At 59.0% G+C, this 51,139-nt stretch carries 44 protein-coding genes and 1 pseudogene (1 of these 45 cut by a window edge); 20 read left to right on the forward strand and 25 right to left on the reverse strand.

What is annotated here, in order from left to right; all coding sequences use genetic code 11:
• The 3 genes from IC37_RS15915 to IC37_RS15925 form a co-directional block, all read right to left on the reverse strand.
• On the reverse strand, positions 1-628 hold the 5' portion of the coding sequence (locus IC37_RS15915) for a D-glycerate dehydrogenase (protein WP_030128665.1). It extends 347 nt beyond the left edge of the window; the window shows 628 of its 975 coding nt (coding positions 1-628); its start codon is at positions 626-628; the stop codon falls past the left edge of the window.
• A gap of 186 nt (positions 629-814) precedes the next feature.
• A complete protein-coding gene (locus tag IC37_RS15920; RefSeq protein ID WP_030128666.1) occupies positions 815-1,192 on the reverse strand; it encodes a DUF6124 family protein in 378 nt (125 codons plus the stop codon).
• Between the two features lie 334 nt (positions 1,193-1,526).
• Positions 1,527-2,495, reverse strand: coding sequence for a LysR family transcriptional regulator (locus tag IC37_RS15925; RefSeq protein ID WP_030128667.1), 969 nt, complete (start codon positions 2,493-2,495; stop codon positions 1,527-1,529).
• A 285-nt stretch (positions 2,496-2,780) separates the two neighbouring features.
• Here IC37_RS15925 and IC37_RS15930 point away from each other — a divergent pair, with 285 nt between their 5' ends.
• From IC37_RS15930 to IC37_RS15950, 4 genes are all read left to right on the forward strand, one after another.
• Entirely contained in the window at positions 2,781-4,292 is a 1,512-nt protein-coding gene (locus tag IC37_RS15930; RefSeq protein WP_030128668.1) for an efflux transporter outer membrane subunit, read from the forward strand.
• Between the two features lie 147 nt (positions 4,293-4,439).
• Positions 4,440-6,632: an FUSC family protein gene (locus tag IC37_RS15940; RefSeq protein ID WP_030128669.1), complete on the forward strand. Its 2,193-nt coding sequence runs from the start codon at positions 4,440-4,442 to the stop codon at positions 6,630-6,632.
• Positions 6,622-6,822: a DUF1656 domain-containing protein gene (locus IC37_RS15945; protein WP_007896379.1), complete on the forward strand. Its 201-nt coding sequence runs from the start codon at positions 6,622-6,624 to the stop codon at positions 6,820-6,822. Before IC37_RS15940 ends, IC37_RS15945 begins: the two co-directional genes overlap by 11 nt.
• A gap of 25 nt (positions 6,823-6,847) precedes the next feature.
• Positions 6,848-7,711: an HlyD family secretion protein gene (locus IC37_RS15950; RefSeq protein WP_030128670.1), complete on the forward strand. Its 864-nt coding sequence runs from the start codon at positions 6,848-6,850 to the stop codon at positions 7,709-7,711.
• Positions 7,712-7,861: 150 nt separating this feature from the next.
• On the opposite strand, the gene IC37_RS15955 is transcribed toward IC37_RS15950, so the two are convergent.
• From IC37_RS15955 to yaaA, 16 genes are all read right to left on the reverse strand, one after another.
• Positions 7,862-8,260: a hypothetical protein gene (locus tag IC37_RS15955; RefSeq protein WP_030128671.1), complete on the reverse strand. Its 399-nt coding sequence runs from the start codon at positions 8,258-8,260 to the stop codon at positions 7,862-7,864.
• Positions 8,261-8,342: 82 nt separating this feature from the next.
• Positions 8,343-9,167 carry an SDR family oxidoreductase gene (locus tag IC37_RS15960; RefSeq protein WP_030128672.1) on the reverse strand — a complete coding sequence of 275 codons (825 nt, stop codon included), beginning with the start codon at positions 9,165-9,167 and terminating at the stop codon, positions 8,343-8,345.
• 30 nt (positions 9,168-9,197) lie between these two features.
• Positions 9,198-9,662, reverse strand: a complete 465-nt coding sequence (locus IC37_RS15965; protein WP_030128673.1) for a hypothetical protein — start codon at positions 9,660-9,662, stop codon at positions 9,198-9,200.
• A 281-nt stretch (positions 9,663-9,943) separates the two neighbouring features.
• Positions 9,944-11,395, reverse strand: coding sequence for a mannose-1-phosphate guanylyltransferase/mannose-6-phosphate isomerase (locus tag IC37_RS15970; RefSeq protein WP_030128674.1), 1,452 nt, complete (start codon positions 11,393-11,395; stop codon positions 9,944-9,946).
• A 213-nt stretch (positions 11,396-11,608) separates the two neighbouring features.
• Positions 11,609-12,274, reverse strand: coding sequence for an alginate O-acetyltransferase AlgF (locus IC37_RS15975; RefSeq protein ID WP_030128675.1), 666 nt, complete (start codon positions 12,272-12,274; stop codon positions 11,609-11,611).
• A gap of 14 nt (positions 12,275-12,288) precedes the next feature.
• Positions 12,289-13,464, reverse strand: coding sequence for an alginate O-acetyltransferase (locus IC37_RS15980; protein ID WP_030128676.1), 1,176 nt, complete (start codon positions 13,462-13,464; stop codon positions 12,289-12,291).
• A gap of 11 nt (positions 13,465-13,475) precedes the next feature.
• Complete coding sequence (locus IC37_RS15985; protein WP_030128677.1) at positions 13,476-15,041, reverse strand: MBOAT family protein; 1,566 nt, start codon at positions 15,039-15,041, stop codon at positions 13,476-13,478.
• 215 nt (positions 15,042-15,256) lie between these two features.
• Positions 15,257-16,387, reverse strand: a complete 1,131-nt coding sequence (locus IC37_RS15990; RefSeq protein ID WP_030128678.1) for a mannuronate-specific alginate lyase — start codon at positions 16,385-16,387, stop codon at positions 15,257-15,259.
• Positions 16,388-16,398: 11 nt separating this feature from the next.
• A complete protein-coding gene (locus tag IC37_RS15995; protein WP_030128679.1) occupies positions 16,399-17,850 on the reverse strand; it encodes an alginate O-acetyltransferase in 1,452 nt (483 codons plus the stop codon).
• Between the two features lie 10 nt (positions 17,851-17,860).
• Positions 17,861-19,450 (reverse strand): mannuronan 5-epimerase AlgG, encoded by a 1,590-nt coding sequence (gene algG, locus IC37_RS16000; protein ID WP_030128680.1) that lies wholly within the window; start codon positions 19,448-19,450, stop codon positions 17,861-17,863.
• A 26-nt stretch (positions 19,451-19,476) separates the two neighbouring features.
• A complete protein-coding gene (locus IC37_RS16005; RefSeq protein ID WP_030128681.1) occupies positions 19,477-20,964 on the reverse strand; it encodes an alginate export family protein in 1,488 nt (495 codons plus the stop codon).
• Positions 20,961-22,472, reverse strand: a complete 1,512-nt coding sequence (gene algK / locus IC37_RS16010; RefSeq protein ID WP_305884280.1) for an alginate biosynthesis TPR repeat lipoprotein AlgK — start codon at positions 22,470-22,472, stop codon at positions 20,961-20,963. The genes IC37_RS16005 and algK overlap by 4 nt, the downstream gene beginning before the upstream one ends.
• 15 nt (positions 22,473-22,487) lie before the next feature.
• Entirely contained in the window at positions 22,488-23,657 is a 1,170-nt protein-coding gene (locus tag IC37_RS16015; protein ID WP_030128683.1) for an alginate biosynthesis protein Alg44, read from the reverse strand.
• Positions 23,658-23,692: 35 nt separating this feature from the next.
• Positions 23,693-25,174, reverse strand: coding sequence for a mannuronan synthase (alg8, locus tag IC37_RS16025; RefSeq protein WP_371916332.1), 1,482 nt, complete (start codon positions 25,172-25,174; stop codon positions 23,693-23,695).
• Positions 25,175-25,296: 122 nt separating this feature from the next.
• Entirely contained in the window at positions 25,297-26,613 is a 1,317-nt protein-coding gene (locus tag IC37_RS16030; protein WP_030128685.1) for a nucleotide sugar dehydrogenase, read from the reverse strand.
• Between the two features lie 818 nt (positions 26,614-27,431).
• Positions 27,432-28,211 (reverse strand): peroxide stress protein YaaA, encoded by a 780-nt coding sequence (gene yaaA / locus IC37_RS16035; protein WP_030128686.1) that lies wholly within the window; start codon positions 28,209-28,211, stop codon positions 27,432-27,434.
• Positions 28,212-28,472: 261 nt separating this feature from the next.
• Between yaaA and IC37_RS16040 the strand changes: the two genes are divergently transcribed.
• From IC37_RS16040 to cyoE, 12 genes and pseudogenes are all read left to right on the forward strand, one after another.
• The gene (locus IC37_RS16040) at positions 28,473-29,597 is read left to right on the forward strand and encodes a polysaccharide deacetylase family protein (protein WP_030128687.1); all 1,125 of its coding nucleotides are present in this window, start codon (positions 28,473-28,475) and stop codon (positions 29,595-29,597) included.
• A 337-nt stretch (positions 29,598-29,934) separates the two neighbouring features.
• Complete coding sequence (locus IC37_RS16045; protein WP_030128688.1) at positions 29,935-31,329, forward strand: PhoH family protein; 1,395 nt, start codon at positions 29,935-29,937, stop codon at positions 31,327-31,329.
• Between the two features lie 238 nt (positions 31,330-31,567).
• Entirely contained in the window at positions 31,568-32,041 is a 474-nt protein-coding gene (gene moaC, locus IC37_RS16050; RefSeq protein ID WP_030128689.1) for a cyclic pyranopterin monophosphate synthase MoaC, read from the forward strand.
• Positions 32,038-32,280: a molybdopterin converting factor subunit 1 gene (moaD, locus tag IC37_RS16055; protein ID WP_008010586.1), complete on the forward strand. Its 243-nt coding sequence runs from the start codon at positions 32,038-32,040 to the stop codon at positions 32,278-32,280. Before moaC ends, moaD begins: the two co-directional genes overlap by 4 nt.
• 3 nt (positions 32,281-32,283) lie before the next feature.
• Entirely contained in the window at positions 32,284-32,736 is a 453-nt protein-coding gene (moaE, locus tag IC37_RS16060) for a molybdopterin synthase catalytic subunit MoaE (protein WP_030128690.1), read from the forward strand.
• 301 nt (positions 32,737-33,037) lie between these two features.
• Positions 33,038-33,188: pseudogene (locus IC37_RS30980) on the forward strand (ester cyclase); the annotation flags it as partial.
• 25 nt (positions 33,189-33,213) lie between these two features.
• The gene (locus IC37_RS16070; RefSeq protein WP_030128691.1) at positions 33,214-33,723 is read left to right on the forward strand and encodes a disulfide bond formation protein B; all 510 of its coding nucleotides are present in this window, start codon (positions 33,214-33,216) and stop codon (positions 33,721-33,723) included.
• 829 nt (positions 33,724-34,552) lie between these two features.
• On the forward strand, positions 34,553-35,497 hold the full coding sequence (gene cyoA / locus IC37_RS16080) for a ubiquinol oxidase subunit II (RefSeq protein ID WP_030128693.1): 945 nt from the start codon (positions 34,553-34,555) through the stop codon (positions 35,495-35,497).
• A 3-nt stretch (positions 35,498-35,500) separates the two neighbouring features.
• Positions 35,501-37,531, forward strand: coding sequence for a cytochrome o ubiquinol oxidase subunit I (gene cyoB / locus IC37_RS16085; RefSeq protein WP_030128694.1), 2,031 nt, complete (start codon positions 35,501-35,503; stop codon positions 37,529-37,531).
• Between the two features lie 3 nt (positions 37,532-37,534).
• Positions 37,535-38,155, forward strand: coding sequence for a cytochrome o ubiquinol oxidase subunit III (locus IC37_RS16090; RefSeq protein WP_030128695.1), 621 nt, complete (start codon positions 37,535-37,537; stop codon positions 38,153-38,155).
• On the forward strand, positions 38,156-38,497 hold the full coding sequence (gene cyoD, locus IC37_RS16095; protein ID WP_030128696.1) for a cytochrome o ubiquinol oxidase subunit IV: 342 nt from the start codon (positions 38,156-38,158) through the stop codon (positions 38,495-38,497). It abuts the gene before it with no gap.
• 11 nt (positions 38,498-38,508) lie between these two features.
• On the forward strand, positions 38,509-39,396 hold the full coding sequence (gene cyoE / locus IC37_RS16100; protein WP_030128697.1) for a heme o synthase: 888 nt from the start codon (positions 38,509-38,511) through the stop codon (positions 39,394-39,396).
• A gap of 203 nt (positions 39,397-39,599) precedes the next feature.
• Here the strand turns inward: cyoE and IC37_RS16105 are convergent, their stop codons facing one another.
• The 3 genes from IC37_RS16105 to IC37_RS16115 all read right to left on the reverse strand — a co-directional run bounded on the left by IC37_RS16105 (position 39,600) and on the right by IC37_RS16115 (position 42,682).
• On the reverse strand, positions 39,600-40,304 hold the full coding sequence (locus IC37_RS16105) for a hypothetical protein (RefSeq protein WP_030128698.1): 705 nt from the start codon (positions 40,302-40,304) through the stop codon (positions 39,600-39,602).
• 138 nt (positions 40,305-40,442) lie between these two features.
• Positions 40,443-41,969: a HAMP domain-containing sensor histidine kinase gene (locus IC37_RS16110; RefSeq protein ID WP_030128699.1), complete on the reverse strand. Its 1,527-nt coding sequence runs from the start codon at positions 41,967-41,969 to the stop codon at positions 40,443-40,445.
• Positions 41,966-42,682: a response regulator transcription factor gene (locus IC37_RS16115; RefSeq protein ID WP_030128700.1), complete on the reverse strand. Its 717-nt coding sequence runs from the start codon at positions 42,680-42,682 to the stop codon at positions 41,966-41,968. The genes IC37_RS16110 and IC37_RS16115 overlap by 4 nt, the downstream gene beginning before the upstream one ends.
• 153 nt (positions 42,683-42,835) lie before the next feature.
• Here IC37_RS16115 and msrB point away from each other — a divergent pair, with 153 nt between their 5' ends.
• The 3 genes from msrB to msrA are packed head-to-tail and all read left to right on the forward strand — an operon-like array spanning position 42,836 to position 45,917.
• Complete coding sequence (msrB, locus tag IC37_RS16120; protein ID WP_030128701.1) at positions 42,836-43,351, forward strand: peptide-methionine (R)-S-oxide reductase MsrB; 516 nt, start codon at positions 42,836-42,838, stop codon at positions 43,349-43,351.
• Positions 43,352-43,394: 43 nt separating this feature from the next.
• On the forward strand, positions 43,395-45,182 hold the full coding sequence (locus IC37_RS16125) for a cytochrome c biogenesis protein DipZ (protein WP_030128702.1): 1,788 nt from the start codon (positions 43,395-43,397) through the stop codon (positions 45,180-45,182).
• Positions 45,183-45,209: 27 nt separating this feature from the next.
• Entirely contained in the window at positions 45,210-45,917 is a 708-nt protein-coding gene (msrA, locus tag IC37_RS16130) for a peptide-methionine (S)-S-oxide reductase MsrA (protein ID WP_030128703.1), read from the forward strand.
• Positions 45,918-45,975: 58 nt separating this feature from the next.
• Here the strand turns inward: msrA and IC37_RS16135 are convergent, their stop codons facing one another.
• A complete protein-coding gene (locus IC37_RS16135) occupies positions 45,976-46,881 on the reverse strand; it encodes a LysR family transcriptional regulator (protein ID WP_030128704.1) in 906 nt (301 codons plus the stop codon).
• A 102-nt stretch (positions 46,882-46,983) separates the two neighbouring features.
• On the opposite strand from IC37_RS16135, the gene IC37_RS16140 reads away from it, so the two are divergent.
• Positions 46,984-48,159: an aspartate aminotransferase family protein gene (locus IC37_RS16140; RefSeq protein WP_030128705.1), complete on the forward strand. Its 1,176-nt coding sequence runs from the start codon at positions 46,984-46,986 to the stop codon at positions 48,157-48,159.
• A 100-nt stretch (positions 48,160-48,259) separates the two neighbouring features.
• Here IC37_RS16140 and IC37_RS16145 read toward each other — a convergent pair whose 3' ends face one another.
• Together IC37_RS16145 and IC37_RS16150 are read right to left on the reverse strand one after the other, a co-directional pair.
• Positions 48,260-48,787 (reverse strand): adenylate kinase, encoded by a 528-nt coding sequence (locus IC37_RS16145; RefSeq protein ID WP_030128706.1) that lies wholly within the window; start codon positions 48,785-48,787, stop codon positions 48,260-48,262.
• A gap of 16 nt (positions 48,788-48,803) precedes the next feature.
• The gene (locus tag IC37_RS16150; protein ID WP_030128707.1) at positions 48,804-50,741 is read right to left on the reverse strand and encodes an alkaline phosphatase D family protein; all 1,938 of its coding nucleotides are present in this window, start codon (positions 50,739-50,741) and stop codon (positions 48,804-48,806) included.
• Between the last annotated feature and the right edge of the window lie 398 nt (positions 50,742-51,139).

A 51,139-nucleotide genomic window follows, 5' to 3' on the forward strand; every position in this document is an offset into this window, starting at 1 on the left:
GCGGCACCACCAGGCAGACGAAATCGGCTTCGGCCAGCAACTGGTCGAGGCTGCGGAACTGCGCACCGAGCTCCTGTTCCAGTTCGGTCTTGCGGCTGTTGCCACTGTAGATAATCGGCATGTTGAAGCCCAGCCGACCGCGACGGGCGATGGCCGCGCCGATGTTACCCATGCCGACGATGCCTAAGGTTTTGCCATGCACATCGCTACCGAACAACGGCGCGCCGACGGTGGCTTGCCATTGACCAGCCTTGGTCCATGCGTCCAGCTCAGCGACGCGGCGGGCGCTGCTCATGAGCAAGGCGAAGGCCAGGTCGGCGGTGCTTTCGGTGAGGACGTCGGGGGTGTTGGTGAGCATGATCCCGCGTTCGTTGAAGTAGGCGAGGTCGTAGTTGTCGTAGCCGACGGAGACGCTGGAGACCACTTCCAATTTGGCGGCATTTTCCAGTTGCGCACGACCGAGTTTACGACCGACACCGATCAGGCCGTGGGCGTGGGGCAGGGCTTCATTGAATTGGGCGTTGATGTCGCCGTTTTTCGGGTTCGGCACGATCACGTCGAAGTCTTGTTGCAGACGTTCGATCATCGGTGGGGTGATACGGCTGAAGGCGAGGACGGTTTTTTTCATTGGAGGCGGCTCGTCGGGCTTGGAGAATGCCAAGCACGCTAACATTCTTCCCGGGTTAGGTGCGAGTGCCTGCGGGTGTACGCCGTCTAACTGTGGGAGCGGGCTTGCTCGCGAAAGCGATGTGTCAGACGACATTAATGTTGAATGTGAAATCGCCTTCTCGAGCAAGCCCGCTCCCACAGGGGATCAGCTGTGTGGCGCGGGTTTTGGTACGCCGACGTTATCGAGCATCCGGTTCACCGCCAGTTCGGCCAGCATGACGATCTGCTGAATCGCCATCGCTGTATGTCGGTGTGGGCCTTCCAGGTAGCCCGCAAAATCACTGGCCATCACACTGGCCTGGGCCAACGATTCACAGGTGTGGGCCAACAGGTCTTCATCTTTGATATCCGGCGCAACCATAAACATCGTGCTTGGCTTGCGGGCCACGGGGGATTTGAGGGCGGAGGGGTTGAGGTAGTGATTGAGCGCCCGTTCAGCGGCGTCGTTGCGTTTCTTGGAATTGGGGGATTCGTAGGGGGAAACGTCGTCGGTTTCCGGAGGGTTCGGTGTTTCTTTGATCATGCGAAAGTTACTCATTGGCAGATGAAGTGGAACTGCCATCTTTCGTTTTCCAGACGAAAGGTGGCAGCCGTGCGCGGACTGGAAAAACCGGAACATCCACCAAAACCCGGCAGACCCGAAGGTCTCCCGCGCACAGCCGCCATAACAAGGATTGCGTGCAGAAAAAAGCGCCGCAGTATGCCATGAGCTGTGGTAAGTGTTTGCCAGGTTTTCCAGACCTGATCGCTGATTTGGCAGCGACCCACAAAGCCTACCCATTTCCCTTCCGACCCAACAACCGACAGAACTCGTCGGAAACATCCCCCAAAATCACCGCGTCTGTAGGACCGTGAAATCAGTTCGCCACCCGAACCCCACCCAAACTGCCACTCAATTCATACGCCGCCAATTCCGCCTGATGCGCCGCCAATATCTCCGGCAACGACCCACGTAAGTACTCGACCCACGTCTTGATCTTCGCATCCAGATACTGCCGCGACGGGTAGATCGCATACAGATTCAGTTCCTGCGAGCGGTAATTCGGCATTACCCGTACCAGCGTGCCGTTGCGCAGCCCTTCAATTGCCGCATACACCGGTAAAACGCCGACCCCCATGCCACTGGAGATCGCAGTCTTCATCGCGTCAGCGGAGTTCACCAAAAACGGTGAGCTATTAATGGTGACCATTTCCTGGCCATCGGGGCCGTCGAAGGCCCACTTCTCCAGCGGGATCACCGGGCTTACCAGGCGCAGGCACGCGTGGTTGAGCAAATCGCTGGGCTTGTGTGCGCAACCGTTGGCTTTTACATAGGCGGGCGATGCGCAAACGATGCTGTAGGTGATGCCCAGGCGTTGGGAGACGAAGCCCGAGTCCGGCAGTTCGCTGGCGAGGACGATGGACACGTCGTAGCCCTCGTCGAGCAGATCCGGCACGCGGTTGGCCATGGTCAGGTCGAAGGTCACGTCCGGGTGGGTTTTGCGGTAGCGGGCGATGGCGTCGATCACGAAGTGCTGACCGATGCCGGTCATGGTGTGCACCTTGAGTTGCCCGGCCGGGCGCGCGTGGGCGTCGCTGGCCTCGGCTTCAGCTTCTTCGACGTAGGCCAGGATCTGCTCGCAACGCAATAGATAACGCTTACCGGCCTCGGTCAGGGCGATGCGGCGGGTGGTGCGGTTGAGCAGGCGGGTTTGCAGGTGGGCCTCCAGGTTGGAGACCGCGCGCGAGACGTTGGCCGTGGTGGTGTCGAGTTGCACGGCGGCGGCGGTGAAGCTGCCGGCCTCGGCCACGTAACTGAAGGCGCGCATGTTTTGCAAAGTGTCCATGGGGTGCTCTCTTGGCGAATGGCAAATTGTGACACGAAGTTTCTGCTTTTTTACAGACGACTAAAGATGGACCACGGGATTATCGCGTTAACGGTAACAAAGATTCACAGGAATCCCGGCTTATCGCCATTCGGGCCGCCCCCTAGAATCACGCCCATCCCTGTAGAAGCGAGGCTTGCCCGCGAAGGCCGTCCTCGCAGGCACCATGGCTGTCGCTTGACAAGACGCCTTCGCGGGCAAGCCTCGCTCCTACAGGATCTCCCCCTATTTCAGGAATTTGCAGCAGTGCCGCGTCGCATCAACAGAGCGCTCAAGACGGTAAGTGTTTTGGCTTTAACCCTGGCAATCAGCGGCTGCATCGGCACCGCAGGAATTGCCCCACAAGGCAAGGCACTGGAGGCCAATTCATTGGCCACCGACGACGCCATTCAGAGCGCCGCGCAGGATGCTCACTGGCCCACGGCCCAATGGTGGCAAGCCTACGGCGACCCGCAACTGAGCCGCTGGATCGACCTCGCCCTGCAAGGCAGCCCGAACATCGCCATGGCCGCCGCGCGAGTGCGTCAGGCGCGGTCCATGGCCGGCATTGCCGAGTCCGCCGAGTCGTTGCAGATCAATGGCCAATCGACCCTCAAGCGCCACAACTGGCCCACCGATCAGTTCTACGGCCCCGGCGAGTTGGCCAACACCACCACCTGGGACAACAACGCCGCACTGGGCTTCAGCTATGCCCTCGACCTTTGGGGGCGCGAAAGCAACGCCACCGAACGCGCGGTGGACATGGCCCACATGAGCGCCGCCGAAGCACGGCAGGCCCAGCTCGAATTGCAGAACAACATCGTCCGCGCCTACATCGAACTCTCGTTGCATTACGCGCAACGGGACATCGTCGCGGCGACCTTGAAGCAGCAACAGCAAATTCTCGACCTGGCACAGAAGCGTCTGGATGGTGGCATCGGCACGCATTTCGAAGTCAGCCAAGCCGAAACACCATTGCCGGAAACCCATCGGAAAATCGATGCGCTGGACGAAGAAATTGCTCTAAGCCGCAACCAACTCGCCGCGCTGGCCGGTAAGGGACCGGGGGAGGGCGCGCAGTTGCAACGGCCGACGCTGTCGTTGGGCGCGGCGCTGAAGTTGCCGTCGTCTTTGCCCGCGCAATTGCTTGGTCAACGCCCGGACGTGGTCGCCAGTCGCTGGCAAGTGGCGGCGCAGGCGCGAGGCATCGATGTCGCCCAAGCCGGTTTCTACCCCAACGTCGATCTGGTCGGCAGCCTCGGCTACATGGCCACCGGCGGCGGTGCGCTGGAGTTCCTCACCGGCAAGAAGCTCAACTACAGCGTGGGCCCGGCGATTTCGTTGCCAATCTTCGACGGCGGCCGCTTGCGTGCGGAGCTGGGCGAAGCCTCGGCCGGTTATGACATCGCGGTGGCCAGATACAACCAGACGCTGGTCAATGCACTGAAGAACATCTCCGACCAGCTGATTCGCCGCGAGTCGATGGACAAGCAACAAGCCTTCGCCGCCGAGTCGGTGGCCACGGCGCAGAAGACCTACGACATCGCGATGATCGCGTATCAGCGTGGGCTCACCGATTACCTCAACGTGCTCAATGCGCAGACGTTGTTGTTCAAGCAGCAACAAGTGCAGCAGCAGGTTCAGGCCGCACGCTTGAGTGCTCATGCCGAGTTGGTGACGGCGCTTGGCGGTGGACTTGGTGCGGGCAATGATGTGCCGAAGGACAATCAGATCTCTGTACCGAAAACCCCGGCCCTTCTTAAGAATCTCTCGAATTGAACACGCAACCTGTGGGAGCGGGCTTGCTCGCGAAAGCGGTGTGTCAGGCGAAATCCGCGTTGACTGACACTCCGTCTTCGCGAGCAAGCCCGCTCCCACAGGGGCCGAGTTCTCGCCGCACAACCCAAGACCATTGAGCAAAATTCCATGACTCCCTTGCCCGCACCTTTGCGCTGGCTGTATTCCCTTGAATGGCGCCGGGGTTTCTTCGACTGGGCACGCAGCGACGGCGTGACCTGGGTGTACATTTTCAAGGTGCTGTTCGCCGCGTTCCTGACCCTGTGGCTGGCCATGCGCCTTGAGTTGCCGCAACCGCGCACTGCGATGATCACCGTGTTCATCGTCATGCAACCGCAAAGCGGCCAAGTGTTCGCCAAGAGTTTCTATCGCTTCCTCGGCACGTTGGCCGGGTCGGCGGTGATGGTCGTGTTGATTGCCTTGTTTGCGCAGAACACCGAACTGTTCCTCGGCTCGCTGGCGATCTGGGTCGGCCTCTGCTCGGCCGGTGCGGCGCGTTATCGCAACTTCCGCGCTTACGGATTTGTGCTCGCCGGTTATACGGCGGCGATGGTCGGACTGCCTGCCCTGGCCCACCCCGACGGCGCGTTCATGGCGGCGGTCTGGCGCGTATTGGAAATCTCCCTGGGGATTCTCTGCTCGACGCTGGTCAGCGCCGCGATCCTGCCGCAAACCGCCAGCGCCGCGATGCGCAATGCCTTGTATCAGCGCTTCGGCGTGTTTGCCTTGTTCGCCACCGATGGCTTGCGCGGTCGCAGTCAGCGCGAGGCGTTTGAAGCGAACAACGTGCGGTTTATCGCCGAGGCGGTGGGCCTGGAAGGGCTGCGCAGCGTCACGGTGTTCGAAGACCCGCACATGCGTCGGCGCAACGGCCGGCTCAGCCGTTTGAACAGCGAATTCATGGGCATCACCACGCGCTTCAATGCCCTGCATCAGTTGCTCGAACGCCTGCGCAGCAGCGGCACTGATCATGTTGTCGCGGCGATCAAACCGGGGTTACAGGCTCTGGCCGAAGTGCTCGACGGCTTCAGCGGTCGCGCCTTGACCAGCCCCGACGCTGCACGCCTGGCCACCGCTTTGGCAACCTATAAGGAAAACTTGCCGGCGCGTGTCCGCAGCCTGCGGGCGACCTTTCAGGAGAGTGCTCCGAGCGACGCCGAGCAGCTGGATTTTCACACCGCCTACGAGCTGCTTTATCGCTTCGTCGACGACCTGCACAGTTATGCACAGACCCACGCGTCCCTGGCCGATCACCGCCACGAACGGGAACGTTGGGACGAGCCCTTCACCCCGCAAACCAACTGGCTGGCCTCGGCGGCGTCGGGTATTCGCGCAGCATTCATCCTCGTGGTGCTCGGCAGTTATTGGGTGGCCACCGCGTGGCCGAGCGGGGCGACCATGACCCTGATCGCTGCCGCCACGGTCGGCCTTTCAGCGGCGACTCCGAACCCCAAGCGCATGGCGTTTCAGATGGCCTGCGGGACGTTGCTCGGGGCGTTGATCGGCTTCGTCGAGATGTTTTTCATCTTCCCCTGGATCGACGGATTTCCGTTGCTCTGCGTGATGCTCGCGCCGGTAATCGTGTTCGGTGCGTTCCTGACTTCACGGCCGCAATACGCCGGGGTTGGCTTGGGATTGCTGATCTTCTTCAGCACCGGTTCGGTGCCGGACAACCTCACGGTTTACAACCCTTACGCCTTCATCAACGACTACATCGCCATGATCATGGGCATGCTGGTGTGCGCGGCGGCCGGGGCGATCATTTTGCCGCCCAACAGCCGCTGGTTATGGCGACGGTTGGAGCAGGATTTGCGCGGACAAGTGGTGTACGCCATCAGCGGCAAACTCAAAGGTTTGGCATCGAGTTTCGAAAGCCGCACTCGCGATCTTTTGCATCAGGCCTACGGCCTCGCAGCGGGACAGCCACAGGTGCAACGGGACTTGCTGCGCTGGATGTTCGTGGTGTTGGAAGTCGGCCACGCGATCATCGAGTTGCGCAAGGAACAGGCGATTCTGCCGGTGCATCCGGCGTACGCCGAATCACAACCGTGGCGCCAGTCAATCCGGATGATGGGGCGTTCGCTGGTGCGACTGTTTCTGCAACCGAGCCAGAGCAATCTGGAGCGTGCTCTGGTCGCGGTCGATCATGCGATCAGCTGCGTGCAGGCCACCGACGAACCGTTCGCACCGCACTTCGATACCTCTGCCTTGCGTCGGGTGAAGAGCTACTTGCACTTCATCCGCACCTCGCTGCTCGACCCGCAATCGCCATTGGCCTCCTACGCCATCGGCAAGACCCAAGGACTTGAACATGCCACGTGAAATCGCCTTCCACGGCGTGTACATGCCGACCATGACCCTGATGTTTTTCATTGCGGCGGCGCTGGCCTGGGCGCTGGATCGATTCCTGTCCGGGTTCGATCTGTACCGCTTTTTCTGGCACCCGGCGCTGCTGCGCCTGAGCCTGTTTACCTGTCTGTTCGGCGCCCTGGCGCTGACTGTTTACCGTTGACTCTCTATTTCTGAAGAAGGCCCTGATGAAAAAGCTTTTCAGCCTGCTCGCGACCCTGCTGGTGTTGGCCCTTGCGCTGTGGATCGGCCGGACCCTGTGGGTGCATTACATGGACACGCCCTGGACCCGCGACGGCCGGGTGCGCGCCGACATCATCAATGTCGCCGCCGACGTTACCGGTGAAGTGGTGGACGTGCCGGTGCGCGACAACCAGCTAGTGAAGAAGGGCGATTTGCTGATGCGCATCGACCCCGAGCATTACCGCATCGCGGTGAAACAGGCGCAGTCACTGGTGGCCTCGCGCAAAGCGACCTGGGAGATGCGCAAGGTCAACGCCCATCGCCGCGCCGACCTCGACAACCTGGTGATCTCCAGGGAAAACCGCGACGACGCCAGCAACATCGCCGACTCTGCCCTGGCCGATTACCAGCACGCACAAGCGCAACTGGAAGCGGCGGAGTTGAATCTAAAACGCACTGAAGTGCGCGCGGCGGTGGACGGCTATGTGACCAACCTCAACGTCCATCGTGGTGATTACGCACGCATTGGTGAGGCGAAAATGGCGGTGGTCGATATGAACTCGTTCTGGGTGTATGGCTTCTTCGAAGAAACCAAATTGCCGCATGTGCGCGTGGGCGATAAAGCCGATATGCAACTGATGAGCGGTGAAGTGCTCAAGGGGCATGTGGAAAGTATTTCTCGGGGTATCTACGATCGCGACAACCCGGAAAGCCGCGAGTTGATTGCCGATGTGAATCCGACGTTCAACTGGGTGCGTCTGGCGCAGCGGGTGCCGGTGCGGATTCACATTGATCAAGTGCCGGAGGGCGTGCTGTTGGCGGCGGGGATTACTTGCACCGTTGTGGTGAAGCAGGTGGTTGAGGAGTAACTGACAGACCGAGTCGCCTGCTTCGCGAGCAAGCCCGCTCCCACACTTGATCTACTTTGTGCACATATTTTGTGTTCACTGAAGATCAAGTGTGGGAGCGGGCTTGCTCGCGAATGGAGCGACTCGGTCCCTCAGGCAGATGGCGACAGTTCACTCCTTGCAAAACGTCTCATGCAAATGCCGCCAAATCACCTTGCCATCGGCCTGTTTCTCAAACACCACCGAGGATCGCCGATCGGAATGAAGCCCCGTCGCATCGGTCTGCTGCTCGCGGTAACTCACCACTGCGCCGCCGTCATACAGCGCGACACCTCGCAATTCGCTGAGCTCAATCCTGAACCCGAGCTTCTTCCCGCCCGCCAGCAGAAACAATTCATTCAACGCCTCAAAATCCAGCACCCGGCCCAACGGCGAGATCATGGAAAACTGCGGCGAAAAACGCGTCAGCAATAGCTCAAGCTCGGACTCGTCTCGTTCCTCGGCCAGCCATTGCTCGATGGCTATGTGGGCCTGGATCACTTCGTCAAAGTATTCGGTGTAGTCGGTCATGGGACGTTCGGTCACTTATGGATTTCAGAAAAGTTTCGGAATTTTCGATGATTGTGCTGTGCCCTTCGCGGGCAACTCGGTCTCAAAGTTGCCCGCGCAACCCGAACCGCTTCATCAACCCCGACTCCAGCAACCCCTTGGGCAACAACCCCGCCATCAACGGCAACGCCCGGCTGCCGTTACCCAAACGCACCAGACGCGGCGGTTTATTCTGCTGCACGGCCTTCAATAAACCGGCGGCAAATTCACTGGCCGGCGTCGGCTTGTCCTGAGACGCCTTGGCCCGCGCACGAATACCTTCACGTAGCGGCCACCACGGAGATTGTTCGGTGATCAGTTGCTCAGCTTCGTTGCCGGCATTTTTCGCGAAGCTGGACGCGATAGCCCCTGGCTGAACTTCCATTACCCGCACACCGAAGGGTGCCAGTTCCATGCGCAACGCATCGCTCAAGGCATGCACCGCAGCTTTCGAAGCACAGTAAGCACCGGCAAACGGCGTGACTAGAACCCCGGAAACGCTGCCGATGTTCACCACCAGGCCCCTGGCGCGACGCAGCACCGGGAACATCGCGCGAGTCACGCCGACGATGGCAAACACGTTGGTTTCGAATTGCCGCTGCATGGCCGGCACACCGCCGTCGAGCAGGGGGCCCATAGCGCCATAACCGGCATTGTTGATCAGCACATCAAGGCCGCCGCACTGCTGATTGATCCGCTCACTCAGTTGTTCGAGGGCCGGACCATCGTTCACGTCCAGTTGCACGGCGGTGAACCCGGCGGCGGTTAGAGCGGCTACGTCTTCAGCCTTGCGGGCGCTGGCCCAGACTTCGTAACCGGCACTTTTGAAAGCGTCGGCGAGGGCGCGGCCAATGCCGCTGGAGCAACCGGTAATCAACGCAATGGGCATGGGCGCGGTCCTTGTGCAAAAGAAAAGGGATCAGTCGGAGAAACTACCCTGCAAACGCTCGGCGCGAAATTCCAGGGTTTGCGGGCGATAACCGGGGCGCAGGGGCGGCATAGGCAAGCAGTCTTCCCAATTGCCGCCGGCCTGCAATTCGCCGGGGCCGCGATAGCGCGGTGCGGCATATTGATTGTCAGCCAGATTGACCGTATCGCCCGGTGCATAAGCGGCGATTCGCCAACGCAGTTCGGTCAGCGGCACATCGTTGCCGTTGTTCATCGTCAGCTTCAAGGGGCGATCTGCCGGGCAGTGTTCGGGCGCGTAGGTGATGCGCAGCTCAAGGCGCGCCAGTTGCTTGACCTCGCGGGTGTCCAGCCAGAATACCCACACCGCCACCAGACCCAATCCGAAGGCGGCTGCCATGGACACCGGCACGGCCTTGGACGGGTAGCGCAGCAGCAGGATCAGCCAGGTGATGACCAGCAGGACGCCGATGAACATGACGCGAAACCTCGGGAAGGGAAAGAGCATCCTACCTAAGCGTAGGTGGGATTGGCGATGGGCATGATTCCTGCGTTGGACGTTATGCCCCCTTCGCGAGCAAGCCCGCTCCCACATTCGACCAAGTTGTCTTATGGGAATGCGATTAAATGTGGGAGCGGGCTTGCTCGCGAAGGGGCCCTCTGAATCGCTGCAAAACCTAAAAAAAAGCCCCCGCCCAACCCACTGCGGATAGGGACGCAGCGGGCTGGACGAGGGCTATTTATTTTTTACCGGTCAAATCACTGCGCGATGGTTTTCACCGACACGCCACGCTCGATCGGGGTGGAGCGACCGTAGATATCTTCAAACCGCTCGATATCGTCTTCACCCAGGTAGCTGCCCGATTGCACTTCGATGATTTCCAGCGAGATCTTGCCCGGATTGCGCAAGCGGTGGACCGAAGCGATCGGGATGTAGGTCGACTGGTTTTCAGTCAGCAGGAACACGTTTTCGTCGCAGGTTACTTCAGCGGTGCCGCTGACCACGATCCAGTGTTCGGCGCGGTGGTGGTGCATCTGCAGCGACAGGCACGCGCCCGGTTTGACCGAGATGCGCTTGACCTGGAAGCGGCCGCCCATATCCACCGAGTCGTAGGAGCCCCACGGACGATAGACTTCGCAGTGGTTCTGGGTTTCGCTGCGGCCCAGCTCGTTGAGGGTGTTGACCATCTGTTTCACGCCTTGGACCTTGTCCTTGTGGGCGATCATCATGGCGTCCTTGGTTTCGACGACCACGATGTTTTCCAGGCCGATCACCGACACCAGTTTGCCGTTGCCGTGGATCATGCAGTTTTTGCTGTCCTGGATGACCACGTCGCCTTTGGTGACGTTACCGTTGGCGTCTTTTTCGTTGACTTCCCACAACGACGACCAGCAACCGACATCGCTCCAGCCTGCGGTCAGCGGCACCACGCAGGCGCGCTGGGTTTTTTCCATCACCGAGTAGTCGATGGAATTGTCCGGGCAGCAGGCGAAGGTGGCGGCATCGATGTCGACGGTGTCGGCATCCTGTGCGCTACGTTCCAGCGTCAGCATGCAGGTGTCGTAGATGTCCGGATCATGCTTTTTCAGCTCTTCGAGGAAACGGCTGGCGCGGAACAGGAACATGCCGCTGTTCCAGAAGTAACCACCGGACTGGACGAATTCGGTGGCGCGTTTCACGTCAGGTTTTTCGACGAAGTGCGAGACACGGCTGACGCCTTCCGGCAGCAGGGCGTCGTTGGTGGATTTGATGTAGCCGTAACCGGTTTCCGGTTTGGTCGCCGGCACGCCGAACAGCACCATTTCGCCACGCTCGGCTGCCACAGTGGCCAGTGCCAGGGCGCGTTGCAGGGCTTTCTGGTCTTCCAGCACGTGGTCGGCCGGCAGCACCAGCATCAACTCGTCGCGACCTTCATTGACCAGCATCATCGCGGTCAGGGCCACTGCTGGCGAGGTGTTGCGGCCGAAGGGTTCCATCAGTACGCGCTGCACGTCCAGGTTGCGGGCGCTCAACTGCTCGTTGACGATGAAACGGTGTTCCTTGTTACACACCACGATCGGGGTGTCCATGCCTTCGAACACCAGGCGTTCCAGGGTTTGCTGGAACAGCGTTTGTTCGCCGGTCAGTGCGAGGAATTGCTTGGGGAATTGCTTACGCGAAAGCGGCCAAAGACGTGAGCCGCTACCACCTGACAAGATCACCGGAATCATGTTGTTACTCCTTCAAAATCGATTGGTTAGAGCTACTGCGTTCTGTCGTTTCACTCTTGTTCTTGTTCCGTGTCCAAATTGACGCCTCGGTCCAATGTGGGAGCGGGCTTGCTCGCGAAGGCGGTGTATCAGTCGACATCGATGCTGAATGTCAGACCGCTTTCGCGAGCAAGCCCGGCTCCCACAGGGATATGGGTCAATCCGGCAAATGTGTTAGCGCGTCGAAACCGGGCGTTTAACCCACACTGGCGACAGGCTGCTGCCGTTGCCGGTGACGTACAGCACCGCGGCTTCACCACGTTCCAGGGCAACCGGCTTCACGTCACCGACTTTGGTGGCGCCGTCGTACAGCGCCAGGCTGACTTTCACCGGGTTGATTTCACGCTCGCCACGGCCCTTGGCCGCCACGGACGGGACCACTTCGGTCTTGCCGTCGGCGGTTTTCAGGGTCAGGGCCTTGTCGCTGAGGTTCTGTACGCGAACCAGGGATTTCTGCTTGTTCTTGAACGGTGGCTCTTCGATCAGTTGCGGCGCGCCGCTGGCGTTGTTGACCAGGGTGTAATAGTGGTCGCCGGCCAGTTTCACCGGCAGGGTCTGGCTGCCGACCTTGGCGCTGTAGTCGCCGCCCGGCATGAAGCTGAAGTCGGTGCTGGACAGCGGCGCGACTTCGCTCAGGTTGGTGGTGCCAACAGTGGCGCTGACTTCAGCGTTACCGGCGTTGAAGACCCGCACGAAACTGGAGCCTTTTGGTGCGGTCGGGCCGTAGAGCGCGCCGTCACCGGCGAAAGCCTGCACGGACAGGACGCTCATGCCGGCGACGAGGGCAACTGCCTTGATGGAGCGAGCGGCGAGACGGCGAGGAGTAGTAGTGAAAGTCATGGTGTACCTCTCTTTCAGTTTTGCGCCCGGTCGGGCGTCTCGGATTTAGTGTTTGCAGCTACGTTTTGTTGGCGTGCGCCGGCTTGTTTAAGCTCTGCGACCCACTGCGGGTCGGCGTCACCGATTTCGTTGTTCACAGGCAGATATCGTTCAGGGAACTCCCAGATCAGCACTTGTGGCGGGCTGTTCTTGAAAGCATCGCTTTTCAGGTAGCTGAGCATCGGCAGAATCGGGCCGTGGCCGTCTTCGGCGTAGCTGACCACGTCGCTGTGCAGTGCCTCTTTCAGCGCACCGATGAAGTTCCAGTTCGGGTTGGCGCTGTAACTGGTGCCGATCAGGGCCACCGGCACTTCAGTGTTGGCGAACAGGGCGTCGTCACCGGCAGGCTGATCTTGCGCAGCCACGGTGTTGCGCTTCTGCAAAGGCTCTTGGGCCGGCATCAGGTTTTCGAACAGCGGATCGAGCGGCAGGAACAACCGCAGGTCACCCTTGTGCGTCACCTTCTCCGCAGGTTCGGTGATGAAGTTTTGCGGTTCGCCGCTGAGCGGAGCCTTGTCGGCAATGGTTTTGGCCAGGGTCTGGGCAGCGATTTGCGCGCCTTCCGGGGTCCAGTGGGTGTCGGTGCGCAGGAACACTTGCTGACCGTCTTGCTTGCCCTTTTGCAGCGGGCCGAGCAGGTCAGGGGCGAGGATCTTGTTAGCCGCCACACGAGCGTGGAAGTCCTTGTACAGATTGGCGTGGATACTCGCCGGCTTCACTTCACCCAGATGTTCCGGGTACAGACGCGTCTTGGCCGGGACAATCGCCATCACCAGTTGCACGCCTTTCTCTTTCAGTTCCTGGCGCACGCCTTCGACCAGCGCGTAGTTGCCCTGCAGGTTCAACTCTTCGTTGACGATCGGGTGGAACTCTTCATCGCTGTAGAGCCACTGATCGCGACCGAGCACTACGCCCGGACGACCTTCGTTGAACAGTTTGAAATCCAGCGCGGCCCAAAGGTTGGTGCCCAGGCGCTTGATCGGGAACTCGTCGTCGTAGTGCGTTTCGACGGCTTTGCTCCAGCGACCGTTGAGCACGGTTGCATCGGCATTGGTACTGAAGCCGAAGAAGCTGCGTACCGACCACACGCCAAGGACCAGCAAGGTCACCAGGAACAGGGCGATGTAGAAGATGCGTAATGAGCGGGTCATAGTCAGATCCCTCAGAACTGGAAGTAAAGGAACGGCGAGAAGCTTTGCGCCGAGAGTTTGAGAATCGAGGCGATGAACAGCAGCAGTACCAGAGCGCGCATCACGTAACGGGCCCAGTCAGCGGTCCAGTAGGCCGGTTGCACAGTCGCTTCAACACCGACGGTGTAACCCGGTTCGTGGATGCTGGCCGGGTTGTCACCCGGAACGGCTTTGATCATTCCAGGCGTAGCCGCGGCAGGGCCATCGGCCTCGACGTTGGCAGCAGGTTTGGTCTTCTCAGGCGGCAGGTTGCTGTAGAAATCACGGATGCCGAAGAACGCCAGGGTTGCGTAAGCCACCACCAGAGTCGCCACTTGCAGACCGGTGAGGCTGGCCTGGTTGAGTTCCGACAACGACCATTCGCCGAAGCTGAACATCGCACCGTACATGCGACCGGCGACGTGCAGGTTTTCTGCGCGGAAGATCACCCAGCCCATGACCACAAGCAGGAAGGTCAGCGCCCAACGGATCGGGTTGATGCTGCGCGGCGAAGTGTTCAGGCCGAGGGCTTTTTCGATCGCCAGCCACATGCCATGCCAGGCACCCCAGATGATGTAAGTGATGTTCGCGCCGTGCCACAGACCACCGAGCAGCATGGTCAGGAACAGGTTGCGATAGGTCATCAGCGTGCCCTTACGGTTACCGCCGAGGGTGATGTACAGATAGTCACGCAACCAGGTCGACAGGCTGATGTGCCAGCGACGCCAGAACTCGGTGATCGACTGGCTGATGTACGGCTGTTTGAAGTTTTCCATGAAGCGGAAACCCATCATCAAACCCAGACCAATCGCCATGTCGCTGTAGCCGGAGAAGTCGAAGTACAGTTGCGCGGTGTAGGCCAGGGCGCCGAGCCAGGCATCGCCCGTGGTCGGGTTCTGCAAGGCGAAGCAATGGTCGGCCACCACCGCCAGGGTGTCGGCGATGAAGACCTTCTTGATGAAGCCCTGCATGAACCGTGTGGCACCTTCGGAGAACTTGTCGAGGGTATGGGTGCGGTTGTTGAACTGGTCGGCCAGGTCACGGAAACGCAACACGGGGCCCGCGATCAAGTGCGGGAAGATCGCCACGAATGCAGCAAAGTCGATCAGGTTGCGGGTCGCCGGGGTATCACCACGGTAGACGTCGATGATGTAGCTGATGGACTCGAAGATGTAGAACGAGATCCCGATCGGCAACAGCACGTGGGTCAGGATGAACGGCGACAGACCGACCGAGGTCATCATCGCGTTGATGCTGTCCACGCCGAAGTTGGCGTACTTGAAGTAGCCGAGGATGCACAGATCCACCCCGACGCCCAGGAGTAGCCAGCGCTGGGCCGGTTTGGTCCGAACGCCTGCCGCACCGACTTTCAGGCCGATCCAGTAGTTCCACAGCGTGACGGCTGCGAACAGCGCAAGGAAGTCCACACGCCACCAGGCGTAGAACACGTAGCTGGCGATCAGCAGCAGCAAGTTGCGATAGCGTATTCCGCTCAAGTAGTACATGCCGAGAAAGATCGGCAAGAACAGAAACAGGAACACGTTGGATGAAAATACCATCCCGATCTCTCCATGTTTAACCAACAGTCAAGGGCCAACGGCCCCCCCAAACCCCCCTTGAAAAACCGGGGGACACATCACTCAAAAACTCATGCCTTACACTTACCCTGTGGGAGCGGGCTTGCTCGCGAAAGCGGTGTATCAGTCGACATAATTGGTGAATGTCAGACCGCATTCGCGAGCAAGCCCGCTCCCACAGGGGGATTACGTTTGTCTTAAGAACCTTTGCCTTTCTCGCTGGCCGGGTCGTAGACCTTGGTCAGATCCCCGCCGAGGCGGAAGGTCTTGAACGGCTGCATTTTGTGTTTCTGCGCCAGCACATCCGGCGTGCAGGTGTAGAGCGAGCAGAACGGTTCGAGCCAGGCGAATTTCGAATCGACCTTGAGGTCGGTCATGTCCTGCTCTTTACCGTTCTTCTCCTCGAATTCATCCGGGTCTTCCACGCCTGCAAGCACGCGATCACCCAGGCGTTTCAAGGCGCCGTTGTTTTCCTGGCGCAAATCGACACCGTTTACCTGGGCGAAACTGGCGATCATCGCCAGTGGCGGCAGGGCATAGTTGTGATAGGCGAGGGCGCGTTGCTGGCGCTTGAGTTCGTTGGGCAGGAAGCCTTGGGCGTCGACCTGATTGACGCCGACCTTGTATTCCTTGACTGCCCAATCGAACAGATCTCGGCGGTTGGTGGCGACCGACGTGGCCATTACCGACCAGGCTGCCCAGTACGAGTGGTTGTTGGTTTGCTCGAGCGGCAGGTTGTCCCAGTCGCTGACCACCTGATCGGCCATTTTGCTGAACCAGGCTTCAATCACTTGCGCCTCTTGCTGGTGGTTAGCCAGCGGATGCGAGTCAGAGAACTTCAGGCGGACATAGGACGAAGCCATGCTGCCCAACGCCCATTTGCGCATGGACTTGCCGGTGTGGTTGAAGTCCTTGGACATCAGTGCATCCGCCCGAGCCCAAGTAGCCAGCCAGTTGAGGGTGCATTCCAGTTGTGCAGGGTTACCGTCACGCATGAACTTCATCACCTGCTTGCTGGTGCTGCGCTCGATCTTGGTGATGTCGGCGGTGGTGTCGCGGAAAGCTTTTTCCGATGCCTCGTTCAGGGTCGAACGGGCCTTGTCGGAGCCTTCGTATTTGCTGCGAAATTGCAGGGCGCCGGTGTAGGGCGTCGGCATCGCGTCGCAGCCTTCACTCTTGTCGCCGGTTTTGACTTTTTCAATTGGCGCGAAGTAACCCTGGGGCGGGCGAAGTGGCGCGGCGGCCTGGGTGGCGCCGGCGAACATCGCCAGCGTCAGCAGGGAGGGCGCGAGTAACTTTTTCAGCGTTCGGGTTTGCATGCAGTTCATAAGAGGTAGCCTCATTGCCCGGCTTGAGCGGTACGCTGCTCGGCGCCGGAGAACACGTTGCGTTTGCAGATTTTCGCTTCGACTTTCTGAGGCGTGGTACCTGGTTTTTCAGGTCCCTGGACTTCGACGGCCAGCAGATTCTGCGAGGCCCAGTCTTCGTCCGTGCGCAACTCGAAGGCGAAACGCCCGTCGGTATCGGAGGTTTCCGGTTTCTCGATCTTGATGTCCTCGTGGCGCCCATTCATGTACCAGAGGGTGGCTTGCAAGGTTTTCACCGAGGTGTCGGCGAAGCGGATGTCGATCTGGTGGCTGCTGTTGCGCAGGTCCAGGTTCTTGCTGTTGACCATCAATTCGTTTTTGCCCGGTTTCAGCGTGGCGCTGGCGCTCATCTGTGCGTCTTTGCCTTCGCAACCGTTGTCCAGCAGCGCCATCATTTGGCGGTAGATGGTTTCCTGATCGAGGCGATAAAGCGGCGAGAATTCCCAGATGAGGATTTTCGGCGGTTTGGTCTGGAACTCTTCGCTGCCCAGGTACTGCAGCATCGAACCTTCGAAGCCACCACCGGGGAACGCCACGTTGAGGATGTCGGCGCCGATGGCCTCTTCGAGGAAACCGGCGAAGTTGTAGTTCTTGCCACTGTGGCTGGTGCCGACCAGGGTGATTTCCGGATTGCCGGAATCACTGAACAGATCGCCATCGCCCGCTTCGCCTTTGGGCTCGGTGGTGAACTGATCCATGTACTGGATCGCGTAGCTAGTGCCACAGAGTTGACCAGCCATGTTGTGTAACGTTCCGGTCTTGCCCATGCGACCCGACTTATGGGTCTCGAATTCACGCTTGGGAACGTCGGCGAAGGCCGGCAATTGCTTGACCTTCTCGGCGACGATTTTCGCTGTGCGCTGGGCGCCATACGGCGTCCAGTGTTGGTCGCCGCGGAAGTAGAAATCGTGAGCCGGCAGGGTGTCGGGCAGCGATTCGTTGGTCAGCGGCGACAGGTCCGGGACCACGTAGCCCATCTGTGCGAAACGCCCGAGCATGGTTTTGTAGTTTTTCAGCGCCTTGTCGAAATCGTAGCTCGCCTTCTCTGCCGGGTTCAGCTTGTTGCGGTTCACCAGGCCACGGGTTGGCTGGTAAACGATGACCAGTTCCACGCCTTTGCTCTTGAACGCATCGTGCAGTTGCTTCATGCGTTTGTAGCCGGCGGGCGTGGTGTCGAACTCGGTGCGCAAGTCTTCTTGCGTACGGAACAGCCAATCGCCCTGGGCCTGCACCAGCGTGGTGAAGTTCTGCTGATAGCGGGTGGTGTAGTTCTTCGGGTCGTGGGCTTCGGGGCACAGATTGCAGCAATCCTCGGCCTTGAAGCTGGGAGCTTTGGCGTCTTCGGCACGTACGCCAGTGCTGGCCGCGAGAATGCCCGCGGTCAGGGCCGACAGGCTGAGTAATTTGATCAAGTGTGGGTGCATAAAATTATCCTCAGTCCCGCATTTCGGTCTGGCGTTCGACAGGGTCGATCAGCACGGCTTTCTGCTGGCGCACCAGCAGATCGAGAATTTCATCCTGGCGCTCGCCGAGGATCCCCGAAAAGCTGATGCCGCTGGATTTGGTCGGCGCGAGCATCGACACGCGATACAACTCCACGCTAAGCGGCGAGTCGATCGACAGCGGTCCGCTGCCATTGGCGGCCAGTTCACCGCCGACCACGATCAGCGACACCTGGGCGTCGAACGGGTCGAGCTTGATGTCCCGGTCGGTGTCGCTCAAATCTTTGATGTGCCCGTAGACACCGGTCAGGCCGTTGGCCATCGAGATGTTTTCGTACAGGCGAATGTTCACGCTGTTACGAATACGGATGCCGTGGCGCTTGTTGCTGATCACCTTGTTGCCCCACAACAGGTTGTCAGCACTCTCGTAGAGGGTGATGCCATCGGTGTGGTTCTTGTAGATCTCGTTGTAGGCGATCAGGTTGTTTACGCTGTTACGGTCGATCACCAGGCCCGACAACTTGTTGTCGTAGCTGCGGTTGTTGAAGATGAAGCTGTCGTTGACCTCACGGGAAATAATGATCCCGTGCTTCTTCTTCGTACCGAACACCGTGTTGTCGGCGATGATCAGGCCATGCGACCGGTCATGCGGGTCGATGCCGTAGACGATGTTGTCTTTGTAGGTGTTGCCCTTGACCACGAAGTCGCGGGTTTCGTAGCAGTAGAAGCCGTACCACATGTCCGCGAACTCGGAGCCGACAATCCAGCCGGTCGGTTCAGGGCGCTTGAGCACCTTGGCCATGTTCGGCGTGTATTGGGAAATACTCACGCCGTAGGACTTACTGTTGGCGTAACCGAAACTGGCGATCTTGCTGTTGGCGATGTAAGTCTCGGTGCCACCCCAGGACAACATGAACGGACGGAATTCCTTGGGCGACTTGAAGGCCGCCGGGCCGTTTGCCTTCTCGCTCCAGCCAGTGATTTTGGTATCACGCACGAACAGCTGGCCGTCGTTGACCAGGAACGAACCGGCCTCTTGGGACAGGCGCAGTTCCTGGGTCTGTTTGTCGATTTCCAGAATGCCCTTGTTACCCACCACGATCGGCAACTTCGCCAGGAACACGCCCGGCGAGGTTTCGCTGAAGTATTGCTTGGGCAGCTTCTTGGCCAGGTCCTTGAGGTTCATGTAGCCGTCGTCGACGAAGATCGCCTGCGGGATGCCATGCTGGCGCACCACCCACTCGGCCATCTTGTTGTCGCCGCCGATGAAGTCCTTCAGGGCGTTTTCCTGCATCATCCGGCGCACGCTGATTTTGCCGGGCTTGGTGCGCACGATTTTCGCGGCGATGGCTTCAGCGGTGTAGCCAGAGGTGTCCGGCAGTTTCGGCGTGGCCAGGTCCAGCGGCTCGGTTGGCGCGCTGCTGACGGTGTAGGTCTTGGCCTGTTGCAGCCCCTTGGCCATGGTCGTCGATTTTCCCGCTTGCACAGGCTGGGCCGGTTCGACGGTGGCGAAGGCGGCTGCGCTGGCGAGCAGCAGCGCGCCGGCCAGCAGGCTGATCGAGCCTTTCTTGGCACTGTTCATGTCGGGCACTCCCTTCGCGGTTTGCATCAGAAGCGCCAGACCACGTCGACAAACGCGCGGTGCATGTAGGAGTCGACTTCTTTGCCATACGCATCGCCAGGCTTGAACACACCGCCACGGAACCGTACCAGTGCCGAAGGCTCATCGATCGACTGGCTCAACGACGCCGGCAACAGGCCTTGCTTGAAGTACTTGGTGACCACCAGGTCCATTTCCTGACCGAGGTCCTTGTTGCCATCTTCCAGCGGCAGGGAGGTGCTGGAGAGGATTGCGCCGGTCACGTCGTCGGTGTTGTTTTCGACGGCGTTGATACCGTTGCTGCCCACCGGCTTGTTGCCGTCGACGCGCCAGAACTTGTGGTAGATCAGACTGGCGTCGTATTCGTCGTTGAGCATCCACGAGCCGAACAGGGTAGCGGTCTGCATGTTGTTCATTTCGCCACGGAAGGCTTCGCCGAAACGGTGAACCCGCGAGCGTGTACCGGTGTAGTTCGAGCGATTGCTTTCCAGACCGGTCTGTTCGTACTCGGCGCTGGCACGGGCATACGCCGCACCGACTTGCCACTGCGGATCAAGGCGCAAACGCAGGCCGATATCGGTGGCCCAGCCATTGAGGTCTTCACCACGTTTGGCCTCGGTCGGACGCGTGCCATCGGCGTTCAGCGGGTTGACCGTGTCGGTGTCGCCACTCATGCCGGTGATGCTGCCCCAGTAATTGACGGTGTTGGTGTTGCGCCAGTTGTAGGCATCGCTATCGGCGGTAAGGCCGAGCCAGCTGATGTCACCGTTCTGTTTTTTATCCAGCGAATCTCCGGCCACGCCCGGCTCCGGGTAGTCGAGCTTGCCGTCATCGTGAGTGTGATGACCGCGAATGCCGACCCAGTTACCCGGCGACCATTGGCCGGCGACGTCGCCGAAAACGTGCAGGCGATCCTTGTCCTTGGGCGCCAGCTCTTTCAAGTCGGTGCGGTATTCGCTGAAGCGTTCGGCGATACCGACGTTGGCGCGCAACAGGGTGGTGTCGAAAGTCCAGTTCAGGGCTTCGATGTTGGTGTCGCGCCATTGGCCGTCGTCGTTGCGCAGGCGTTGGCGACCGAGCTTGAGGATCTCGCCAGGGTAGGGCGTGAGGCCGCTGTAGCCGATCCAGAACTCGCGCATCGCCAGGTAGTTCTTCTTGGTTTTGCGATCGCCATTGTCGGTGGTCTGGGTACCGTCGCTGTCGGACTGTTGCAGGGTGTCCGTTTCGATGATGTCGGTGGACGTCACGGCCTGACCCATGGCATAGGCGCTCCACGCGCCGCTTTCGCCGTATACCCATGGACGCAGGTCGAGGCCGACGCCGGAAACGTCGCCGCCGCTGGCGGTGCCCAGGTCACGGTCGTCTTCGGACTGACCGGTAACTTTGACTTCGAGGCCGAAGTTCTTGTCTTCGGTCAGGGCTGCCAGTGTCGGGCACGACCACAGCAGGGCGAATGTCAGGCCAATACCGGCCTTCACGAATGGATTGAGTTTCATAGGGATTCCTCGCCGTCTTCTTCTTGCAGGGCGTGCAGTTCCAGCGTGTCCGGACTCACGGCGCTACGAATGGCCTGCTCTTGTTTCAGCAGGCGTTGGGCCTCGGCCAGCCGGTCAGGTGGCAGTTGCGCTTCGATTGTTTGCGCAAGCTCATTGGCTTGTGGGGTGTTTTGAGCCTTGGCCAATTGGCTGAAGACATAAGCGCTGACCGGGTCGGGCCGGGTGCCCTTGCCTTGGGAGAACAATTGGGCAATGGCGAAGTCGGCGCTGTTCTGGCCGTTGCGCGCAGCGGTCAGCAGGTGGTCCAGGGCTTTCTGCGGATAGACCTTGCCCAGGTAACCACGACGGTAAATCTGGCCGAGGTAGTAGTCGGCGGCGACTTCCCGGCCGACGGCTTTCTTGAAGTGCTCTTCGGCGACCTTGGCGTCGGCCGGCACCATTTTTCCTTCGAAGTAGAGCTTGCCCAGCAGCAGTTCGGCACGCGGCTGGTCGGCGGCGCGGCCGTTATCCAGGTACTTCATCATGGTGTCGACATCGCCCAGTTCAGGGAAGTCGTAGAGCAATTGCGCCAGGCTGACCCAGGACGCCGGATAGCCGGGAGCGATGCCTTCGAGCAGCGACTGAGCGGTTTTCTCGTCGGTCTTGCCCAGGCTCGCATCGCCCAGCACGCGAGCCACGCTGTCCACACGTTGCGCAGAAACGACGCCACGGCTGTGACCAGCTTGCATCTGCTTGATCAGTTCGGCCTGCTCTGTCTGGCCACGTTCCTGGCTACGTTTCTGATTCACCGTGGCCAGTTCGACGTAGCAGATGTCGGTGGTGTTCAACGCTGCTTTGCAGATCTTTTCCACGTCATCCAGATGCTGGTCGTAAGTGCCCTGGGTGCGATAGAGCAGCACTTGCGCCAGACCGGCTTCCGGTTTGCCTTCGGTGCGCCATTGGCTGATCTGCTGCTGCGCGTTGACGTTCGGGAAACTGTGCGGGTATTGCAGGTACAGCATCGCCAGCGGGATCAGGGTATTGCCTTCGCCATTGGCCGAGGCTTTCTTCAACAGCGCTTCGGCTTCGTGATGTTCGGCTTCGGTGGCGCCGGGTTTGGCCACCAGCAGACGACCCAGGCGAGCCTGAGCCCGCGGCGAGACGCTGGCCGCGGCGCGGTAAGTCGCCTCGGCCTTTTTGATTTGCGCCGGGTCACGGCTGTCGACCTGCAGGTCGGCCAGGCCGACCTGAGCTTCGCTGTAACCCAGGTCTGCCAGTTGCTGATAGTTCTGCGCCGCCAGCGTGGTGTCGCCACGCTTGAGAGCTTCATTGGCCAGACGCTGGTCGGGCAGGCCGGCGCAACCGGCCAGGCTCACGGCCAATGCAATGGCACACAGTGATCCTATGTGGGAGCGGGCTTGCTCGCGAAGCAGGCGCTGCGGTGCATCAGGCAGACCGTGTTGATCCCTTCGCGAGCAAGCCCGCTCCCACAAGGTGTGCGGTGTGTTCAGGATTTTTGTGATGGTCACGGGCATGTCCTCTGTTTAAAGACCGGCGGCCATGGCTTTGTTGATCAGCCAGTTCAGGTTCGGGCCACGCGTGCTGTTCACTTCCACCGGGCGACCGGCGAAGGCGCTGTCCAGTGGCTCGTCAGGTTTGATCTGCACACGGATGTCGGACGACAGGTCGGCGCTTTTCAGGCTGGTGCTGCTGACGATCTTGCCGGTACGGGTCTGGTCTTCACCGGCGATCTGGAAGCTGACCGAAGTGCCTGGGCGCACGTCGCCGAACTGGCGATAGGAGAAGCGTGCTTCAACGTTGGCTTCGGTGTTGCGCGGCACCAGTTGGAAGATCACATCGCCTTTGCTGGCGTACTGACCGTTAGCCACCAGTTGCTGAGCTACGGTGCAATCGCACGGCGAAGTCAGGGTGCCGGTCATTTGCTTGCCGAACAGTTCTTCAACCTTGGACGGTTGCAGTTGACCTTCGTCCAGATGGCCCTTGAGTACGTCGAGCATGCTGGTGCTGAAGGTCGCCAGCGGTGCGCCTTTGGCGGCGACGCCGTCAGCCTTGATCAGGCTCTGCACGGTGCCGTCGCGCGGCATGGTGATGTTCATGCCCTGCACGCTGACCAGGCCGGCCTGGGCGTGGCTGACGAAGTACATGCCGTACACCGATTTGAAGATGAAACCGAACGCCACCAGGCCGACCACGAAGATACCGGCGCTGAAGGTCACCGCTTTCAGACGACCGAGCGGGGTCATGCCGTGGCCGCCATCCTTGACCTTGCGCGCCTTGGTGAAGTTGTCGCGCTGCAGGGTCGCGAGCATTTCACCCACACTGACGATGTCGCCAGCCAAGTGCGAGGTGATCAGGTGGCGCAGGGTGGAAATGTCACGGGGTTCCAGGTTCTGGAACTGGCAACCGGTGCGACCGGTCTGGCGATCCACGGAGCGGATTTGCAATTCCACGTCCATGGCCAGGCCGAGGTTATCGATCACGAATTGCAGGCGGGCCTTGTGCACATCGCCGACCTTCAGCGGCAGCTGACCGGCGTTGAACGCCAGGCCGCCAGCGGAAAGGTCGATGAGTCGGGCTTCAACCGGGGTCCGGTCAGGACCGAAGAAACGCAGCTTGGCCGGGATTTTCACGCGGGCGTGTTGGCGCTGGGCTTCGGATTCGTGCACTACGTTGGAGTTGACGGCGGTATTCATATGGGCGATTTCCTAGTTAATTCAGGCGAGTTCGGTCAGACCATCAGCAGCAGCACGGCGACAAAAATGCTGCCGGCGGAGAAGGTCATGGTCCGAGACGACCAAGTGTTGAACCAACGTTGAAAGCTGGCGAGATCACGGGTCAGAGAAGTGGGCTGGCGAGTCCAGGACTGTTGATCGAGGCGGAAGAACACGTAGATTTTCACCAGCGCGCCGACGATCTGGTTGTAATAGAGAATCGCCGGGTAAGCCGGGCCGATCCGGTGACCGGAGCAGGACAGCAGCACGGTCAGGATCAGGCGGGTGATGCCGATCCACAGCAGGTAAACCAGGATGAACGCGCTGCCGTACTTGAAGGTGGCGAGGATTGCCACGGTCAGGCCCAGCAAGGACGTCCACATCGATACACGCTGATCGAACAGCACCACCGAAGTGAACAGGCCGAGGCGTTTCATCCCCAAGCCCAGGGCGCGAGAGTTCTGCCGCAGGTTGTTGCCGTACCAGCGGAACATCAGTTTGCGGCTGGCCTTGATGAAGCTCTTCTCGGGCGGGTGCTCCACGGTGTGGATAGCGGCGTCCGGCACGTAGAACGTGTCGTAGCCCAGACGCATCAGGCTGAACCAGCTCGACTTGTCGTCACCGGTCAGGAACTTGAAGCGGCCCAGGCGCCAGTGTTGCAGCGAGTCGCTTTCCACATCGGCGATGAAGTCCGGGTTGGTGACCACGGTGGCGCGGAATACCGACATCCGGCCGGTCATGGTCAACACGCGCTTGGACAGGGCCATGGAGCACATGTTGATGTGGCGCTGGGCGAATCGCAGTTTGTGCCATTCGCTCATGATGTAGCCGCCGCGTACTTCGCAGAACTCGTTGGTGGTCAGGCCGCCGACATTGCCGAACAGCTGGAACCACGGCACGGTCTTGAGCACGACGCCTTCGGCCAATACGGTATCGCCATCGATCACGGCAACCACGGCGCGGTCGTCCGGCAGGTGGCGTGAGATGGCGCGGAAACCGTAGGCAAGGCCATCGCGTTTGCCGGTGCCGGGAATGCGCACGAAGTCGAGCTTGACCCGTGGCGGTGGGTTCATGCGTTTCCAGAGGCTCTTGACCAGCAGCTCATCGGACATTTCCACGATGGAGCAGACCACGGTGGTCGGCAGTTCGCAGTCGATGGCCTCGCGGATTACCGAACTGTAGACCTGAGCGGTGGTCAGCGCGTCGATACGAAAGCTCGTGACCATCAGAAATACATGGGACGGGTCTGCCGCTTTGCCCAGCTTGCGCACTTTGCGCCGCAGGTGCGGGTAGACCACGTACAGAAACAGCATGCCGCGCAGAAAGTGCGTGGCACCCATCGAGTAACGCCAGATACCGACGATACCGATCAGGAAGATGAAGTCCTTCGACTCGGAGTCGAACGTGGACGTAGGCAGCGCCATGGCGATGCCCATCAGTAAACTTAGGTAAAACAGCCAACCGGCGGCCTGAAGTAGGCCGTGCTTTAGCCTGTGCATAATCTGCATCCGTCTCGATCTCGGGCGAGCCTGTGGGGTGGCCCGATGGGGTTAAGGCAGGCGAAAAAGCCGGGAGGGTTTGCTGGCGATATGAGCGCCGCAAACCCTCCCGATGCCGCTTGTTACCAGCAGATGCCTTCAGTCCGGCCACTTACGCTAGTGGCTTGGGACATGAAACCGACCAGGTCGATCACTTGCTTGCCGTGTGGAGCTTCCTGCGCCAGGGCGCGGAATTTCTCGTCACGGTTGCCGAGGATGATCACGTCGGAGTTTGCGATCACGTCGTCGAAGTCGGAGTTGAGCAAGGACGAGACGTGAGGGATCTTCGACTCGATGTAATCCTTGTTCGCACCGTGGACACGGGCGTATTCGACGTTGCTGTCGTAGATGCTCAGGTCGTAACCCTTGCCGATCAGCATTTCCGCCAGATCAACCAGTGGGCTTTCGCGAAGGTCGTCGGTGCCGGCCTTGAAGCTCAGACCCAGCAGGGCGACTTTGCGCTTGTCGTGGCTGGAGACGATGTCGAACGCGTTCTGCACCTGGGACTCGTTACTGCGCATCAGCGAGTTGAGCAGCGGTGCTTCCACGTCCAGGGAACCGGCGCGGTAGGTCAGGGCGCGGACGTCTTTAGGCAGGCAAGAGCCGCCGAACGCAAAGCCTGGGCGCATGTAGTACTGGGACAGGTTCAGTGTCTTGTCCTGGCAGACCACTTCCATCACTTCGCGACCGTCGACACCGACGGCCTTGGCGATGTTGCCGATCTCGTTGGCGAAGGTCACCTTGGTGGCGTGCCACACGTTGCAGGTGTACTTGATCATCTCGGCAACGGCGATGTCCTTGCGGATGATCGGCGCGTCGAGCTCTTCGTACAGCGACTGCAGAACGTCACCCGAAGCCTTGTCGAACTCGCCGATAACGGTCATTGGCGGCAGATCGTAATCGGCGATCGCGGTGCTTTCACGCAGGAACTCAGGGTTCACTGCAACGCCGAAATCGACACCGGCTTTTTTGCCGGAGCAGTCTTCGAGGATCGGGATGACAACGTTTGCGACAGTGCCCGGCAGTACGGTGCTGCGAACCACGATGGTGTGGCGGGTGGTCTTGTCGCGCAGGACAAAACCGATCTCGCGGCACACGGCTTCGATGTAGTTCAGTTCCAGATCGCCGTTCTTCTTGCTCGGCGTACCGACGCAGATCATCGACAGGTCGGTGTCACGAATCGCTTCGGCGAAGTTGGTCGTGCCGCGCAATTTGCCCGTCTCGATGCCCTTCTTCAGAAGTTCGCCCAAACCCGGTTCAACGATCGGAGAACGGCCTGCGTTGATCATATCGATTTTGTCTTTGGCAACATCGACGCCAACGACGTCATGGCCCCGTGCAGACAGGCAACCGGCACAGACTGCGCCGACGTAACCCAAACCAAATATGCTGATGCGCATCGCAATTACCTCTGTGTTTATCAAGCCATTACATGGCCGGAGTTAATGGTGTTCAGCGGTCATAGTGCACTCGCAAGTGCGACTTTAAGGCGCCACAATGCCGTGTGCAGGCATACTAAGTTCCGAGTGTCTAAATAAGTGCACTCAAGATGTACGCAGCCAGGTCTTATTGTTATGACGTGCCCTGTTATGCAGCCGATCCTCTTTTCTGAAGACTTCCGTGCAAAGGTCTTGCGCGCTCAATGCCAGGCCTGAAAGCCCGAAAATCAAGCGGTTTGGTGCTCAGGTGAGCACGTTTATAGGGGCGCAGCCGTGGCCTTGTAGGGGATAGTAATGGTGCGTTATCTCCTGTCCTTCATGTGTTGCCCAAATAAGAGATCAGTAAGACAAAGTAAGTGTGACAACTTCGCTACATGGATCTCTTGTCTGTGTAAGTTATCTCGCACAATCGCCGAGAGAATGGTTACCGGTGGTATGAGCGGCGCATTTGGACATAGTTCCTGTCCGCCCATCGCGAATTCTGAAATTTCTTGAAATACTGAAAAAGATGGCACTGCTCTCATATTGATAGCACTTGCCGTTTGGCCCTTTATATATAGGGTGATTATTGCTCTGGATATTTTTTTGCCACTACGAATAAAAATTTTCAGTGCCACTACTGAAAAAATTGCTACCTGTCGAGTGAAACAAAAGTTAGAAAATGAAGTGCTGGTTTTCTGGCGTCAATAAGGCGGCGAAAAGGCGGGATTGTTCGACGATCAAAGGGGCGCGCACGACGAAGTAATGGGTGTCGTGCGCTGACTTAGTGCGGGTCTTTATTATTCCGGTGCGTGATCGCGCAGGAACACCAGATTGTCCGGTTTAGACAGTTCGGCGCTGTAGCGATAACCCTGAACGTCGAACTGCTTGAGGGCGATCGGGTCATTGATGCGTTCTTCGATGACGAAGCGACTCATCATCCCGCGGGCCTTTTTCGCGTAGAAGCTGATGATTTTGTACTGGCCGTTCTTCAGATCCTTGAATTCGGCATTGATGATGCGCGCGTTCAGGGCGCTGCGTTTGACCGCCGAGAAGTACTCGTTGGAGGCCAGGTTCAGCAGCACGTCATCGCCTTGATCGGCCAAGGCTTCGTTCAGCCATTCGCTGATCCGCGTACCCCAGAAAGCGTACAAGTCCTTGCCACGGGCATTGGCCAGTTTGGTACCCATCTCCAGCCGATAGGGCTGCATCAGGTCCAAGGGGCGCAGCAGGCCGTACAGGCCGGAGAGCATGCGCAAGTGTTGTTGGGCGTAATCGAAGTCGGCTTCGCTGAAGGTTTGTGCATTCAGGCCGGTGTACACATCGCCCTTGAACGCCAGCAACGCCTGCTTGGCGTTGGCAGGGGTGAAGGCCGGGGTCCAACTGCCAAAACGCGCGGCATTGAGGCCGCCGATCTTGTCGGAGACGTGCATTAGCTCGCTGATCTGCGCCGGCGTCAGGTCGCGCAGCTGCAGGATCAGCTCCTGGGAATGGTCAAGGTATTGCGGCTGAGTGAAGCGCTGGGTCGCCGGCGGTGTTTCGTAATCGAGGGTCTTGGCGGGGGAAATCACCATCAGCATGAAGTCGTCTCCTTTAATCGTGGCGGCGATTCTAGGGGGTTGTCTGTGTTGACTCCAGCTATCAAGTCCATAGGTGATCGGTGGTGGGCACACCCTGATCATTCCCACGCTCTGCGTGGGAATGCCTCAATGGACGCTCCGCGTCCGCTTCGGCAGGGACGCGGAGCGTCCCGGGCTGCATTCCCACGCAGAGCGTGGGAACGATCATGGGGCCGGCGATCGGCTATAGTGCCGCGCGGGTTTTGTTATGGAGACATCCCATTGCGTATCGTTTTTCTATTCTCGGCCTGGCTCTTGAGCTTTGGCGCCATGGCGGCGCCGGGCGATGTGGCAACGCTTGATCGCAGCACCTGGCCTGAGCAGCTCAGCAGCCCGACGCTGTTCGACGTCGCCTCGCGGGCCGAAATCCTCATGTTTGCCCGCGTTCTGCTGGCCAGTGAATCGCTGGATGAAGCGGGCCTGGCTCAGCGGCTGGGCCTGCGCACCCTCAATCTGGAGTCGGTCAACCAGCTGCGCCAGCGCATGTGGCAGCGTTTGCTGACCAATTACAACTTCGCCCAGCAGAGTTGCGACCAGGATGCCTCCTTCTGTTTCCTGGTCGAGGACATGGCCACCTTGCGTGAGCAAGCGGCGAAGTTTCAGGTGAGCGACGACAGCTATTACATCAAGTGGGCCGAGCCGAGCCGGTTGTTCCACGCCCAGTATCTGGACGAGCAGTTGCGCAAGGCCGCGCTGTTTCCGCAGACCAGCAGCGAAGTCGATCGTTTTGGCGACTATGAGCGCAATGGCGATGCCATGAATGACCGGCTGTTCCTGCTGACCTTCGACAGCGCCGCCAATGCCACGCCAGATAACACCGCGTGGGTCACCGAGTACCTGCGCAAATCGAACATGAGCGCTACGTTCTTCGTCCTCGGCAAGGACATTCAGGCCCGTCTGGCCGAGCGTTCGGTGGCCAGCCTGCAAGGGACTTATTCGCTGCAATGCGTTGGCGTGCAAGGCTGGGAGTTCCGCTCCCACAGCCATTGGCAAGACTGGCAGGACTCGGTGCGACGCAGCGTCGAGCTGGTCAAAGGCAAGCTGCCGGAGAATTACGTGCCGCTGTTTCGTCCGCCCGATGGTCAGCGTCGATCCGATGCTGAAGGCTTCTTCACGTCTCAGGGCTTGCAGGTGGCGTTGTGGGACATCGATGCCCAGGACGGCGCCGGCAAGCTCAAAGGCAGCCAGAGCGCACAACGGGTGTTGACGCTGATGCTGCTGTGGCGGCATGGGGTGATCAATTTCAATGTGAAGCAGGATGCGCTGAAAACGGCGATGCCTTGGCTCATTACGCAAACGGCGCCAAGCGGGATCGGTTGGGCAGACTGTCAGGACGCGTTTCGCTGAAAACTGCAAAAGGCCGTAAACATTGGGTGAAGGGCGATTTCTGGAGAGAAATCGGTGCAGGCGGACTTCCGACTTTAACGGCACATTGCCTGCACGCCAAGGGCTATTCGTCACTCTGAAAAATAAACTTCAAAAAAACGTCAAAGTGCTTTTTTCTGTCACATGTTTTGGAGTATTACGAAGACAGACCGCCGAAACCTGCAACACAGGTGGCGTCTCCCAAGACCCCAGTTTGTGTGCAGTTCACTTGAATCCTCGCAGGTGAATTCGGCGGCCACTTCGAGGCGCAGCACTGTCATGGTACTGCGTCGACTGGCTCCCACAAAGGTGACCGAGTATGGATGATCACGGACGTAGCCCTTCTTCCAACCAGCCAATCCTTTATGTACTCGATACCAACGTATTGATTCACGATCCAAACGCCCTGCTTAATTTCGAAGAACACCACGTCGCCATCCCGATGACCGTGCTTGAAGAGCTGGACAAGCTCAAGAGCGGGCATCACAGCGTTGCCGCGGAATGCCGCCAGGCGATTCGCCTGATCGACAAGACCCTGGGTGATGCCAGCCCCGAAGACGTCGAACTCGGCGTACCGATCCAGCGCGGCAAGAGTGGGCCCAAGGGTTTGCTGTCAATTCTGATGAGCAAGCGCACTGAGCCGAACATCATTCTGCCCGAGCATCTGAACGACAACATCATCATCAACCAGTTGATCGACCTGCGCGCGCGCGATGCAAAGCTGCCCGTGGTGCTGGTCACCAAAGATATCAACATGCGCCTCAAGGCCCGGGCTTGCGGGATTGCGGCCGAGGACTACAGTACCGACCAACTGGTCGACGACGTTTCGTTGCTGCCCAATGGTTATCACACCATGACCGGTTCGTTCTGGGATCGGGTGAGCAAAGTCGAAACCCGGCAGGATCATGGTCGAACCTGGCACCAGGTGCAGTTGATCGACAACCTGCCCGCCGTACACATCAACGAATTCATCATCGACGAACAGGGCTTTGTCGGCTGGATCAAGGAAATCCAGGTCGACAAGTTGCTGATCCTCGATCTGCATCAGGAACCGCTGTTGCACCAGGAAGCCTGGGGCCTGAAACCGCGTGACATCTATCAAAGCCTGGCGCTCTATGCCTTGCTCGATCCGGACATTCACCTGGTCAACCTGTCCGGCGCAGCCGGGTCGGGTAAAACCATTCTGGCCCTGGCGGCGGCCATCGAGCAGACCATGGTCAGCAAACGCTACCGGCGCATCATCGCCACCCGCAGCGTGCAGGGGCTGGACCAGGAAATCGGCTTCCTGCCCGGCACCGAAGCGGAAAAAATGGAGCCTTGGCTCGGCGCCATCACCGACAACCTTGAAGCTCTGCACATGGATGACGAAAACACCCATGGCAGCGTCGACTACATCCTCAGCAAAGTGCCGTTGCAGTTCAAATCCCTCAACTACATTCGAGGCCGCAGCTTCCAGCAGAGTCTGATCCTGATCGATGAATGCCAGAACCTCACCCCGCACCAGATGAAAACCATCATCACCCGTGCCGGCGCCGGTTCCAAAGTGGTGTGCCTGGGCAACCTGGCGCAGATCGATACCCCTTACCTGTCCGCGACCAGCTCCGGGCTGACTTATCTGACCGAGCGCTTCAAGGACTTCCCCAACGGTGTGCATATCACCCTGCAAGGGGTGCCACGCTCGATTCTGGCCGAATACGCCGAATCGCATCTGTAAACCCTCATCAAAACCGGGCGGTCCACAGGTCGCTCGGTTTTTTAATGCCCGACACAAATCAAATGTGGGAGCGGGCTTGCTCGCGAATGCGGTGTGTCAGTTGAAATAACTAGTGACTGATACACCGCATTCGCGAGCAAGCCCGCTCCCACAAGGGGATTGTGGTGATCGGATAATCAAACGTGCGGAAATTTGACCCACAGGTTTACAATCGATGCTCCTGATCAGGAGTATCCCTGTGCTGACTCATCTCGATTCCCAAGGTCGCGCCCATATGGTCGACGTCACTGAAAAAGCCGTGACCTTCCGCGAAGCGACCGCCCAAGCGCTGGTGCGCATGCTGCCCGAAACCCTGCAGATGATCGTCACTGGTGGCCATCCCAAGGGTGACGTGTTCGCCGTGGCGCGCATCGCCGGCATCCAGGCGGCGAAGAAAACCAGCGATCTGATTCCTCTGTGCCACCCGTTGATGCTCACCGGCGTCAAGGTCGAACTCAGTGCCGAAGGCGACGACACCGTGCGCATCGTGGCGTGCTGCAAGTTGTCCGGGCAGACTGGCGTCGAAATGGAAGCGCTCACCGCCGCCAGCGTCGCGGCGCTGACTATCTATGACATGTGCAAGGCAGTGGATCGTGGCATGACCATCGAGAGCGTGCGGCTGCTGGAGAAACTCGGCGGCAAGAGCGGCCATTTCCGGGCGGATCAGCCATGAACGTTACTGTGAAGTTTTTTGCCCGTTACCGTGAAGCGCTCGGCGTGGACTCTGTGAAGGTCGAAGGTGATTTCGCCACGGTCGACGATGTGCGCGCGCTGCTCGCTCAACGTGACGGCGCCGAGGTACTGAGCGAGCAAAATCTGATGTGCGCCCGCAACGAAGACCTCTGCCAGCTCGACGAACCGGTAAGTGATGGCGATGAAGTAGCGTTTTTTCCGACCGTGACCGGGGGCTGAACCATGGCGATTCGCGTGCAATCCACGCCGTTCGACCCGGGTGCTGAAGTCAACGCCATGCACGCAGCCAATGTGGGCGTTGGTGCGGTGGTGAGTTTTGTCGGCTACGTGCGCGACTTCAATGACGGCCTCGACGTCGCCGGGATGTTTCTGGAGCACTACCCGGGCATGACCGAAAAAGCCCTGGGCAAGATTGCCGCGGAGGCCGAGCAGCGCTGGCCGCTGTTGAAGCTGGAAGTGTTGCACCGCATCGGCGCCCTGGAGCCGGGCGAGCCGATCGTCTTCGTCGGCGCCGCCAGCGCTCATCGTCAAGCAGCGTTCGATGCCTGTGCCTTTGTCATGGATTACCTGAAAACCCGCGCGCCGTTCTGGAAGAAAGAAAACACCCGTGATGGGCCGCGTTGGGTGGAAGGGCGTGACAGCGATCATGCGGCGGCAGATCGCTGGAAGCAGTAAGCAATCGATCCGTTTTCACGGGCTCGATTCTTGAAAAACACTTGAAAGTTAATCCGTGCTTAACCGGTTTATCGTTTATTCCCGATGTTGGCCAATACTGTTCACGTAAGCGCGATTCTTCAGTTATGCCTACCTTTGTGGCGAGCGAGCTTGCTCCGGGCGGCGTTCCGACGTTGGGCTGCGTAGCGGCCCCAAAAATCTGAGTGCTACGCATTCAAGCGGGAGCAAGCTCCCTCGCCACAGGTTTCTCACGGGCTCACGACTCTCGTGAACAGCATTGCCGCCCGCAGGCCGGGTTCAGGGGCTGCTCAAGGCTCTCAAAGGTCAGGACCAGCGTGTAGACTTCCGGGCAACCGATATCAGATCGACAAGGTCGCATTACCGCCAGTTGGCATATCGAAGACAACATCAGCCTGATGCCGCAGCTGCAAGCGCAGCCGCCGACGAGCTGATCCACGGACACAAAAGGGAAACGCGATGAGCGAGGAAACGATGCGGTTGGGGCGTGAACGGCGCTATCTGGTGCTTCTGGGCATTATCTGCCTGGCGCTGATCGGTGGTGCGCTGTACATGCAAGTGGCTCTGGGCGAGGCACCGTGCCCGCTGTGCATCCTGCAACGCTACGCGCTGTTGCTGATTGCGCTGTTCGCCTTTATCGGCGCAGCGACGCGCACCCGCCGCAGCATCACGCTGTTCGAAGCGCTGGTGGTGATCTGCGCCATTGCGGGCGCCGGGGTGGCCGGGCATCACGTCTATACCCAGTTTTACCCGGCGGTCAGTTGCGGCATCGATGTGCTGCAACCAATAGTCGACGGTCTGCCGCTGGCGAAGATCTTCCCGCTGGGCTTCCAGGTTGATGGTTTCTGTTCCACTCCGTACCCGCCGATCCTCGGTTTGTCCTTGGCACAGTGGGCGCTGGTGGCGTTCGTGCTGATCGTGGTGTTGGTGCCGTTGCTCACTTCGCGTAACCGCAAAACGCTGCGTTGAGGCTGTCCGCCACACCGTCAGGTGAAACAAAAAACGCCCCGGTCCTCGTTGAGAGGCCGGGGCGTTTTGCATGTTCAGAGGACGGGTAAAAAGACCTTGATGCGCGACAAGGACGGGTGCGACATGCGTGCGACACGTTGTCACAGCGTGAGTGTCGCAAGGCATTTCAATACGTTGAATCGGTGCATCGTCATGCAACAAAAACGGGCTCTTCAAGCAACTGAAGGCTTTAGCGCCCATCGGCCGAAACAGGCAGTTTTAACAGGGGCTGGCGAATGGCCAAAGCCCTTGTCACATAGGGGGTAGAGCAGGGTACAAGGCGAGTGCAGAGCCCTTGAATCTGTCTGAACTTCGCGTGGTAGACCTACATTTTTTGGTGTTTTTGTTGAGAATTAATTTCGATACCATGGCGCACTTTTGCAAAAACCGTTAATGATTGTTGTTGGATCGGATAAAAATTATTTCGGGATGAGACATGGTTTATGAATCGCTACATATCTACAATCGCCCGCACTGAATTTCCGGCACTGCTCACCCTGACTCAGGTGCAGGAGCAGCATTAGGGTGTCTAGAGGCCAGATGGCTTCATGTGATGCCCAAAGTGTCGGTGCTTCCCGACTATCCGCACCAAATGGAATTGGTCTGTAACAAGGCCCTTGACCACGAATTCGAATAAGAACTTAACGCAGGCCCAGGATTTGTCGAACAGCGTCTGACGCGCGACGGGCAGGCCCTTATTCAATCCAAGAAAAATGCCAACCCTTGGCAGGGTGAAGTGTTGGCGATCAAAACCCAACTGCATTGCGCAAGCTGCTTTAGAGGTCGTGAGATGAGTAAAAACAGGTACCCCAGACTACTAGGCTTATTGCCGCTGCTCGGCACGTTGTTGCTGGGAGGCTGCAACATGACCTTGCTCGATCCCAAGGGCCAGGTCGGCCTGGATGAGCGAAACCTGATCATCACCGCAACGCTGCTGATGCTGTTGGTCGTCGTGCCGGTCATCGTCATGACCTTCCTGTTCGCCTGGAAGTACCGCGCTTCCAACAAGGACGCCGTCTACACGCCGAAGTGGTCGCACTCCACCAAGATCGAAATCGCCGTGTGGACGATTCCGGTACTGATCATCATTGCCTTGGGTTACATCACCTACAAGTCGACCCACGCGCTTGACCCTTACAAGCCGCTGGAATCCGACGTCAAGCCGATCACCATTGAAGTGGTCGCGCTGGACTGGAAGTGGCTGTTCATCTACCCGGAACAAGGCATTGCCACGGTCAACAAGATCGTGTTCCCGGCGCACACCCCGATCAACTTCAAGATCACTTCGGACGCCGTGATGAACTCGTTCTTCATCCCTGCGCTGGGCGGTCAGATCTACGCGATGGCGGGCATGCAGACCAAACTGCACCTGATCGCCAACGAGAACGCTGAAATGGACGGTATCTCCGCCAACTACAGCGGCGCCGGTTTCACCGGTATGAAATTCAAAGCGATCGCCACTTCCCAGGAAGATTTCGATGCTTGGGTAAGCGAAGTCAAAAAGGCACCTAAACAGCTAGAACAAGCTGAATACGCAGCCCTTGCCAAGCAGAGCCAGAACAACCCAGTCGAGCTCTACTCCTCGGTGACGCCGAACCTGTTCCAGACCATCGTCGACAAGTACGAAGGCATGAAACCGGGTCCGAAAGTGAAGCACGAGAAAGAAGAGAAAGAAGTGGCCGCTACGCAAGGAATGGACATGAACTCGCATTCAGCTGCCGGGGCAGAGGAGTAAACGATGTTTGGTAAATTAAGTTGGGAAGCGGTCCCGTTCCACGAGCCGATCGTGATGGTGACCATCGCCATGATCGCACTCGGCGGTCTGGGCCTGTTCGCTGCAATCACCTACTTCAAGAAGTGGACCTACCTGTGGACCGAGTGGCTCACCTCGGTCGACCACAAGAAAATCGGCGTGATGTACATCATCGTCGCCATGGTCATGCTGCTGCGCGGCTTTGCCGACGCCATCATGATGCGTACCCAGCTGGCCATGGCCACCGAGGGTTCGCCTGGCTACCTGCCGCCCGAACACTATGACCAGATCTTCACCGCTCACGGTGTGATCATGATCATCTTCATGGCGATGCCATTCTTCACCGGCCTGATGAACCTTGCAGTGCCGCTGCAGATCGGCGCGCGTGACGTTGCCTACCCGTTCCTGAACTCCCTGAGCTTCTGGCTGCTGGTATCCGGCGTGGTGCTGATCAACCTGTCCCTGGGCGTCGGCGAATTCGCCAAGACCGGCTGGGTTGCCTATCCGCCGCTGTCGGGCCTGCAATACAGCCCTGGCGTGGGGATGGATTACTACATCTGGGCGCTACAGCTATCCGGCCTGGGTACGACGCTGACGGGGGTCAACTTCCTGGCCACCGTGCTGAAAATGCGTACCCCTGGCATGAAGCTGATGGACATGCCGATCTTCACCTGGACCTGCACCTGGGCCAACGTCCTGATCGTGGCTTCGTTCCCGATCCTGACCGCTACCCTGGCACTGCTGACGCTTGACCGTTACATGGATTTCCACATTTTCACCAATGAACTTGGTGGCAATCCGATGATGTACGTGAACCTGTTCTGGGCATGGGGTCACCCTGAGGTGTACATCCTGATCCTGCCAGCGTTCGGTATCTTCTCTGAAGTCATCTCGACCTTCACCGGCAAGAAACTGTTCGGCCACCACTCGATGGTCTACGCATCGGGCGCGATCTCGATCCTGGGCTTCATGGTCTGGCTGCACCACTTCTTCACCATGGGTTCGGGTGCCAGCGTCAACGCCTTCTTCGGTCTGGCGACGATGCTGATTTCCATCCCGACGGGTGTGAAGCTGTTCAACTGGCTGTTCACCATCTACCAGGGCCGTCTGCGTTTCACCAGCCAGGTTCTGTGGACCCTGGGCTTCATGGTGACCTTCGCCATCGGCGGCATGACCGGCGTACTGCTGGCCATCCCGGGTGCTGACTTCGTTCTGCACAACAGCCTGTTCGTGATCGCGCACTTCCATAACGTGATCATCGGCGGTGCGGTATTCGGTTACATCGCAGGTTTCGCGTTCTACTTCCCTAAAGCGTTCGGCTTCAAGCTGCACGAAGGCTGGGGCAAGGCAGCGTTCTGGTTCTGGATCTCGGGCTTCTTCGTCGCGTTCATGCCGCTCTACGCTCTGGGCTTCATGGGCATGACCCGTCGCCTGAACGCCACCACCAACCCTGAGTGGGTGCCGTACCTGTACGTCGCCATGTTCGGTGCGGTGATGATCGCCGTGGGTATCGCTTGCCAGCTGATCCAGCTGTACGTCAGCGTGCGTGACCGCAACAAGCCGGAAAACATGTGCGAACACGGCGACCCGTGGAATGCCCACACCCTGGAATGGTCGACCTCGTCGCCACCACCGTTCTACAACTTCGCCGTGCTGCCGAAAGCCGACTGCATCGACCCGTTCACCGAAGCCAAGGAAAACGGCACTGCGTACAAGGCTCCGGCCAAGTACCAGCCGATCCACATGCCTAACAACACCGCCACCGGTGTGGTCATGGGCGCGCTGTTGACCGTGTTCGGTTTCGCGATGATCTGGCACATCTGGTGGCTGGCCATCGCTAGCCTGGCCGGCACCGTGATCTACTTCGTGATCCACGCGGCCCGTGATGATCAAGGCTATATGGTGCCGGTCGACGTGATCGAGCGCATCGAAGCCGAGCAGCACAAGCGCCTGGTAGCGGCAGGGAAAATCCCGGCCACCGCCACCCGTGTTGAAACCTCGTTGGAACAGGCTTAAACCATGTCGAATTTAGTGACCAATGTTGGACACGCCCATGGTGACCATGGGCACGATGACCACCACGACTCGGGCGAGATGACCGTATACGGTTTCTGGCTCTACCTGATGACCGACTGCATTCTGTTTGCGTCGATCTTCGCGGTGTACGCGGTACTGGTTAACAACGTAGCGGGTGGCCCATCGGGCCACGACATCTTCGAACTGCCATACGTGCTGGGCGAAACCGCTCTGCTGTTGTTCAGTTCGATCACCTACGGCTTCGCCATGCTGGCGTTCTACCGGGGCAACAAGAAGCAGGTCCTGGGCTGGTTGGCCATGACCTTCCTGTTCGGCCTGGGCTTCATCGGCATGGAGATCAACGAGTTCCACATCTTGATCTCCGAAGGCTACGGCCCTAGCCGTTCCGGCTTCCTGTCCGGGTTCTTCACCCTGGTCGGTACCCACGGTCTGCACGTGACCAGCGGTCTGATCTGGATGGCGATCATGATGTATCAGGTCAACAAGCATGGCCTGACCTCGACCAACAAGACCCGTCTGAGCTGCCTGAGCCTGTTCTGGCACTTCCTGGACGTCGTCTGGATCTGCGTATTCACCGTTGTTTATCTGATGGGGACTATGTAAATGGCTAACCCAGCTCATTCCCACCATGGCCACGACGACGCCGGTCACGGCAGCTACAAGTCGTACGCCATCGGCTTCATCCTGTCGGTGATCCTGACCGTCATTCCATTCGGTCTGGTGATGTACCCGACGCTGCCGAAGTCGATCACCCTGTTGATCGTCCTGGCGTTCGCGATCGTCCAGGTGCTGGTGCACCTGGTGTACTTCCTGCACCTGGACCGTTCGGCCGCGCAGCGTAACAACGTGATTGCGTTTGTCTTCGCCGCGATCGTGATCGTCCTGCTGGTTGGCCTGTCGCTGTGGATCATGTTCAGCATCCACACCTTCATGATGGCGAAGTGAGGTAAGTCCGCATGTCCCTCAAGCACTTTATCCAAATCACCAAACCGGGGATCATTTTCGGTAACGTGCTTTCTGTGGCAGGCGGATTTTTCCTGGCCTCCAAAGGGCATGTCGATCTGGCCATCTTCCTGGCCGCCATGATCGGCACGTCCCTGGTGGTTGCATCCGGTTGCGTGTTCAACAACTGCATCGACCGCGACATCGACATCAAGATGGAACGCACCAAGAACCGCGTGCTGGTCCAGGGCTTGATCTCCCTGAAACTGGCCCTGATCTATGCGACCGTCCTGGGTGTCGCCGGCGTTGCGCTGTTGTACAAGGTGGCCAACCCGCTGGCCGCGCTGTTCGCGGTGATCGGCTTCGTGATCTACGTTGGCTTCTACAGCCTGTACCTCAAGCGCAAGTCGGTTCACGGCACGCTGGTGGGCAGTCTGTCGGGCGCCATGCCGCCGGTGATTGGCTACGTCGCAGTAAGCAACACCTTCGACATGGCCGCGCTGACCCTGCTGGTGATGTTCAGCCTGTGGCAGATGCCGCATTCCTACGCCATCGCAATCTTCCGCTTCAATGATTACCTGGCCGCATCGATTCCGGTGTTGCCGGTGAAGCGCGGGATTCAAGTGGCCAAGAAGCACATCCTGCTCTACATCCTGGCGTTCCTCGTAGCGACCTTGATGCTGACCTTCAGCGGCTACGCCGGCATGAGTTACCTCGCCGTCGCCGCGGCCATGGGCATGTACTGGCTGTACATGGCCTGGACCGGCTACAAGGCAGTGGATGACACGGTCTGGGCACGCAAGCTGTTCGTGTTCTCGATCTTCACCATTACTGCGTTGAGCGTGATGATGTCGCTGGATTTTAAAGTGCCGAGTGAGTTGTTGCTGACGTACGCGCCTTAAACTTCGGATGCTGTAAAGAAAAGCCCCGCCTTCGAGAGAATGGCGGGGCTTTTTATTGGGTTCTTTTTGACGGACCGTGTCGTGCCTATCGCGAGCAGGCTCGCGATGGCTGAGCTGCGATGTATCAGAAAAAAGTTAATAGGCGAACAGGCAATAAAAATCCCCGCTCTGATGGCGGGGATTTTTATGTTCAGCGTTTAGCGTTACTGCGCCGCGATGCTGTAGCCGTCGAACGCGGTTTGTTGCTGAAGCGCGATGATGATGTTCTTGCGGTTGACCGCTTGCTCAGCCCCGGCATTGTCCAGGAACGTTTCACTTTCCAGCTCCGCTTCATCGCCTTCACCGACGAAGGTGAAACCCAGGAATTCCAGCGCTTCACGGTCAACATTCAGACGCGAGCGCGGGGTGCGCAGGGGCAGGGTGACGCTGGTGCCGTCCTTGCTGATGGTGAACACTTCGACTTCTTTCTTGGCGCGAGCCGCCTTGCTCTTGCTGCTGCTCGGGTTGCTGATGGCCTGGTGAGTCTGGTTCAGTACCTTCAATGCCAGGCCATAGACGATTTCCTGAAACGCCGGGTCGTCCTTGAAGCTGGACAGAATGCGGCTGATCGGGAATTTGCTGCTCAGGTCTTCCAGAGCGGCAATGTCGGACGCTTCGGCGTCTTTCAGTTGCTTGAGTTCGCCCATCAATTCGTAGGCTTTATCGTCATCGAAGCTGTCATGAGCCTGGCGAATCGCGGTGCGCAACTCGCGGATCTGGTCGCTTTCCCGGGTGGATTGAAAAGCGTCCAGAACCATCTCGCTGATGGTCTTGGCTTGAGGCACATGCTGTGAAAGATTGATGGAGTTTTCGTATTCCGCTTTGGATGACAAGGTGACTACGGATTCAGCGGTATTGGAATCGGACATTGAAATTTCACTACTTCTTTTAACTTGGATTGAGGCGAGAAAGCACGAGGCTTTTTCAGGCCGCCTAATCTATTGGAGCGAGGCTGCGTTGTCACGGATGAACAGGCGGCTGGTCAGCATTTTTGCCAGCGCTATCGACTATTGGCCCATCGAATTTATATTCATCGAGCGAACCACACATTGTTCCGCCGTTTGCTCATCCACCGGCAAGGAGAAGCGAAAGGTTGCACCGCGTCCGGGCATATCGAGCAATTCGATCTCTCGACCGTGCAACTGCAGGATCCGGTGCACGATCCGCAGCCCCAGCCCGCCATCACGCCGTGCGCCGCCAATGTTGAACGGGCGCAGGAACAGACCTTCACGCAATGGGGAGGCTATGCCGGGGCCGGTGTCGCTGACGGTCACTTCGATAAAAGACCCTTGAGGGCGAAGACTGAGTTCGATTTCTCCACCCTGAGGGGTATGGCGCAGGGCGTTGTCGAACAGGTTGGTCAGCACCCGTTCGATCAACCCCAGGTCGGCGCAAGCCACGGCGACATTGGGGGCGAAGGTGGCCTTGAGTTCGATCTGGCGTGCTTCGGCGGTGAGCTCGAATTTCTGAAAGATATCCTGCACCAGATCGGTCAGGGAGAAGCGCTCCAGCACCGGTTGCACGAAACCGTGTTCCAGCCGTACCAGTTCCAGCAACGATTGCGCCAGGCCGCCGACCTTGCGGCTTTGATCCAGAGCGATCCCCAGGTAGCGGCGGCGGTCGGCGGGGGATAACGTGCTGTCCTTGAGTGACAGGGTTTCCAGGTAACCGTGCAGCGAGGCCAGCGGTGTGCGCAGGTCGTGGGAGATGTTCGCCACCAGTTCGCGACGCTCCTGATCCTGACGGGTCAGCGAGCGCCATTGTTCGCCGAGGCGTACTTGCATCTGCCGGAAGGCGGCGTCGAGTATGGCGATTTCATCGTGGCTGGCGGCTTTTTCTACCGGTTCTGGCTCGGGCGAGGCGGGCGGAGCAGACGGAACCCCATTGATATCGAACTGACTGACTTTTTCGGTCAAACGACGCAATGGTCGGGTGATCAGGGCAAATGCCGTGAGGCCGGCAATCAGGCACAGCAACGCCACCAGCCCAATGGACAACAACGCGGTATTGAGCGCCGCGCTGGTGGCGCCGCGTTCGGCGAAGCGGTCGTGCTCTTCGCTGAGCAACACCACATACAGGTAACCGACCGGCTGACCATTGACCTGCAATGGCGAAGCGCTGAACACCTTGCTGCCATCGACGCTGCGCGGATCGTCGCCGAGAATCGGCAGGGCCTCGCCTTTGAGCAAACGCTGGATCGGCGCCAGATCGACCCGCTCCCGGCGTATCCGCCCCTCGGGCGCGGCGCTGCCGATAATCCGGCCTCCGGTGTCCAGCAGATAGACCTCCACACTCGGGTTGACCAGCATCAGCTGGCTGAACAACTCGCGCACGGCATTGGGCATCGGACCATTGCGGTCCATCAGCACGGTGTCGTGGGCAATGTGTTGCGCCAGATCCCGCGACAATCCTTGCACCACTTCCAGTTCATGCATGTGGTTGGAGCGCACCTGCATCCATGCCGAGGTGCCGCAGCACACCAGCAACAATACGGCGAACACCAGGGACAGGCGTTGGGTCAGGGTCAACCTCATGGCTGCTCTCCGCTCGTGGCGAATTTGTAGCCACGACCCCACACGGTGAGGATTCGCGCCGGTTGCGCCGGATCGGCCTCGATCTTGGCCCGCAGGCGGTTGATGTGGGTGTTGACCGTGTGCTCGTAACCTTCATGGCTGTAGCCCCACACCGCGTTGAGCAGGTCCATGCGCGAGAAAACCTTGCCGGGCTGGCGGACAAAGAAGTACAGCAGGTCGAACTCCCGCGGCGTGAGGTCAAGACGCCGACCATCGAGAGATACTTCACGGGTGATCGGGTCGATGGACAGGCCATCGCTGATCAGGCTGCCTGCGTCCATTTTCAGGTTACGGGCCATGGCGTCGACCCGTCGCAGCAATGCCTTGACCCGCGCAACCAGCTCTAGAATGGAAAAGGGTTTGGCCAGGTAATCATCGGCCCCGAGTTCCAGCCCCAGAATTCGATGGACTTCGCTGGAGCGCGCACTGGTGATGATGATCGGTGTGTAGCGGGCCATGGCCCGGGCGCGGCGGCAGATTTCCAGGCCGTCGACGCCGGGCAACATCAGGTCGAGGATCAGTGCATCCCAGCTTCCTTGCTGCAGCAGTCGCATGCCCTCATCGCCGTCGGCGCAGTGCACCACCTCGAACTGCTCATCGCGCAGATGCAGGCAGATCAGATCGGCGATATGCAGGTCGTCCTCGACCACCAGGACGCGTTTGGTCTGTTCCATGGAGCTCAATCCTTTGTGACGCAATGAACACATTGTGCGGGTTTTCCTGAGGTTGAGTTATCACGAATTATTTAACTCCTCGTGAGGATTTGGCGATCAACTCAAGCCTAGGCTGTGTTCCATGCAAGGCACCTGGAATTTTGGAGAAGGCCCATGTTTTCACGGCGACAGTTTCTTGTAGCGAGCGGCGGGCTGGGGGCTGCAGCCCTGGTGATCGGTGTATTGCCAAAATTTTCCACAAGCACCGCGCTGATCGATGAGGCTCGCGCGGCAGAGGTTTTCGAGGTGACCCACAGCGACAGCGAATGGCGCACCCTGCTCAGCGCCGAGCAGTACGAGATCCTGCGCGAAGAGGGCACCGAACGGGCCTACAGCAGCCCGCTGAACAACGAGCACCGCAAGGGTACTTTTGCCTGCGCCGGTTGTGATCTGCCGTTGTTTTCTTCCGACACCAAGTTCGACAGCCGCACTGGATGGCCAAGCTTCTGGGCTTCACTCGACAACGCTGTGGCCACTCGTCAGGACCGCACCTTCGGCATGCTGCGCGAAGAGGTCCACTGCCGTCGTTGCGGTGGTCATCTGGGCCATGTCTTCGAGGACGGGCCGAAGCCCACCGGTCTGCGCTACTGCATGAATGGTCTGGCGCTGACCTTCAAGCCACAGGCGTAATCCATGGGCACTTCCTTTCATTCACTTCACGCAGGTCGACGTTATGTGGCTTCTGGTCCTCGCTTATCTCGGTGGTGTGCTGACGATCGTCAGCCCGTGCATTCTGCCGGTATTGCCCTTTGTCTTCGCTCGAACCGGGCAGCCATTTATGAAGAGTGGCTTGCCGCTACTGGCGGGGATGGCGCTGACCTTCGCGCTCGTCGCCTCGTTGGCGGCGGTGGGCGGCGGTTGGGTGGTGCAAGTCAATCAGTACGGTCGCTGGCTCGCGTTGCTGTTCGTTGCACTGTTCGGGCTGACGCTGTTGCTGCCTCGGTTGGCCGAGCGCCTGACGCGTCCACTGGTGGCTGCCGGCGGTCGGCTGTCGGAAGCCGCGGCTGCCGATACCCGGCCGCGTCCCGGCGCTTCGTTGCTGATCGGTGTCGCCACGGGATTGCTCTGGGCGCCCTGCGCCGGGCCGATTCTGGGCCTGCTATTGACTGGCGCGGCGCTGCAAGGGGCAAATATCGCCACGACCCTGTTGCTACTGGCTTACGCGGCCGGTGCCGCCACCTCTCTCGCCGCGGCGTTGCTGCTGGGCGGTAAAGTCTTCGCCGCGATGAAGCGCTCGATAGGTGCAGGCGAGTGGCTGCGTCGAGGCTTGGGGGGCGCGATGCTGGCCGGTGTAGTGGCGATCGCCTTGGGGCTGGATACCGGGATTCTGGCGCGGGTCTCGACGGCATCCACCGGCGGTATCGAGCAAGCGCTGGTAAGCCGATTGGCCGGTCAGTTGCCGACCGACAGTGGGGCGATGATGTCGCAGATTCCACAGGACGGCGATCAACCCGCCGACAGGATGAAAATGACCGCCAAGATACCGGGCGAACTGCCGATTGAAGGCAACCTTCCATCGCTGGACGGCGCTGTGCAATGGCTCAATTCACCCCCTCTCACCGCCCAGGCCTTGAAGGGCAAGGTTGTACTGGTGGATTTCTGGACTTACTCCTGTATCAACTGCCTGCGCACCCTGCCGTATGTGAAGGCTTGGGCCGAGAAGTATCGCGATCAGGGCTTGGTGGTGATCGGCGTTCATACGCCCGAGTTTGCCTTCGAGCGGGATGTAGGCAACGTCACCAAAGCCATGAAGGACCTGGGCATCACCTATCCGGTGGCAATCGATAACGACTATAAGGTCTGGCGTGCTTTCAACAACCAATACTGGCCAGCCCACTATTTTGCCGATGCTCAGGGGCGCATTCGTTATCACCACTTTGGTGAAGGTAAGTACGCCGAATCGGAGCGAGTGATTCAGCAACTGCTGCGTGAGGCGGGCGCCGCGAAGGTCGCGGACGGGCTGATCAATGCTCGTGCCGAGGGGGTTCAGCTCGCCCCGGACATGAGTGAAGTGCAATCGCCCGAAACCTATCTCGGTTACGAGCGGGCGGAGCACTTCGTCCCTGAAACCGGTCTGGTGCCGGACAAAATGAAAGCCTATAGCCCACCGTCGCAATTGGCCCTCAATGACTGGAGTCTGGGGGGGCAATGGACTGTCGGTCCGGAGCGTGCTGTCTCAAGCGCATCGGCCAGTCGTATCGTCTACCGCTTCCACGCTCGCGATCTGCACTTGGTATTGGGCCCCGGCGCCGACGGTAAACCGGTGCGTTTCAAAGTGTTGATTGACGGCAAGCCCCCAGTTGATGCTCACGGTGTCGATGTGGCGCCCGATGGCAGCGGCAGCGTCACCGAGCAGCGGTTATATCAACTGGTACGCCAGACCGCAGGCGTAAAGGACCGGACATTCAGCATTGAATTTCTCGATCCCGGTGTGTCGGCGTATGCATTTACGTTTGGTTGATAGCCCCATTCATTCAGGAGACAGCCCATGAAAACCTTATTCAATTGGCGTCGCACCCTGCTGGGACTGGCTGCTGCCAGCATTATCGGTCAATGCGCAGCGTTCTCCTTCGGAGGCGCCGAAGAGGCGGTCATCATTCCACCACCAACGCTCGACGAAAACACTCAAGCGCACAGTGAGACGGCGGTTTTTGCCGGCGGTTGCTTCTGGGGCGTCCAAGGGGTATTTCAACACGTCAAAGGGGTGAAAAACGCCGTCTCCGGTTACGCTGGCGGCGCCGCTGACACCGCTCAATATGAGCGGGTCAGCAATGGTGATACCGGTCATGCAGAGGCCGTCGAAGTCACCTTCGATCCCGCTCAAGTCAGTTATGGCAGCCTGCTGCAGATCTACTTCTCGGTGGCCCACAACCCCACCGAACTCAACCGCCAGGGGCCGGACCGCGGCACCCAGTATCGGTCGGCGCTTTTCCTGAAAAGCGCTGAACAGCAACGCGTCGCCCAGGCCTATATCACCCAGCTCGACGCCGCCCATTCGTTCAACAAACCCATCGTCACCAAACTGGAAACCTACAACGGTTTCTACCCGGCAGAGGAGGAGCATCAGGACTTCCTGACCGAGCACCCGACCTACCCTTACGTTGTGATCAATGATCTTCCGAAGGTGGCACAGTTGAAGCAGCTATATCCGGATCGGTATCAGGAGAAGCCGGTGTTGGTGAAAACGGGCTTCTAAGCAAACAGCTCAGACGAAGGCCTCGGGCAGGATCATGATGAACTTGTCATCGCCCTGGCTATGGCTTGCCCCACCTTTGCAGTGCAAAGTCGACGAAGCTGCGCAATTTCGGCAAACGGTAGCGGTCTTGGGCGTACACAAGGTTCATCGGCCGACTCGGCAGTTGGTAGTCCTGCATCAAGGCCACCAGTTTTCCGTCCTGCAGGTCCTGCTCCACCAACGCATCTGGCACCATTACGATGCCCATACCGGTTCGCGCCGCTTGATGCAGTCCCGCCGAGCTGTTGATCAGCATCGGTCCGCTGACCGCCACCATGACTTCGCCTTCAGGTCCTCTCAGGCGCCATTGTTTGGCTACCGAGTGCCAGTCATCTCCGGCCGGGTAGGCGAAGGCCAGGCAGTCATGGTGTTGCAGGTCGGTGGGTTTTTCTGGTGTGCCTCGACGCTCCAGATAGTCCTTCGAAGCGCACAGGGTCATTGTGTAGTCCATGAGCGGGCGGGCGATCATGTTGGACATCTCGGTAGTGCCCAAGCGAATCGCTACATCGAAACCGTTGTCGAGCAGATCCAGGCGCTGGTTGGTCAAAACGACGTCGAGTTTGACCTGCGGACAACACAGGGCGAATTCGCTCAAGGCCGGCGCCAGTCGTTCGGTGCCGAAGGTCAGTGGTGCGGTGATGCGCAGGGTGCCGCTCGGCTCGTCGAGGGTCTGTTCGGCCAGGCGTTCGGAATCGGCCACCAGCCCCAATACCTCGAGACAACGTTGATAGTACGCCGTGCCGAATTCCGTCAGCCGCTGGCGTCGTGTCGTACGGTTGAGCAGGCGCACACCCAGACGTTGCTCCAGGGCTCGAAGATGATTACCGACCATGGTTGTGGACATTTCGCACTGCAAAGCGGCGGCGGTCATGCTGCCGGCTTCCACCACTCTTACGTAAACGGTCATTGCCAGGAACAAGTCCATTATCAAGCTCAGCTTTAAAATGATTGAAGTGTTGCAGTATTTATCCAGTTCAGGTGGCTAACCATACTGTAAAAACACCGACTATTAATGGAGTTTGATGTCATGACTGCCGCCTGCCTGATGAGCACCTACCAACCCTTGGCCCTGAGTTTCAGCAAAGGTCTGGGCACGCGCCTGTGGGATCAGGCCGGTCGTGAATACCTGGACGCGGTGGCAGGTGTAGCGGTGACCAACGTCGGCCACTCACATCCGCGAATTGTGTCGGCCATTAGCGAACAAGCCGGGCTACTGTTGCACACCTCGAATCTGTACAGCATCGACTGGCAACAGCGGTTAGCGCAGAAATTGGTTTGGCTGTCGGGCATGGAGCGGGCGTTCTTCAACAACTCTGGTGCCGAAGCCAACGAAACCGCGTTGAAACTCACGCGGCTTTACGGCTGGCATAAAGGCATCGAGCGGCCGTTGGTAGTGGTCATGGAAAACGCCTTTCACGGTCGTACTCTTGGCACCTTGTCCGCCAGCGACGGCCCGGCAGTGCGCCTGGGGTTTAACGAATTGCCGGGGGATTTCGTTAAAGTGCCGTTTGGCGACCTCGCGGCGCTGGAGGCGGTGCAACACGCCCACGGTCCGCGCATCGTGGCGATTCTGATGGAGCCGATTCAGGGTGAAAGCGGTGTGCAAGTGGCGCCGTCCGGTTATCTCAAAGCGGTTCGTGAACTGTGCAACCGCCGCGCCTGGCTGCTGATGCTCGACGAGATCCAGACCGGCATCGGCCGCACCGGTCAGTGGTTTGCGTTCCAGCATGAAGGCATCATCCCGGACGTCATGACCCTGGCCAAAGGCCTGGGCAATGGAATTCCAATTGGTGCCTGCCTGGCCCGGGGCAGAGCTGCCGACCTGTTCACCCCTGGCAGCCACGGCAGCACGTTCGGTGGCAATCCGCTGGCGTGCCGGGTGGGTTACACCGTGCTGGAGATCATCGAGGAACAAGGCCTGCTGGAAAACGCCAAACTTCAGGGGGAACGTCTGCTCGCCAGATTACGCATCGAACTGGCTGGCAATCCGAACGTCCTGGCGATCCGTGGCCAGGGCTTGATGATCGGCATCGAACTCGCCCAACCGATCCGTGACTTGACACTGATTGCCGCACGCGATCACGGCTTGCTGATCAACGTGACACGGAGCAAGACCATTCGCCTGTTGCCGCCGCTAACGATCGATGAGCGGGAAGTGGAGATGATTGTCAGAGGGGTGGTGCGGGCGGTGAGTGCGGCCTGACTTCTATTGGATGTACGCCTCTGTAGGAGCAGCCTTCGGCAGCTCCTGCGGAAACGGTGTCTCCGTCTAGAACGCATCTCCCCAAAAAAACCGAAAGCGATCAGTCGTTTTTTTGCATGCTGCTGACGAAAGCCGTGACTTCAGCCCGGTTCATCAGTTGAAGTTTCGAGTTGCTGAACCCCTCAAACAAACGCTGATGCGCGGCAAATCCACTGGACCCTTCGCGATTTCGGTAGCTCCCCGCCCAGTCCTGTAACGCTATCAGCAACTCGTCACTATCGTCCCGCTTCGCTTCTCGCTGCCGAATATGACTGACGCAGTCTTCGTCCTCCAGACACAGCCAGATCAGCGTCGTCGCCTGTCCCACAAGTTCACTGACCATCCACCCATACACACCCTCAATAACCCAACGCTTTTTACTCGCTGCCACTCGCGCCATTCCCAATGCTTCGGCGCGGGGACGAGCGATGCTGTGTTCATCGGATATCCAGTGAATCAGGTCGAGATCGATCCAGGGCACTTGCAGGTGTTCGGCCAATCGTTTGGCCAGCCAACTCTTGCCCGAGCCGGAGTTGCCGATGATCAGGGTTCGGGTGAGGTTCATGGTGTGCAGGTAATAATTGCTCATGGCAACTCGGGCAAAGTCATTCAGCCGCTTCGGAAATTTCAGGCGCAATCATCCGCGTCTTCGGCGATCCATCCGCGTTGAATTGATAAATATCCTGCGGCTGGCCCTTTTCATTGAAGAACACTTGGCCGATTCCTGCCGAGTTCCACAGCCGTTCCCCCGCTTCGGCGTGTTCGGGAATGTGCGGAACAATGCGCATGCGCCGGCGCTTGGTCAGCCAATTGAGGGGTGAGCGGGGAGAGTAGAGCCAGCGGTTGAGGCGGTCGAACCATTCGAGCAGGGCGGGCGGGAATTCGTTTTTGATGCCGCTGCTGGTGATCTGCCAGATTCGTGGGCCGGCTTTTCGGTGTCGGATCAATACTTCGTAGACGAAGGAATAATGCACATCGCCGGACAGCACCACGTAGTTACCGGGTGTGCGGGAGTGTCGGAAAATGTTCAGGATCACCTGGGCCGCGCCGCGATGGGCCATCCAGTTTTCGGCGTCCACCAGCAGCGGATAGCCGCACCAGCTAAACACCCGTTGCACGGTTTCGATCAGTTTGACGCCGAAAATCGGTGCCGGCGAAACGATGATCGCTGAGGGATGATCGAGCAATTCCTGTTGTAGCTCGCTGAGCGCTTCCCAGTCCAGCAGGCCCGAGGGTTGCTTGAGGTTAATCTCGCTGCGCCAGCGTCGGGTGCGAGTGTCGAGCACTACCAGCGCCGGGCGGGTGGGCAGTACGTAATGCCACTTCTGAAAGTTCAGCAGCTCATCGATCAAGCTATCCTGGACCTCGCTGTCGAGGTAATGGTCTTGCCCCGTAGCACTCAATAGACGGGTTTTTTCCAGCATGCTGCCAAACGCGTCCGGGTTGTTGCCCCAACCCTGACACAACATATAAGCGAGCAGCGCGTTGCCGATGATGCGCTTGGAGAACGGATGGCCGTAGGCCGTTTCCTCCCATTGCGCGGAAAGATTCCAGTCATCGGTAATATCGTGGTCGTCGAAAATCATCAGGCACGGCAGATGTGCCATCGCTCGCCCCACACCACCCAGTTCGGTCTTGAACGCGTCGATGCGCGTCTGTTCCAGGGCATAGCGCTTGCGTCGTTCGGGCGTCAGTGCCGGTGGTTGCGGCGCGATCAGTATCCAGGGCGTTGGCGACCATACTAATAGGTACATGGCCATGACCTCGGCGAATGTCACCAGATGGTTGTCGGCGCTGCTACTGGTAAAAATCGGCTTACGCGCTCCACCGAAAAATCGTTCGCGCAGGGTTTCGTTGCTCTCAAGCGCCGGTAACAAATCCGCACGATGGTAGTAACTGGCCGGGTGTTCATAGAGCCTGGCACTGTCGCTGACCACCGCACCGTCGAGGTGTTCGTCGAACAGCCCGAGACGCTCGATCAAGGCATGAATTGCCCGCAACATCGGTCCCGCGACATCATCCGCATACACCTGATCGCCGCTCATCATTAATAGCGCGGGGCGCTTGCAAGCGTCAGGCTCGGATTCCAGCAACCGATCGACGCACAGCAAACCATCTGCAGCCGGATGGTGAGGTTTACGGCAGGAGCCATGCAGCAATTGATCGATGCGCGAACGCAGCACGAAATTCGGGCAACATGCTTTGCCGTACAGCAGATGCGGTGCCCATTCGGCTATGCCCGACGGCGTGCCATCCGCTTCGGTGATCAGCAGGTCGTACTCGATCAATGTGTCGCAGGGCAGGGCGGCATCCAGTGGCACATCAATCAAATGAATGAAGGCATGAGTACCAACCTGGATGATCGTGCATTGCCCTGCGTCGAGACGGATGTCGACTCCTTGCAGGCGTAGCATCAGCGTCAACGCACGTGACCCCACCAGCCACAGCGCCAGCCGCGTAGGGTCCAGGCGCCGCAATAGCGGGCCTGCGAGGACTGGTGGCAATGGGGAATGATCGGCAGGCAATGGCAGAGATACGGACATCCAGTTCAACGCTCTTGGTGCAGAGAGGCGGGCGATGATAACGCAGCCGGTGGCGAGGCTTGTCTGATAGCCAATGGCTTATGCCTTGATCTGTAACAAGCGATGATCGCTTCGCACAATACATCTGCCAAAGGAACTGTGGCGGACGCATGCTGGTTTCACCCTGCCCAGATATGGGGTTTGTCGATGAGTAAAGCAAGTAAAGCCAGGACTGCTTAAGAAGCAGAAGTCAGTACTCGCCTTGAGGCGCTTCGCTAAGGGAAAATTAATTGCAGCAGGTGGTTGACCTCGAAATAAAATGCTGTACTATTCGCCTCCCGCTAACGAGAGATCGGAAGCGCAAGTGGTTGAAGTTAAAAAGGAAACTTTGAAAACTTCTGAAAATAACCGCTTGACAG

The sequence above is a fragment of the Pseudomonas sp. QTF5 genome (assembly GCF_000512695.2).
Lineage (GTDB): Bacteria > Pseudomonadota > Gammaproteobacteria > Pseudomonadales > Pseudomonadaceae > Aquipseudomonas.

Bases quoted from the DNA above. Each gene is read 5' to 3' on its own strand.
- alg8 (WP_371916332.1), bottom strand. From the start codon at position 25,174: ATGCACAGGCTAAAGCACGGCCTACTTCAGGCCGCCGGTTGGCTGTTT.
- IC37_RS16105 (WP_030128698.1), bottom strand. From the start codon at position 40,304: ATGTCCGATTCCAATACCGCTGAATCCGTAGTCACCTTGTCATCCAAA.
- IC37_RS16030 (WP_030128685.1), bottom strand. From the start codon at position 26,613: ATGCGCATCAGCATATTTGGTTTGGGTTACGTCGGCGCAGTCTGTGCC.
- IC37_RS15965 (WP_030128673.1), bottom strand. From the start codon at position 9,662: ATGTTCATCGGCGTCCTGCTGGTCATCACCTGGCTGATCCTGCTGCTG.
- IC37_RS16150 (WP_030128707.1), bottom strand. From the start codon at position 50,741: ATGTCCGTATCTCTGCCATTGCCTGCCGATCATTCCCCATTGCCACCA.
- IC37_RS16015 (WP_030128683.1), bottom strand. From the start codon at position 23,657: ATGAATACCGCCGTCAACTCCAACGTAGTGCACGAATCCGAAGCCCAG.
- IC37_RS16090 (WP_030128695.1), top strand. From the start codon at position 37,535: ATGTCGAATTTAGTGACCAATGTTGGACACGCCCATGGTGACCATGGG.
- IC37_RS15960 (WP_030128672.1), bottom strand. From the start codon at position 9,167: ATGCCCATTGCGTTGATTACCGGTTGCTCCAGCGGCATTGGCCGCGCC.
- msrA (WP_030128703.1), top strand. From the start codon at position 45,210: ATGAAAACCTTATTCAATTGGCGTCGCACCCTGCTGGGACTGGCTGCT.
- IC37_RS16115 (WP_030128700.1), bottom strand. From the start codon at position 42,682: ATGGAACAGACCAAACGCGTCCTGGTGGTCGAGGACGACCTGCATATC.
- msrB (WP_030128701.1), top strand. From the start codon at position 42,836: ATGTTTTCACGGCGACAGTTTCTTGTAGCGAGCGGCGGGCTGGGGGCT.
- IC37_RS15950 (WP_030128670.1), top strand. From the start codon at position 6,848: ATGAAAAAGCTTTTCAGCCTGCTCGCGACCCTGCTGGTGTTGGCCCTT.
- IC37_RS15920 (WP_030128666.1), bottom strand. From the start codon at position 1,192: ATGATCAAAGAAACACCGAACCCTCCGGAAACCGACGACGTTTCCCCC.
- cyoD (WP_030128696.1), top strand. From the start codon at position 38,156: ATGGCTAACCCAGCTCATTCCCACCATGGCCACGACGACGCCGGTCAC.
- IC37_RS16005 (WP_030128681.1), bottom strand. From the start codon at position 20,964: ATGAAACTCAATCCATTCGTGAAGGCCGGTATTGGCCTGACATTCGCC.
- IC37_RS15975 (WP_030128675.1), bottom strand. From the start codon at position 12,274: ATGACTTTCACTACTACTCCTCGCCGTCTCGCCGCTCGCTCCATCAAG.
- cyoE (WP_030128697.1), top strand. From the start codon at position 38,509: ATGTCCCTCAAGCACTTTATCCAAATCACCAAACCGGGGATCATTTTC.
- IC37_RS16145 (WP_030128706.1), bottom strand. From the start codon at position 48,787: ATGAGCAATTATTACCTGCACACCATGAACCTCACCCGAACCCTGATC.
- algG (WP_030128680.1), bottom strand. From the start codon at position 19,450: ATGAACAGTGCCAAGAAAGGCTCGATCAGCCTGCTGGCCGGCGCGCTG.
- IC37_RS15985 (WP_030128677.1), bottom strand. From the start codon at position 15,041: ATGGTATTTTCATCCAACGTGTTCCTGTTTCTGTTCTTGCCGATCTTT.
- IC37_RS16110 (WP_030128699.1), bottom strand. From the start codon at position 41,969: ATGAGGTTGACCCTGACCCAACGCCTGTCCCTGGTGTTCGCCGTATTG.
- IC37_RS15990 (WP_030128678.1), bottom strand. From the start codon at position 16,387: ATGAACTGCATGCAAACCCGAACGCTGAAAAAGTTACTCGCGCCCTCC.
- IC37_RS15925 (WP_030128667.1), bottom strand. From the start codon at position 2,495: ATGGACACTTTGCAAAACATGCGCGCCTTCAGTTACGTGGCCGAGGCC.
- IC37_RS15980 (WP_030128676.1), bottom strand. From the start codon at position 13,464: ATGACCCGCTCATTACGCATCTTCTACATCGCCCTGTTCCTGGTGACC.
- IC37_RS16045 (WP_030128688.1), top strand. From the start codon at position 29,935: ATGGATGATCACGGACGTAGCCCTTCTTCCAACCAGCCAATCCTTTAT.
- IC37_RS15995 (WP_030128679.1), bottom strand. From the start codon at position 17,850: ATGCACCCACACTTGATCAAATTACTCAGCCTGTCGGCCCTGACCGCG.
- IC37_RS16070 (WP_030128691.1), top strand. From the start codon at position 33,214: ATGAGCGAGGAAACGATGCGGTTGGGGCGTGAACGGCGCTATCTGGTG.
- moaE (WP_030128690.1), top strand. From the start codon at position 32,284: ATGGCGATTCGCGTGCAATCCACGCCGTTCGACCCGGGTGCTGAAGTC.
- yaaA (WP_030128686.1), bottom strand. From the start codon at position 28,211: ATGCTGATGGTGATTTCCCCCGCCAAGACCCTCGATTACGAAACACCG.
- IC37_RS16125 (WP_030128702.1), top strand. From the start codon at position 43,395: ATGTGGCTTCTGGTCCTCGCTTATCTCGGTGGTGTGCTGACGATCGTC.
- IC37_RS15945 (WP_007896379.1), top strand. From the start codon at position 6,622: ATGCCACGTGAAATCGCCTTCCACGGCGTGTACATGCCGACCATGACC.
- IC37_RS15940 (WP_030128669.1), top strand. From the start codon at position 4,440: ATGACTCCCTTGCCCGCACCTTTGCGCTGGCTGTATTCCCTTGAATGG.
- cyoA (WP_030128693.1), top strand. From the start codon at position 34,553: ATGAGTAAAAACAGGTACCCCAGACTACTAGGCTTATTGCCGCTGCTC.
- IC37_RS15970 (WP_030128674.1), bottom strand. From the start codon at position 11,395: ATGATTCCGGTGATCTTGTCAGGTGGTAGCGGCTCACGTCTTTGGCCG.
- moaD (WP_008010586.1), top strand. From the start codon at position 32,038: ATGAACGTTACTGTGAAGTTTTTTGCCCGTTACCGTGAAGCGCTCGGC.
- IC37_RS16135 (WP_030128704.1), bottom strand. From the start codon at position 46,881: ATGGACTTGTTCCTGGCAATGACCGTTTACGTAAGAGTGGTGGAAGCC.
- IC37_RS16140 (WP_030128705.1), top strand. From the start codon at position 46,984: ATGACTGCCGCCTGCCTGATGAGCACCTACCAACCCTTGGCCCTGAGT.
- cyoB (WP_030128694.1), top strand. From the start codon at position 35,501: ATGTTTGGTAAATTAAGTTGGGAAGCGGTCCCGTTCCACGAGCCGATC.
- IC37_RS15955 (WP_030128671.1), bottom strand. From the start codon at position 8,260: ATGACCGACTACACCGAATACTTTGACGAAGTGATCCAGGCCCACATA.